Here is a 54,655-nt window from a genome sequence, read left to right as displayed (position 1 = left end):
TGTCTGTTGATCTGGTTTTTTGCCCCGATTGACTACCTGTATGAAGCTGGCCCGTCTTCGCTCTTTATCCTCGTGGCCTATGTCTACCTGTTCTTCCTGGCCTTGTTTTTTTCGGCTGGCTTGACCCGGGCGAAAGTTCTGACGCTTGAATGTGATGCGCGCTCCATTGGCCGCCTGGTGTGGCTTGTTTATGGCCTTGGAAGCGTCGGTTTGGTGCTTCGGGTTATCGAACGGATCTTTATCCGGGCCGGCGGCAATATCAGTTCCGATTTTATGGAAAACCGCGAGCTGATTGCCACCGGTGGCTCGGGCAGCATTGCGCTGGTCGGTGCGGTTTTGTCTTCATTCTTTCTATTCTTACCCATCTTCATCTGCATGATGCGGGTGGCCGGCGCGCGCCGCTGGTATCACTTTCCGATGTTGTTCTGCTGCCTGTTGTTTGCCGTTTTCGACATGGTCCTGCAGGGCTCCAGAAGTGGACTGGTGGTGTTCATGGCGACTTCGTTGACCGCTGCACTGATGACCGGATATGTCAGGCTTTCCCTGCGCAACCTGTTGCTTGGCCTTGCACTGGCCGTTGCTTTTATCTGGCTGGGGGGCATGGTCTTCTGGATCCGTACCCAGCAAATGGGTCTGGATCCGGTAGCGTCAATGGAGCTTTCCGGTTATGCCCGATTTGCCCCGGCCAGCGCTCAGGTCGTGGAGTATCTGGGGCAGAACGACAGCTCGGGTCTGGCCGGACTGATTTATGCGCTGACCCACTTTTCTCAATACATCACCCACGGGTTGTACGAGTTTTTCTATCTGGCCTCGTTAGTTGATGGAGCCAGTACCTATGGGCTGCAGAGCTTCTACATTCCCGCCAAGATCATCATGTCGGCCCTGGGTAAAGGGTATATCGAGGAGGTGTTGATTGACGGTGTCATTCGCCCGGGTGTGTACACCACGTTGTTCGGGCCCGTGGTCTATGACTTTGGCATCTGGGGTGGGGCTCTGGCATGTCTGATCTTTGCCGTGGTGCTGGGGCTGGTAGCCAGGGCCGTGAGCCGTCAGGGTATCGCCTGGTTGCCGATGTACCTGATTTTTTGTTCGTTCTTGCCGTTCTTTCTGGTCGTCAATCTGTTTGTCAGTGGTATCGGGCAGTACGCAATGATTGCCGCAGTGCTCCTGGGATTGATACTCCGCGTGTTCTATTCAACGTTGTTCAAAGCGTCTGACGCGGTGTAACAGGCAGTCGCGGCAACACATTGATTTTTTGAAAATTTGCGATGGTGATGTAGTGAATATCAGGGTAGCGGTTGTTCATGATTGGCTGGTGACATTCGCAGGTGCAGAGAAGGTGTTGGCTGAAATTATCAGTCTCTGGCCTCAGGCAGATCTGTTCTCTGTGGTGGATTTCTTTTCTGACGCCGAGCGTAAAAAGATCGGTGGCAAAGTTGCCACGACGACCTTCATCCAGCGTCTTCCACAGGCCCGCAAGCGCTATCAACTGTACTTGCCGTTGATGCCACTGGCGATTGAACAACTGGACCTGTCGGGTTATGACCTGATCATCAGCAGCAGCCACGCGGTGGCCAAAGGGGTGATGACCGGCCCTGACCAGTTGCACATCTGTTATTGCCACTCACCGATCCGCTACGCCTGGGACCTGCAGAACCAGTACCTGATCGAGTCCAACAAGAGTGAAGGGCTCAAGGGCTGGCTGGCCCGTTACCTGCTGTTCAAAATTCGCAACTGGGACGCGCGCACGGCCAACAACGTCGAGCATTTCGTCTCCAACAGCAATTACATCGGCCGCCGTATCGGCAAGGTCTACAAACGTGAGGCGACCACCATCTACCCGGGGGTGGATGTTCAGGACTTTGCTTTCACGCCTGACAAGGAAGACTTCTACCTGACCGCTTCGCGCATGGTCCCCTATAAAAAAATGGACCTGATTGTCAGGGCCTTCAGTGCCATGCCCGACAAGAAACTGGTGGTGATCGGCGACGGGCCGCAGTTCGATAAAGTCAAACAGGCGGCAGGGCCTAATGTGCGGGTTCTGGGGTATCAGCCTTTCGAGGTCCTGCGTGACCATATGCAGCGGTGTCGGGCATTTGTGTTCGCTGCCGAGGAGGACTTTGGCATCACCCCGGTCGAAGCCCAGGCTTGCGGCACGCCGGTCATTGCCTTCGGTAAGGGCGGTGCCCTCGAAACCGTCGTCGAGGGGAAAACCGGGATGTTTTTCTATGAGCAGACCGAGGCTGCGATTTGTGCCGCCATCAGCCAGTTTGAAAGCGCTGGGGATTTTGATCCGGCAAGCATTCGTGCGCATGCCGAACAATTTGCTCCCGAGATTTTTCGAGAGAGGTTCAAGCGTTTTGTCGATGACAAGTGCCAGACGTTTTTCGCTGGCTGGCGACACCATCAATAACGTGTGATGAAAGCTGGTGCTGTCGGGAGCAGACCAGCAGCCAGTCAACTTCGGGTTGGCTGCATCGATGGCGATCATGGGCAAAGAACCCAGGCGCCATAGGGCAATAACAAGCAACATTTTTATAGGACTTCCGGGGCGCGGCCAAGAGGCCGTCAGGCTCCGGAATGGGGGAGGATGTGTAGGGTATGGAACTGATCAATCGTTATCAGCCCACGTTTTCAGAGCGCTATCCGGTACCGTTCGTTGTAGCGTTGCTGGATATGTTGATTGTTATTGTGGCCTCCTTGCTTGCCCACGATTATCGATTTGCAACGTTTGACATGGCAGGCCGCTACAACACCACGACACTGCTGATCGCGGCGGTTGTTGTCCTGTGTATCACCTTTGGCGGCGGCTATGGATCGCAACGTGGCGTATCCATCTGGCGACAACTGGGCATTCTTCTGGCGTGCTGGTGTCTTGCTGCGGGAATCTTGTTGTCGCTGTCATTCTTCTTGAAAGTGTCGGGTAATTACTCGCGGATATGGTTTTCTTCGACCTTGATTCTGGGCGCAGTATTCAGCCTGTCGTTTCGCGTGATCGTTTATCTGGTCCTGCGCCAGCTGCGATCTTCGGGGATGAACCTGAAGTCTGTTTTGCTGGTAGACACCGGTGGCGAAACGGCACGGCGCCTGAACCGTACACGCAAGTTGAACGAGTTTGGCTTCAAGGTGGCGACGTCCTTCAACTATCGGGCAGACGAAAGCTGGTTGGCCGAGCTGGTCGAACAAGTTGAAAGGCATGGGGCTCATGAAGTCTGGCTGTGCTTGCCGCTTAGCGAGGGCGGCGGTATTCAGGCGGTAATGTACGCCTTGAGGCATCACACGGTGGCAGTACGCTTCATTCCGGAGTGGGGCGATATCCGCTTGCTCAATCATCGTGTCAGCTACATTGCCGGGCTGTATTCGCTGGACTTGAGCTGCAGTCCGATCGACGGGCCGGCGCAGATCGTCAAGCGCCTGGAAGATCTGGTGGTCGGCGGCCTGATCAGTCTGATGATCCTGCCGGTATGTGCCGTCATCGGCATTGTGGTCAAGCTCAGCTCGCCTGGCCCGATGTTGTTCAAGCAGTACCGCACTGGGATCAATGGGGTGCGCTTCAAGGTGTACAAGTTCCGTTCGATGGTCGTCCACGATGACAAGGACGTAACCCAGGCGACGCGCAACGATATGCGTGTGACCAAAGTGGGCGCGTTCTTGCGGCGCACCAGCCTTGACGAACTGCCACAGTTCTTCAATGTCCTTCAGGGGCGCATGTCTCTGGTCGGGCCACGTCCTCATGCACTGGTACATAACGAGTATTACAAGGACCTGGTCGAGTCTTATATGCAGCGGCACAAAGTCAAGCCGGGTATCACCGGTTGGGCTCAGGTCAGCGGTTTTCGTGGTGAAACCGACACCCTCGAGAAGATGCAGAAGCGGGTGGAGCATGATCTCTGGTACATCGATAACTGGTCGCTGTGGCTGGACCTGAAGATCATTGCCAGCACCGTGTTCAAGGGGTTCATCAACAAAAATGCGTTCTAGAAGGCGGTTTGATGTGAGTGCTGACCATGGGTAGCTACTGGAATGATGACAATCGTTGGCGGTACCTGACAGGCTGGGTGTTGGCACTGGGCTTGTTTGTGCTGATCAGTGGCAAGGTATGGTTGACCTCAGGGAGCGCGCGTAACAGTCAGGTGTATTTCCTCTTGCTGTTGCCGGCCCTGGTGTATGCAATAGCCGCCATCGCAAGCAGAAAAGTGCGCATGCCTGGTTTGTGCCATTGGATCTGGTCGAGCTACCTGGTGTGGGTCGCCTTATCCGGTTTGTGGGCAACCGGTAGTGAGCGTGATGTTCTGGCGCTGGCCAAGCGCGGTGTGTTCATAGCCTTGTTCATGGCTGCGGTTCACATCCTCGTCAATGGGTCGCCCCAGGTCTTTCGCAAGGCGCTCTACGCTGCGGTCATCGTCGTTGCCCTGGGGGCATTGGCTACGTTGTTCTTTCAGTTCTATTGGCTGGACCGCCCCTTGCACTACCGAGCCTTTCGCCTGGATCGCCTGGGCATCGGCGACTTTGCCAACTATCGCTATCCGGTCGCTGCCGGCATGTTTCATGGCGCTATAGCCAGCTGGGCGTTTGCGCTTGCAGTCGATAGAACAACTTCGTTGCGCAAGGCTGTTGCCTGGATGGCGGTGTTTCTGGTGCTTGCAGCTTATGTGCTGTTGACCTACGCGCGTGGCGCGTGGATCGGTTTAGCGGCGAGTTGTCTGGTGGCCATTTTGCTCCAGCGTTCAAAACTTGGGTGGTGGATTCTTGGTGCTGGTCTGCTAGTGTCCCTGGGCGTCGCGGTGATCTGGAAAGATCATGTACTCAACGAATTGTTGACGCGTCGTCTCTCCGGGCGTAGTCCCATCTGGGAGTATTTTTTCTCCAGTATGTCCGGCTCCTGGTTAGTCGGGCACGGGCTTGGTACTCCCTTCGCCTATCATTGGCCAGATGGCAAGACGGTGTCACCTCATGCACACAGTCTGTATTTGCAGCAAGTGTATGACAGCGGCCTGATCGCGCTGGGACTGCTATTGGCGGGGTTGGCCTGTGTATTTAAGAAAGCCTGGAGCATGCGCCGTGATCCGTTGATCTGCCTTACATTGCCCGCGCTGTGTTATGCACTGATCGTCATGCTGACGGATGTCGAGAGGATCTTCACCCGGCCGGGCGATTACTGGACCATAGTCTGGTTGCCATTGGCAGTGCTGCTTGCCGTTACTGATCAGGGCAAAAACCGCGGAAGTTGCACAGGCAAAGAGTGATCGGCCCTCGTTGCTGATGCCTTCACTACATGAAAAAAGTCGCCCATGGGCGACTTTTTTCAAGGTCTCAAGGCGTCAGTATTCAGGCGTCACTGAAGGGTAAAGCTTGACCGCCATTGTCGGTCAGGTACTTGCCAACACTATTGTTGGCGTGACGAAGTACCGAGCCTTCACCGGTAACCCGTACTGAAATGCCACGGGTATTGTCTTCGCTGCAGTGTTCCATCCAGACGGTACGTGAGCCCTGAACACTAAAGTTGATCGAGTGTTCACTCAGGCTGTCTTCGCAATGCACGCCATACCACCAGGAGATCCCCTGGCTAGCGATACTGCCGCCGTCGGCGATGTTCGTGCCAAGCGACTGTCGAATGTCGCAGCCAAGAACTGCCGCCAGGCCGCCGTCGCTCATCGACATGCCATTTTTGCCACTGCGCTGATTGCCATGGGTGTCGATATCCCCGGCATAACGTACTTTAGTGTTGATGGCGATATGTTTAGGTTGCGCGTCATCTTTCTTGCGGGAACTGATGCCATGATCCCGACTGCGATAGATTTCACAGTTGTCGAGAACAACATAGCCGCCTTCGTTGGCGATACCTGAACCCGGGGAATACCAGAACGCGCAGTTCTTGAAGACCGCCTTGGACACCAGGCCAGAGGCATTCAGTACCCACGGCAGGACACCGAGGAACAATAGGTTTTCGAAATAGGCTTCACCGCCTTGTACGCGCATTGTAGTAGTGCCGGGCTGGCGATACACAATGCCGAGGATATCTTTCAGTGCGTTGACATTAGTTGCAAGTTTTTTGCTGACATAGAGCGTGCGTTCTTTCTGATCAAAGAACCAGCCTTCCTCGCCAGCCTGTTCCAGGTCGGCGAACTCGCGCAGCGGCTTTGGCCGGGAGTATTCGTCCAGCACATTCGATACAGTAACGGCCCGTGGATCGGAGCCGGCCGGAATCAACGCGCGGTAAAACTTGCCGCCCTGGGCCCAGTCGAGCGCTTTGGGCTCAGGCCCCGGCGCGCGGATGACGGTCAGCTTGCTCAGGTCAAACGGGCCTTGGTTTGGATTGCTGGCGCCAATGAAACTGCGAGCACTGGCACCCGAGCCGTTGTCGATGCGGATCTGGAAAGGATCATGCGCGCCGGCTGCCAGCGACTCGGCATCGGCCGACGGCAGCATGGAAATCTTGTCCATGATCTTGGCCGCGTCTTTACTTACTGTAACGGTTCCATCGGCATTCAGGGCCAGCAAGTCAAACGGCAGCCAGTCCATGCCGGTTGGTGTTTTAAGTGCATTCGACGAACCCGAAACAATAACTTTCGTGGCGATCCCTGCCAGGGCAACCACGCCCAGGCCAACAATAAATTCCCTTCTACGCATTTGACTCCCCCTCACAAAGTGCGCGGGAGTTTACTACATCTGTTGTAGTGGGGCGCGTTTGCACAAGCGTTTGTGCTACAGCTACGCTCGAATACTGTTGAGACTTGTTTGGTAAAACAATCCGCTGTGGACACATTTGCGCCGACTCTCTTGCCGGTCTAGGTTTCGGTAGCAGCCAAGGAAATGCTGCTCTGCAAATTCATAGCCAAGGAGTTTCCCCATGCGCAACACCGTCCTGTCGTACCTCTTTCTGCCGCTGTTTACTGCCGTCTCGCTTTCGGCAATGGCGGCGCAACCACAAGTCGAGCCGACGGCCGCCATGGTCACTTTGCCGGTTGCCAAGCTCGACTTGAACCAGGCCGATGCCACAACCCTGCAAACCACCCTGACCGGCATTGGCAAAACCAAAGCCGAAGCCATCGTCGCCTACCGTGATGAGCACGGCGCCTTCACCTCGGTGGATGAACTGCTCGAAATCAAGGGTATTGGCAAGGCACTGCTGGATCGCAACCGGGACAAGCTCACGGTCAATTGATCACCCACAGGGAAGGAGCCGGTCATTGACCGGCTTTTTTTGGGCTGTGCGATGCCTTTGGTCGGCTCACTGGTCACCGGTGCATCGTCAGGAATCGGTGCTGTCTACGCCGAGCGCCTGGCTGCACGCGGGCACGACCTGCTTCTGGTCGCACGGGACGGCCAAGGCCTGCAGGCGCTGGCGAATGAGTTGCAGGCTCGTCATGGCGTAAGTGTCGAAGTGCTGACTGCGGACCTTGTCGAAGCCGCCGACCTTGCCCGGGTCGAGAAGCGTCTGCGTGACGACCACCGCATTGCGGTAGTGGTCAACAATGCTGGCATCGCCCTGCATGGCACCCTGGCGGAGGTTACCGCGCAACAGATCGATGCAGTGGTCGCACTCAACATCGTCGCTGTCACCCGCCTGGCTTCTATTCCTTCATTGCCGCAAGCGGCGGATTGGCAGGCGTATATCAAGGCGCGGGATGCGCTGGGGCCGAATCTTTCGCGCAGTTCGGCGGCGGCGCGCTACAAGTAACGCCGTGCGTTGCCGGGCCGTGTAGAAGGCTCAGCGATCCTGCGCATCCTTGGCATCCATCTCGGCATTGCGCTCATGCACACGTTTGAGCTGCTCCTCGGTCAAGGGCAGCTTTTTTGCGGTATCGCGCAGCAACATCAGGCCACCGACGATGGAGCCGATTGCGAGCACCAGAATCAACCAGGCATACCAGGGCATGTAATTCTCCTTTTAAACAGCAAATGACACTGCTTCACTAAATTGGAGCCAAAGCATCATTCATTGGTTCAATTATACGGGCAGGGGTGGGCCGCGGCCATTTCGCGATCATCGGCCCCCCACGGGCCGCCGCTTCGTTTACAATGCGCGCCGTTCAAGACTTGCCAAGAGACCCGCCCATGTCCGCCTGCCAGACGCCCATCATCGTCGCCCTGGATTTCCCTACCCGTGACGCCGCCCTGAAGCTGGCCGATCAGCTCGACCCCGCCCTGTGCCGGGTCAAGGTCGGCAAGGAGCTGTTCACCAGCAGCGCATCGGGCATTGTCGAAACCCTGGTCGAGAAGGGCTTCGAAGTGTTCCTCGACCTGAAGTTCCATGATATCCCCAACACCACCGCCATGGCCGTCAAGGCCGCCGCGGAGATGGGCGTGTGGATGGTCAACGTGCACTGCTCCGGTGGTCTGCGCATGATGTCGGCCTGCCGTGAGGTGCTGGCCCAGCGCAGCGGCCCGCAGCCGCTGCTGATCGGCGTGACGGTGCTGACCAGCATGGAGCGCGAAGACCTGGCCGGTATTGGCCTGGACATCGAGCCGCAGGAGCAGGTGCTACGCCTGGCGGCCCTGGCCGAGAAGGCCGGCATGGACGGCCTGGTGTGCTCGGCGCTGGAAGCGCCGGCGCTGAAGGCTGCGCACCCGTCACTGCAACTGGTGACCCCGGGCATTCGCCCGGCCGGCAGCGCCCAGGACGACCAGCGCCGCATCCTGACCCCGCGCCAGGCCCTGGATGCCGGCTCCGACTACCTGGTGATCGGTCGCCCGATCAGCCAGGCCGCCGACCCTGCCCAGGCGCTGGCAGCAGTGGTCGCCGAGATCAGGGCTTAAGCACCAGCTTGCCGAAATTTTCCCCGCTGAACAGCTTCAACAGTGTCTCGGGGAAGGTTTCCAGGCCTTCGACCACATCCTCCTTGCTCTTCACCTTGCCGGTTGCCAGCCAGCCGGCGATCTCCTGTGCCGCTTTACCGTAGTTGGCGGTATGGTCCATGACCACGAAGCCTTCCATGCGTGCACGGTTGACCAACAGTGACAGGTAGTTGGCCGGGCCCTTGACCGCCTGCTTGTTGTTGTACTGGCTGATGGCGCCGCAGATGATCACTCGCGCCTTGAAGTTCAGACGGCTGAGCACGGCATCGAGAATCTCGCCGCCGACGTTGTCGAAAAACACATCGACGCCTTTCGGGCATTCGCGCTTGAGGCCTTCCAGGACGTCCTCTGCCTTGTAGTCGATGACCCCGTCAAAACCCAGTTCATCTTTAAGGTACTGGCACTTTTCGCTGCCGCCGGCGATACCCACTACACGACAGCCCTTGAGCCTGGCGATCTGCCCGGCAATGCTGCCGACCGCGCCCGCAGCACCGGAAATCACCACGGTATCGCCTTCTTTCGGGGTGCCGACGTCGAGCAGGGCGAAGTAGGCGGTCATGCCGGTCATGCCCAGCGCGGACAGGTAGCGCGGCAGCGGCGCCAGTTTCGGATCGATCTTGTAGAAGCCCTGGGGCTCGCCGACAAAATAGTCCTGGATACCCAGGGCGCCGTTGACGTGATCGCCGACGGCGTAGCCCGGGTGTTTCGAGGCAATCACCTCGCCGACGCCCAGGGCGCGCATCACCTGGCCCAGGGCCACTGGCGGGATATACGACTTGCCTTCGTTCATCCAGCCGCGCATGGCCGGGTCCAGGGATAGATACAGGTTTTTTACCAGGATCTGGCCTTCGCCAGGTTCGGCCACCGGCACCTGTTCGTAGCTGAAGTCGTCGCGGGTGACGGCGCCGGTCGGGCGTTTGGCGAGCAGGAAGCGGCGGTTGGTCTGGGCAGTCATGGCAAGGCTCTCGATTGAAGGGCAATGCTTGTTGATAGACCTTGTTTGGCCAGGCGGCAAGGTTTACCCGCCTGGCGAATGCACGGTAATCCACTGCGCTGATCGATCCGGGGGAAGACAATCACCCAGGCCGATAGTGCACCAACCGGCGCCCTGATGATGCTGCCCAATGGCGCTGATCGCTGCCTAGACTCCTGATCACTGACCTCACTTTGTTGCAGGAGCTAGCGATGAGCATGCGTTTTTCTGGCCAGGTTGCCCTGGTCACCGGTGGTGCTGCGGGGATTGGCCGGGCGACGGCGCTGGCGTTTGCCGCCGAGGGCTTGAAAGTGGTGGTGGCCGATCTTGATGCCGTAGGTGGCGAAGGCACGGTCGAGCTGATCCGCAACAGCGGCGGCGAGGCGCTCTTCGTCAGTTGCAACGTCACCCGCGAGGCCGATGTGCGGCAGTTGATGGGGCGCACGGTCGAGGCTTACGGGCGCCTGGACTACGCCTTTAACAACGCCGGCATCGAGATCGAGCAGGGCCGCCTGGCCGAAGGCAGCGAGGCCGAGTTCGACGCGATCATGGGCGTCAACGTCAAGGGTGTGTGGTTGTGCATGAAGTACCAGTTGCCGTTGATGCTCGCCCAGGGCGGCGGCGCCATCGTCAATACGGCATCGGTGGCCGGCCTTGGCGCCGCGCCGAAGATGAGCATCTACAGCGCTTCCAAGCATGCGGTGATCGGCCTGAGCAAATCGGCGGCCATCGAGTACGCCAAGAAGAAGATTCGCGTCAACGCCGTGTGCCCGGCGGTGATCGACACCGACATGTTCCGCCGCGCCTATGAGGCCGACCCGCGCAAGGCCGAGTTCGCCGCCGCCATGCACCCGGTCGGGCGCATCGGCAAGGTCGAGGAGATCGCCAGTGCGGTGCTTTACCTGTGCAGCGATGGTGCGGCGTTTACAACGGGCCAGGCCCTGGCAGTCGATGGCGGCGCCACGGCTATTTGACGCCTGCCAGCGCAGGCTGGGCGAGCGCCTTGTGGCTGCGTGCCAGGGCCAGGCCCACCAGCAGGCAGCCAACCACTAACACCAGGCCGAACACCAGCAGGGCATTACCCGGGCCGAGGCGATCGACCAGCAGCCCGGTAAGGATGACTGGCAGGCTGAAGCCCATGTAGGCCAACAGGAAGAAGCCTGCGCTGGCGCGGTTTTTTTCCTCGCCCGCCAGGGTGTTCACCGCTGACAGCCCGCCCAGGTAAATAAAGCCATAACAGGCGCTGCTGGCGGCGATGGTGCCCAGCAGCACTGCCGCCAGCGCGCCGCTGTCGGCGCCCCAGGCCAGCAGCGCGTAGCTGCAGGGCAAGATCACCAGGCCAATGGCCGTGGCCCGCACCGGCGCCAGGCGCTTGGCCAGGGGCTGGAACAACAATCCGCAACTGATCACGCAAAAGGTCGAGAACCCCGACCAGTTGGCCAGGCCATGCTGTTTGAGGATCGACGGCAGCAAGGCAATCACCAGGCCGACACAGGCCCAGGCCAGCAGAATTGCCAAACCGTAGGGCAGGCTGCCGGCCGGGTAGCAGGGCAGGCGCAACAGCGCGGCAGGTGGGGCCAGGCGCCGGTCGGGCAATTGCCATACCGCCAGCATCGCCAGGCAGGCCAGCGCCAGGTGCAGGTAGAAGCTGCCCGGGGTCAGGCTTGGGCCACTGAGCAGGAACAGGCTGGTCAGCGCCGCGCCGAGGCCAAAGCCCAGCGAAGTGCTGGCGGTGACCCAGGTGGCGGCATGGCGGTTGTCGCCGCCGTGCATCAGTTCGCCCATGTAGGCAGTGCCGGTGGCCGACGCCAGCGCAGTGCCGATGCCCAGCAGCAGGCGCGCCAGGCCCAGGGTCTTTAGCCCCGGCGCCAAGAGCATGAGCAAGGTGGCAAGCATCGACAGGGCCAGGGCGATGAGGATCAGCGGCCGCCGCCCGACCCGGTCGGCCAGGCCACCGAGCAACAGCAGTACCGGGATTACCCCCAGCACATACCCGCAGAAGGCCATGGCCGTGGCCCCGGCGCCCTCACCGGAAAGCTCGGCGTAAGCGGTGTACAGCGGTGCCTGCAGGTTGACCGCAAAGGTGATCAGACACAGGGCGAAGGCCAGGAGGGCGGGGTGGCGCGGGGTAGGCATGGTTCGGCTCCTTGTCGATGGGCCGACTATCCGGTGATCGCCTGGGCGTCACAAGGCACACTGGCGAGGGTTTTGTGGTTAACTGTTCGGACAAAATCAGCGAACACTTTGCCATGCACCTGAGCCTCGATCGCCACTCCTCCCGCCCGCTCGTGCAGCAACTGAGCGAGCAATTGCAGGCCTGGATCGAACACCAGCGCCTGCGCCCGGGTAGCCGCTTGCCGTCGATTCGCCAACTGGCCCGCGAGCAGGGTGTCAGCCAGTCCTGCGTGATCGAAGCCTACGACCGGTTGGTGGCGGCGGGCTGGCTGCAGGCGCGCCATGGCGCCGGATTCTTCGTCGCCGAACAGCGCCTGCAGGCGTCGCTGGTTGATCAGCCGATCCATGACGAGGCCTTCGACAGCCGCTGGCAGCAGTTCACCGATGATCCCGGCGAACTGCTCAAGCTCTGCTGTGGCTGGGTACCTTCCAGCTGGCGCGCTACTGAAGCCATTGCCCAGGCGCTGCGCCAGGTCAGCCGCGGCGCGGTCGAGGACTTGATCGACTATTGCCCGCCGCTGGGCCTGGCCAGCCTGCGCACCCAGTTGCACAAGGGCCTGGGGCAGATCGGCATCGACGCCGCGCCCGAGCAGATCCTCACCACCCAGGGCGCCAGCCATGCCCTCGATTTGCTGGTGCGCACGTTGCTCAAGCCCGGCGACAAGGTGCTGGTGGAAAGCCCGGGCTACTACAACCTCTACAGCCTGTTGCGTCAGCATCACGTCGACATGCTCGAAGTGCCGCGTACCCCGCAGGGGCCTGATCTGCAGGTGCTCGAGGCGCTGCTCAAGCAGCACCGGCCACGTTGCCTGTACATCAACAGCCTGTACCAGAACCCCACCGGCAGCAGCCTGTCGCCCAAGGTCGCCTATCGCTTGCTGGAGCTGGCACGCGAACATGACCTGCTGATCATCGAGGACGACATCTACGCGGACTTTCAGGACGGTGCGGTGACGCGTCTGGCAACCCTGGACGCTGAACAGCGGGTGATTTACCTGGCGAGCTTTTCCAAGACCCTGAGCAGTTCGCTGCGGGTTGGCTACCTGGTGGCCAGGGCGGAACTGATTGCGCGCCTGGCGGAATTGAAAATGGTCAGTGGCCTGGGGACTTCGCGGTTTACCGAGCAGGTGGTGGCGCAAATGCTCGGCAACGGCAGCTACCGCAAAAGCACGGCGCGTCTGCGCCTGCGCCTGGCCCAGCACATGGCCAAGGCGCTGGGCCAACTGGAGTCCTATGGCTGGGAGGTATTTACCGAGCCCTATGGCGGCATGTTTGTCTGGGCGCGCTGCCCGGGACGCAGTTTTGCCGAGCTCAGCCGCGAGGCCCAGGCCTGTTCGGTGCTGTTGGCGCCGGGCAGTGCCTTTGACCCCCAGGGCGCTGCCTGTGACTGGCTGCGGATTAATGTCGCCTATGCCCAGGACCAGCGCGCGCAGGCGTTCTTTCAGCGCGCCGGACGACCTCGGCAGTTCTGAAAACGACGCAACTGTAGCTTTTTGCCATTATTCCGACGCCGGGATCTTGTGCCGCTGGCCGTGCCATTGCCACTCTTGAGGCTTGATGCATTTGCGGGCAGCAGGGGGGAGTGCGATGAGTTCGGCCAAGCGTGGTTTTTTCGCCAACCTGGGCATGGCCCGCAAACTCGGGCTGGGCTTTGCCCTGGTGCTACTGCTGACGGCGGTGGTGGCGGCAGCGGGGGTTGCCGCCCTGCACGGCGTCGGGCAGCGCTTCGATGGCTTGAAGCAGATGGCGGCGCTCAATACCGCGCTGCTCGATACCCGCTTGCAGGAACAGGCATTCGCCCTGCGCTCCGATCCCAAGTCGGTAGACGCGGTGCACCAGCGCCTCGACGCCCTGCAAGAGCAAGCCCGGACGCTGGTGCAACTGAGCGGCGTCGACCAGGCGCTGAACGACTACCGCCAGGCCTTTGACCAGTTCGTCGAACTGACCCAGGCCAAGGAGTTGGCGCTGGACATGGCCAGCTGGTCGGTCTCAAGCGTGGCCAACAACCTGGATGTGCTGCAGTCCGGGCTCGCCGATGACGGCACCTACACCCTAAAAGATACCCAGGGCCAGCAGGGCGCCGAGTTCGTCGAGCAAGCCGGGCAGGTGGCCCAGGTTGCACGGCTGATGCTGCAGGCCATGGACGAAGCGCGCGTGCGTCTTGAGCAGAATCGCAAGGGCGCCGACGATGTCCGCCAGGGCCGCATCGAACAGACCGAACAGGCAGCGGCACTGGTCGAGCAATTGAAAACCGCGGTGACCGACGCTGGCTATCAGACCGTGCTCGGCGAGGTCAGCACGCACATCGCCAGTTTCACTGAAAAACTTGCTGAATACACCGACCTGCTTGGCCGTGAACAACAGCTCAAGCAGCAATTGCAAGCGCGTGCCGAACAGGTCACCCGCCAGGTCGACCAGGCCCGGCTCGCTGAAGATCAGGCCATGCAAGGCGAGCTGCAGCGCAATGCCGTGCTGATCCTTGGCGCTGCGCTGCTGGCACTACTGGTCGGGGTGCTGGCGGCCTGGCTGATCACCCGTGCGGTGGTCGGGCCGCTGCGCCAGGTGATGGGCCGCGCCCAGCAGATAGCCGCCGGTGACCTGCGTGGTGAAATCAGTATCGATCGGCGTGATGAGGTCGGTCAGCTGATGCTGGCCATGCAGCAGATGGGCACGGGCTTGAGCGCCATCGTCAGTGGCCTGCAAAACGGTATCGAACAACTGGCCAGCAACGCCCAGTCGCTGTCGGCAGTCACCGAGCAGACCAACCGCGAGGTCAACAGCCAAAAGGATGAGACCGAGCAGGTAGCTACCGCCATGCAGCAGATGACCGCTACCGTGCATGATGTTGCGCGCAACGCCGAAGAGGCTGCCCTGGCGGCGCAAACGGCGGACGACAAGGTCGAGAGCGGTCAGCAGGTGGTGCGCCAGAGCATGCAGCGCATCGAGCAACTGGCAAGCTCTGCTGAATCAGCCAGCCAGAGCATCGACAACCTCAGCAGCGAAGTGCAGAACATCGGTCAGGTGCTGGAAGTGATCAAGAGCGTCGCCGAGCAGACCAACCTGCTGGCGCTCAACGCCGCCATCGAGGCCGCGCGGGCCGGCGAGCAGGGCCGCGGTTTTGCCGTGGTCGCCGACGAGGTGCGGGCGCTGGCCCGGCGCACCCAGCAATCGACCGAGGAGATCGAATGCCTGGTCAGCAGCTTGCGCAGCGGTGCCCAGGCCTCGGTGGCGCAGATTCAGGGCAGTGCCGAGTTGGTCAAGCTGGCCGTCAGCGATGCCCTGCACACGGAAAGCGCCTTGGGCAGCATTGCCGCGGCGGTATCGTTGATCCAGCAGATGAACCAGCAGATTGCCGCGGCGGCGCAGCAGCAAAGCTCGGTGGCCGAAGAGATCAACCGCAGTGTCACCCAGATCCGCAGCAGCGCCGATCAGTCGGCGCTGGCCATGCAGGGCAACGCCAGCTCAAGTATCGAGCTGGCGCAGTTGGGCAATGACTTGAAGGGGATGGTCGGGCATTTTCGCCTGTAGGAGCGGCGCCCCTACGACTATTTACGCCAGTTGAGAATCATCAAGGTCAGCACCCCGGCGACGATCCCCCAGAATGCCGAACCGATCGAGAACAGGGTAAAACCAGAGGCGGTGACCATGAAGGTGATCAGCGCCGCCTCGCGCTCCCTGGCCTCGTTCATCGCCACGGTCAGGCCGTTCATGATCGAGCCGAACAATGCCAGGGCGGCAATCGACAGCACCAGTTCCTTGGGCAGGGCGGCGAACAGCGCCGCCAGGGTGGCGCCGAAGACCCCGGCGATGCCGTAGAAAATCCCGCACCAGACGGCCGCGGTGTAGCGCTTGCTGGGGTCTTCATGGGCATGCGGGCCGGTGCAGATCGCTGCACTGATGGCGGCCAGGTTGACGCCGTGGGAGCCGAACGGTGCCAGCAGCAATGAAGCCAGGCCGGTCACCGTGATCAACGGCGAGGCCGGCACCTGGTAGCCGTCGGCGCGCAGCACGGCGACACCGGGCATGTTCTGCGAGGTCATGGCCACCACGAACAGCGGAATGCCGATGCTGATGGTCGCCGCCAGAGAGAAACTCGGCGTGGTCCACACCGGGGTGGCCACTTCCAGGCTGAAACCGCTGAAATCCAGCAGGCCCATGGCCCCGGACAGCACCGTGCCGACCACCAACGCTGCCAATACCGAGTAGCGCGGCGAAACGCGCTTGATCAACAGGTAGCTGAAGAACATGCCCAGCACCAGCGCGGTCCGATGCTGGGCGGCAATGAAAATCTCGCTGCCGATCTTGAACAGGATCCCGGCCAGCAATGCCGAGGCCAGCGAGGCCGGAATGCGTTTGACCAGGCGCTCGAAACTGCCGGTCATGCCGCAGATCACCACCAGCACCGCGCAGGTGACATAGGCACCGATCGCTTCGCCGTAGCTGACCCCGCCCAGGCTGGTGATCAGCAGCGCCGCGCCGGGGGTCGACCAGGCGACGGTGATCGGGGTGCGATAGCGCAGCGACAGGCCGATACTGCACACCGCCATGCCGATCGACAGCGCCCAGATCCACGACGAGATCTGCCCCGTGGTCAAGCCGGCAGCCTGGCCGGCCTGGAACATCAGCACCAGGGAGCTGGTATAACCGGTGAGCATGGCGATGAAGCCGGCCACCACCGCAGACGGCGAGGAGTCGGCCAAAGGGCGCAATTGCGCAGACGTGGCGTCGGGCATGGGGGCATTCCTTGTTCTGGATGTAAGCAGTTTTTTCAGACTACCGCGCGTACTGTTGATCTTTGCCATACAGCAGGCATTGCAATTAGCCGTACAGTCGCCAACTATGGGCGCGGGTTCGATTCAGCATTACGAAGAGGGGGAGCGATGTACAAGGTTTACGGCGACTACCAGTCGGGCAACTGCTACAAGATCAAGCTCATGTTGCACCTGCTCGACCTGCCTTATGAATGGCATTCGGTGGATATCCTCAAGGGCGAGACGGAAACCCCTGAGTTCCTGACCATGAACCCCAATGGCAAGGTGCCGGTGCTGGAACTCGAGGATGGCACCTACCTGTGGGAGTCCAACGCGATTCTCAACTTCCTCGCCGATGGCAGCGAGTTCCTGCCCACCGAACCGCGCTTGCGCACCCAGGTGCTGCAATGGCAGTTCTTCGAGCAGTACAGCCATGAGCCGTACATCGCCGTGGCACGCTTCATCCAGTTTTACCTGGGGCTGCCGCAAGAGCGGCTGGAGGAGTACAAGACCCTGCACAAAGGCGGCTACAAGGCCCTGCGGGTGATGGAGAAGCAACTGCAGCTAACGCCTTACCTGGTGGGTGATCGCTATTCGATCGCCGACGTCGCGCTGTACGCCTACACCCATGTCGCCCACCAGGGCGGCTTTGACCTCGACGGCTACCCTGGCATCCAGGCATGGCTGGAGCGTGTGGCCAGCCATCCCCGGCATGTGACCATGCTCGGTTGAGCGATCAGGCGGCAAAACGCTTGTTGAGGTAGTCGATGATCACCTTGGATTCATACATCCAGGTGGTCTTGCCGTCTTCCTCGATACGCAGGCACGGCACCTTGATCTTGCCGCCTTCGGCGAGCAGGGCCTGGCGATCCTGTTGGTTGTTCTTGGCATCGCGCAGTGCCACCGGCACGTTCAGGCGGTGCAGGGTGCGGCGGGTTTTCACGCAGAACGGGCAGGCGTGAAACTGGTACAGGCTCAGGCCCTTGGCCTGTTGCTCGACCAGGGCCTGGGCGGCCGGGTCGCGCTTGAGCTTGGCCGGGCGGCTGATCCAGTCACCGAACACAATCAACTGGCCGAGGCCCACACGCAGTGCTTTGACGATCATGGCAACTCCAAAGGATAAAAAAAGCCGACCACGAAAGGTCGGCTTGCAGTCTGGCCCGATTACTTGATCAGGCTGAGAAACTCGCTGCGGGTCGCGGCGTTTTCGCGGAATTCGCCGAGCATCACCGAAGTGATCATGGTCGAGTTCTGTTTTTCCACACCGCGCATCATCATGCACATGTGTTTGGCCTCGATGACCACGGCAACGCCCAGGGCGCCGGTGACCTGCTGGATCGCTTCGGCGACCTGGCGGCTGAGGTTTTCCTGAATCTGCAGGCGGCGTGCGTACATGTCGACGATCCGCGCCACCTTCGACAGGCCCAGGACCTTGCCATCAGGGATGTAGGCCACGTGGGCCTTGCCGATGAACGGCAGCATATGATGCTCGCACAGCGAGTACAGCTCGATGTCCTTGACCAGGACCATTTCGCTGTTATCGGAGCTGAACAGGGCGCCGTTAGTCACTTCTTCCAGGGTTTGCTCATAACCGCGGCAAAGGTACTGCATGGCCTTCGCAGCCCGCTTGGGCGTGTCGAGCAGGCCCTCGCGGGAGACATCCTCGCCAAGCTGGCCAAGGATCGCGGTGTAGTTCTGTTCCAGGGACATGGATCTACCTGTGGGATTTATCGCAAACGCGAAGGGTACGGCGGCGACGACGGCGCTGCAAGTACGGCGTTACTCGTCACGGCCTTCGAGCATGGTTCGCTTGAGCATGACATACACCGCGCCAGTACCGCCATGGCGGGCCTGACATGAGGTAAAACCGAGCACTTGAGGGTGCTGGCGCAGCCAGGTGTTGACGTGGCTCTTGATCATCGGTCGTTTGCCATCCAGGCGCACTGCCTTGCCGTGGGTGACGCGCACGCAGCGCACTTCGAAGCGGGTGGCTTCGGCAAGGAAGGCCCACAGGGTTTCCCGGGCCTTTTCGACGGTCATGCCGTGCAGGTCGAGGCTGCCTTCGAAGCCGATCTGGCCGAGCTTGAGCTTGCGCATCTGGCTTTCCTGGACGCCGTCACGGCTCCAGTGCAGATCGTCTTCGGGGCCGACATCAATCACAAACTGGTCCGACAGGCCATCGACCACGGTCTGGTCGCTACGGACCGTCGCGGCCTGGCGCAGGCTTGCCAGTTTCTTGCGGTCGGCCTTGGGTTTGCCGACTTCGGCGCGATCATGGGTGATCGGCTTGACGCCGCGCATCTCGCTTTTGAACAGGGAAAAATCGTCGTCTTGCATGTAAGCCTCCGCCAGGGCGGCGTAGTTTACGCGACTCCCCCAAAGCGTGCAGTCAATCGTGTTTTTTCATCAGGTGCGGTGACAGGTTGAGCTCGCGGCTGCGGCGCAGGCGCAAGCGGCTGCGGCGCCAGAACCACACGCCCAGGTACAGCAGCAACAGGCCAAGGCCCAGCAGGACGCTGGCGCCAGCCGGGTTGGCGTTGAGCTCGCCCAGAGCAGCGGGGTGGCCCAGCAGGCTGGCGGCGCCGGCCATGGCCAGGAGCACGCCGGCGGTTGCCAGCAACGCCGAAAACGCCGCCGCCAAGCGCATGCCCCAGTTACGGGGCGTGCGTGGGCGCAAGCGTTTGGCATCAAAACCATCGGATATTTTCATTCCGATTTCCTCTATGGATATCCGGCGTTGGACCGAAAAGCCTTGAGGTGGTTCCGCCCGGCTGCCGGGCGGTCGCTCAGATCAGGCTGGTGGTTGGTGCCACGCAGGCAAAGTTGTCGGCCATGATCGCCATCTCGCTCTGCTGGATCTGCGCGGCTGCAATCACGCCGTCCTTGAACGGCAGGTCGCGGGTGGCGCAGGCATCCTCGATCAGGGTGCAGCGGTAGCCGTAGTCTTTGGCCCGGCGCACGGTGGTACTGACGCTGGAGTGGCTCATGAAGCCGCAGACGATCAGGTCCAGGTGCCCGTACTTTTGCAGGGTCTCGTGCAGGGTGGTGTTCTTGAAGGCATTGGGCATGCGCTTTTCAATGATCACTTCATCGCCCACAGGCTCCAGGCCCGGGATGAATTCGCCGCGTGGGCCCTGCGGGTCGAACATGCCGCCGACGGTACCCAGGTGACGCACGTGGATGATCGGGCGCCCGGCCTTGCGGGCCGCCTCGAGCATTTTAGCGATGTTGGCCACGGCCGCGTCCATGCCCGACAGCGCCAGGGGACCGCTAAGGTACTCCTTTTGCGCATCGATAATCACCAGGCTGGCGTTGTTCAGCTTGGCCGGCGGATAGCCGCGGCCGCTGAGGTGGAACATCGTCGTTGGAACAGACATCAAGGGCTCCTTTGGATAGGGCTTTTACCCTATTGTCCCCTGCCTGAGCAGTTATGTGAATCGCTTCGCGTACAAGCAGCGTCGTTAGTGGCCTGCAGCCACCCTGGCGATATCCTTACAGGGTGTTTTTGCCGATCATTTCTTTTGCCGGGCTGTTAGAATCGCAGGTCGTCTTTCAAGGAGTCTGTTGTGATCACTTCTCGCTTGCGCACCCTGCGCGATCATATCCGTTGGGCCGTCAGCCGTTTCCACGAGCATGGCCTGTTTTTCGGTCATGGCGCCGACAACGCCTGGGATGAAGCGCGGCTGCTGGTGCTGGGCTCGGTGCACCTGCCCTGGGAGGTCGCCGATGCCTACCTGGACTGCCAGCTGGAAGACGACGAGCTGGTCAACCTGCAGCGCATGCTCAAGCGCCGCATCGAAGACCGCGTGCCGACCGCCTACCTGCTGGGCGAGGCGTGGTTCTGCGGCTTGTCGTTCATCGTCGACGAGCGCGTGCTGATTCCGCGCTCACCGATCGGCGAACTGATCGAAAAACGCTTCGAACCGTGGCTGGCCAGCGAACCTGCGCGCATCCTCGACCTGTGCACCGGCTCCGGCTGCATCGGCATCGTCAGCGCCGAAGTGTTCCCCGAGGCTGAGGTGGTGCTGGCCGACCTGTCGTTCGAGGCACTGGAAGTCGCCAACCAGAACATCGAGCGCCATGGCCTGGAAGAGCGTGTGTATACCGTGCAGGGCGACGGTTTTGCCGGCCTGCCGGGTCAGCGTTTCGACCTGATCCTGTCCAACCCGCCGTACGTCGATGCCGAAGACTTTGCCGACATGCCCGAGGAATATCACCACGAGCCGGAGCTGGGCCTGGCCTGCGGTAACGACGGCCTGGACCTGGTGCGACGGATGCTGGCTGAAGCGGCCGATCACCTGACCGACAAAGGGTTGCTGATTGTCGAGGTGGGCAACAGCCAGGTGCATGTCGAGGCGTTGTACCCGGAGGTGGATTTCGCCTGGCTGGAATTCGAGCGCGGCGGCCACGGGGTGTTCATGCTCACGGCTGAGCAGTGCCGCCAGCACCAGGGGCTGTTTGCCTCGAAGGTGTAAGCACAAAGCCCGCTCCTGTAGGAGCGGGCTTGCCCCGCGATAGATTCAGCGGTGAGTCGCAATCCAGATCAACAACCCCGCCTGAAACACCGCAAAGGCCACCAGGCAAGTGATGGTAAAACGCAGCCCGCTGTCTTCACGGCGGTACTTGCTGACCCGCTCGTCACGCTCGCGCAGTTGCGCCTCTTTTTCCTGCAAGGTCTGCTCGGCCTGTTGCAGCATCTGCGCGGCATCGAGGATCTCGACCCGCTGCACCTTGTCAGTGTTCCAGCCGCCTTTTAGCTCGCCAACCTGGACATCGACGAAGCGCCCCTTCAGGTGCTGGGCATCAGCGTACTCGACCTCCAGGCCATGGCTGCGCAGCACATGGTCGCGGCGCAGGCGAGTGTCTTCGTTGAGCGCATCCTTGCTTGGCAGGGCCGCACCTTCGACCCGGTAGTGCGGCCACTTGCGCTGCGCCCACTGCACCGCCTGGTTGAGCAGAAAGCGCCCCAGGCCGCGGTTCAGCGGCTCGATCTGCAAGCCGGTGTCGGGCGTGAAGGTTACGTGCTTTTCTTCATGGTCGACCCACACATCGAGGTGGTTCTGTTCCTTGCGCACTTTTTGCGCCGGCAGCTGGATGGCCATGCGCAGCAGGCTGGTCTGCTTGCTGTGGCGTTCGGCATAACCGTACTGGACAAAGCGCAGCGGCCGCGCACCGCTGTTGCGGTCGGTCGGCAACGGCGCCAGGCGCAGCATCTGGAAATGTTCGGGGGTAACATCGGCCCAGGGCAGGGGGGCAACTTCCGCTGCTGCCTGCTCGGCAGTCGTCTCGGCGGTGTCCTGGGGGGCGGCTTCGGTCATCACGGCAATCCTCATGTGCGCAGCGGGCTGGTCGCATTGACGATGCCAGCACCGCTTTATCGGCAGGATTGGCCTGGACTGGAGGCGTAATTTCTGCGAATTGGCCTCAGCTGGCGGGCAACCGCTGAATGAAGTCGACAACGCGCTGGCCAAGTTCGGCCGCTTGCGGCAGTTGCGGGTCAAGGTAGCTGTCGCGTTGCTGGCTCATTTCTTCGGGGGCGATGCGCAGCATGTGGTTCATACCCTTGATCAACGCCAGTTCGGCATCCGGCTTGGCCGCCTTGAGGATCTCGGCGTTATCGACACCGACCTGGAAGTCATGGGTGCCCTGGATGATCAATGCCGGTACCTTGACCTTGGCGAAGGCCTCGGCCGGGTCCTGGCGGAACAGCGAAATCAGGTAGGGCTGCACGCTCGGGCGCAGGACGTCCTGCAGTGGCAGCGGCACGCGGGAAGAAGTCTTGCCGTTTTTCAAGCGGTCAAGGATGTCGTGGGCACTGGCCATGTAGCGCCCCGGGATGCGGTCAAACATCTGCGCGCGCAGCGCCTTGTCGATCGGCCAGCCACTGCCGGCGATGCTGATCACCGCGCTGGCGCCGCTTTGCTCGGCGGCAAGGCTGGCGATCAGCGCACCTTCGCTGTGACCGAGCAGGATCAGGCGGCCGAAGCGCGGGTCGGCCTTGATTTTCTGGCTCCAGGCCACCGCGTCGGCAACATAGCGTTCCACCGTCAGGTCACGCTCATCGGGGGTGGCCGCCAGGCTGGCGGCGACGCCTCGCTTGTCGTAGCGCACGCTGGCGATATTGTTTTTCGCCAGGGTCAGGGCCAGTTGCTTGAGGTTGTCGGTATTGCCGCCGTAGGGGTTGTTACCGTCGCGATCGGTCGGCCCGGAGCCAGCAATGATCAGCACCACCGGTGGCGGCTGCTCGGTGCGCGGCAACAGCAGGCTGCCGTGCAGCACGCCGCTGCCGGTATCGAGGCTGAGCGGGCGCTGGAACACGACGGGGGCAGCAGCCTGGACCAGACCACTGAACAGCAGGGCGATTACTGCAACAATACGCAACATCATCAGGCCACTATCGAGAGAGTGCGGTTTGGACCGGGGCCAGCGCAGAAGGTTCGCCGTCAGGGATGAACTGAATGGTTAGCCTGCGTATACTGGCGGCCTTGTTCAAATCTGGCTGATTCGCGGAGCGTCCTGCATGTCCGGCAATACCTACGGCAAGCTGTTCACTGTCACCACCGCTGGCGAAAGCCATGGTCCGGCGTTGGTCGCCATTGTCGATGGCTGCCCGCCGGGCCTGGAAATTTCCCTGGCCGACCTGCAGCACGACCTCGATCGGCGCAAGCCCGGCACCAGCCGCCACACCACCCAGCGCCAGGAAGCCGACGAAGTCGAAATCCTCTCGGGTGTGTTCGAAGGCCGCACCACCGGTTGCTCGATCGGCTTGCTGATTCGCAACACCGACCAGAAGTCCAAGGACTACTCGGCGATCAAGGACCTGTTCCGCCCGGCCCACGCCGACTACACCTACCACCACAAGTACGGTGAGCGCGACTACCGCGGCGGTGGCCGCAGCTCGGCGCGCGAGACCGCCATGCGCGTGGCCGCCGGCGCCATCGCCAAGAAGTACCTGGCCAGCCAGGGTATTCGCATACGCGGCTACATGAGCCAGCTCGGTCCGATCGAAATCCCTTTCAAGACCTGGGATTCGGTGGAGCAGAACGCCTTCTTCAGCCCCGACCCGGACAAAGTCCCGGAGCTTGAGGCCTACATGGACCAGCTGCGCCGTGACCAGGATTCGGTCGGGGCAAAGATCACCGTGGTCGCCGAAGGTGTCATGCCGGGCCTGGGCGAGCCGATCTTCGATCGCCTGGACGCCGAGCTTGCCCATGCGCTGATGAGCATCAACGCAGTCAAGGGCGTGGAGATCGGCGCAGGTTTTGCCAGCGTCGCCCAGCGCGGCACCGAACACCGTGACGAGCTGACCCCGGAGGGTTTTCTCAGCAACAACGCCGGCGGCATTCTTGGCGGTATTTCCTCCGGCCAGCCGATCGTTGCCCACCTGGCCCTCAAGCCGACGTCGAGCATCACCACCCCGGGCCGCTCCATCGACGTCGATGGCAACCCGGTCGAGGTCATCACCAAGGGCCGTCACGACCCGTGCGTGGGTATCCGCGCCACACCGATCGCCGAAGCGATGATGGCCATCGTGCTGATGGACCACCTGCTGCGCCATCGCGGGCAGAACGCCGAGGTACGCGTGAACACCCCGGTACTGGGCCAGCTGTAATGCCGGCCTCGGCCAATCGCGCTGCGGCTCGCTGAGCCGTGGCGGCGATTCCCTACTGGCGGCTGTCCAGCTTCTACCTGTTCTACTTCGCCTTGCTTGGTTCGACCGCGCCGTTTCTGGCGTTGTATTTCGATCATCTGGGTTTTTCCAGCGCGCGCATCGGCGAGCTGGTCGCCATTCCCATGCTGATGCGTTGCGTGGCCCCCAACCTGTGGGGCTGGCTGGGTGACCGCAGTGGCCAGCGCCTGCTGATCGTGCGCCTGGGGGCGTTGTCGACCCTGGCGACCTTTTCGCTGATCTTTTTCGCCAAGAGCTACGCCTGGCTGGCGCTGGTAATGGCCCTGCATGCGTTCTTCTGGCATGCGGTATTGCCGCAGTTTGAAGTCATCACCCTGGCCCATCTGCAGGGGCAGACCGCGCGTTACAGCCAGATCCGCCTGTGGGGGTCGATCGGCTTCATCCTCACCGTAGTCGGGCTTGGCCGCTTGTTCGACTGGCTGAGCCTGGACATCTACCCGCTGGCGCTGGTGATTATCATGGCCGGTATCGTCCTGGCCAGCCTCTGGGTGCCCAATGCCCAGCCGCCGGGGCAGAATGAGCGGGCCAGCGGCGGCGGCTTTCTCAAGCAACTGGCCAGCCCCGGGGTTGCCGCGTTCTACCTGTGCGTGGCGCTGATGCAACTGAGCCACGGCCCGTACTACACCTTCCTGACTCTGCACCTTGAGCACCTGGGCTACAGCCGCGGCACCATCGGCATGCTCTGGGCGCTGGGGGTGGTGGCCGAGGTGCTGATGTTCCTGGCCATGAGCTGGATCCTGGCGCGGGTATCGCTGCGCCGGGTGCTGCTGGCCAGCGTTGCCCTGGCGGCAGTGCGTTGGGCGTTGCTCGGCAACTTTGCCGAACACCTGGGCGTACTGTTGCTTGCCCAGCTCTTGCATGCGGCCACCTTCGGCAGTTTTCACGCGGCCGCCATCGCCTTCGTGCAACGCAGCTTCGCGGCCCGCCAGCAAGGTCAGGGGCAGGCGTTATATGCCGCACTGGCCGGCACTGGCGGCGCCTTGGGCGCCCTGTATTCGGGTTACAGCTGGAACCTGCTGGGGCCGGCTACCACCTTTAGTATTGCCAGCATCGCAGCCCTGGCTGCAGCCGTTATCATTGCGCTTCGAATGAAAGAGGATAGTTGCCCCGATGAGCAGCCTTAGCGTGTATCACCAGTCCACCCCGGACACCCCAAACAAGGTACTGACTCACCTGGAGGACATCGGCGCGACCCTGCAAGAGCAGGGCGTGCGTTTTGCCCGTTGGCAGGCTGGCGCGCCGATTCAGGCGGGCGCCAGCGACCAGCAACTGATCGGCGCTTATCAAGCCAGTATCGATGCGCTAAAAGCCGAGACCGGTTACGCCCGTGTCGAGGTAAGCCGCGAAGCGGATGCCAGCCTGCGCGATGAGCACACCTGTGCCGAAGAGCGACTGCACTTTTTTGCCGCCGGGCGCGGGCTGGTCAGCCTGCGGATCGAGGACTACATCTATGCGGTGTTGTGCGAGAAGGGCGATTTGATCGGCGTGCCGGCAGGGGTTCGGCACTGGTTCGACATGGGCGAGGAGCCGCGGTTCGTGGCGATCCGGGTGTTCAACCGGCCGGAAGGTGGGCTTGTACGGTTTACTGGCGATTCGATTGCCAAGATGTTCCCGCGGCTTGACGACTGATAAACGCCATCACGGGGCAAGCCGGCTCCTACAGGTAGGAGCGGGCTTGCCCCCGCGAAGTTACCGATAAGTCGGCAAGGCAAACCGCTGCTGGCTTTGCAGCATCGAAATCACCGGCAGCTCACTGGCCTGTTCAGCCAGGTCGCGGCGAATCGCACTGATCGCCCACGACAGTTGTTCGGCGCTATGCAGCTGGGCATAAGAAATCGAGCGCTTGGTCTGGGTACCGTCGGCTGCCCGCAGGGTCAGCAGAATCCCGCCATCGGGGCGCGCCTGGGTGGTGACATCGTAGGCGGAGAATACCGAGGCGAATTTTTCCTGGATGAGGTCCATATCAGCTCCTGACTGTTAGTGGCAGACATGGAGTGACAGGTGCAGCGACTGTGCCAGCTTTTTGATTTTAGAAAATCTTTATAAATCAATGGCTTAGGATTTAGTTGGGAAAGGTGTGCCGTGCATTCTGCATGGTCGTGCATTTTGCACAGTGCATTTTGCAGTATCGCCTTGGCCAATAGATTTCTTCTGTCATGGCCATGACTTATCCACCGTTGACCCGCCGCGCTCCCTGCTCAAGACTTGGGCCTTTCCGATAGCCAGGAGGTTCCCCATGTCTGACCAACGCAGGCCAACGCCGATGAACGACGACGAGGCGGCAGCGTTTGCCGAAGAGGTCTTCGACCGGGCGCGCAAGGGCGACGCGGTGATACTCGGGCGCTTGCTGGAAAACGGCTTGCCAGTGAACCTGCGCAATGGCAATGGCGACACCTTGCTGATGCTTGCCAGCTACCACGGGCACCTGGATGCCGTGGCGGTACTGCTCAAGCACGGCGCCGACCCGCAGATCGCCAATGACAAGGGCCAGTTGCCGATTGCCGGCGCGGCCTTCAAGGGTAACCTGGAGATGGTCCAGTTGCTGGTGGACAAGGGCGCCGAGGTCGATGGCGCGTCCGCCGATGGACGCACCGCGCTGATGATGGCGGCGATGTTCAACCGCACGGTGATTGTCGACTACCTGCTGGCCCAGGGCGCCAACCCGCGCCATCGCGACGCTCGTGGCACCGATGCCCTGGGCGCGGCGCAAACCATGGGCGCGCCCGAGACCACCGAGCAGTTGCTCAAGCTGCTCGGCTAACCCCACGGGGCCTTTTGCGGCTATCCTTGGCGACTTTTTTCAGCGTCGCAGGGCCCCTTCATGAAACTCCAACTGGCCGAACTCATCGGCAAAATCAGCGCTGGCTGCATGGGCGAGGACGAAGTCGCGCGTATCGCCGACGAAGCCGCCCAGGCCTATGCCGACCCGCAGGCGTTTCTCGCCGCCAACCCGGACATCAACTACGACGACAGTTTCCCGATCCCGCTGGGTGAGTGGATTGTGGTCGGCAGCCTGCCCGACACCGTGTTGTTCCAGGCTGATAGCTATCAAGATCTGTTCCAGCAGATCACCGACTCTTTCGACAAGAGCGTGCCGTTCAACCTCAAGCCCAAGCAACTGGCCAAAGTCGAGGCGCTGACCGCGCTTAACCGCATCCAGGTGCAGATGGGGGCGATGAACAAGGAAGCCGGCGGCTATGTGCTGATGAACTTCAGCCAGTTGCTCGATGACGAGCTGCAGATGGTGCTGGTCGGCAAAGACGACCTGCCGCGGGTGCTGGAGCTGTGTGCTGAAGTTGGCATCGCCGCAGCGCCGGCCCTGGAAGCGCTGCGGGTGGCCGTGCACGTTTAACCCAGGGCGGTATCGAGGAACATCATCACCGCAAAACCGCCCATCAGGCCCAGGGTTGCCGAGGTCTGGTGGCCGTTGCGGTGGGTTTCCGGAATCACTTCGTGGGACACCACGAAAATCATCGCCCCGGCTGCCAGGCCCATGCTCACCGGGTAGGCAATGGCAAAGCCGGTGGAAATACCCAGGCCGATCACTGCGCCAATGGGCTCCATCAAACCAGAACCGATGGCCACCAGCGCCGCCTTGAACGTTGAAAGACCGGTGGCGCGCAGTGCCAGCGCCACGGCCAAACCTTCGGGAATGTCCTGGATGGCGATGGCGCTGGTCAGTGGCAGGCCGACATTCAGGTCACCGTTGGCAAAGCTGACGCCGATGGCCATGCCCTCGGGCAGGTTGTGCAGGGTGATGGCCAGGACGAACAGCCACACCCGGTTGATCCGCTCTGCCTGTGGGCCGCAGGGGCCGGTACTTTCGTGCTCGTGCGGGGTGAAGCGGTCAAGGCCGAGCATCAGCAAGACCCCCAGGCCCATGCCGACCACTACCGTCAGTGCCGCGTACGGGCCGTTGCCGGTGATCTCCCGCGCGGCGTCGAGGCCCGGCAGAATCAGTGAGAAGGAGCTGGCGGCGAGCATCATCCCGGCGGCAAAGCCGAGCATTACATCCTGGGTGCGCGCGCTGACCTCGCGCAGCACCACTGCCATGACTGCGCCAAGGGCGGTGGCGGCAAATCCGGCGAGGCCGCCGAGCATGGCCATGTGCAGGTTTTGCTGGTGGTCGCCATGCACGGCATTCCACGCGCTGGCGACCAGCAGGCCGAGCACCGCCAGCAAGCTCAGGCCCAAGCCTGCGCTGAGCCACGGGCTGCTTTGTGCCTGTTGCATCCAGGCGTTCCACAAGGGGACGGGAGCGGGGCTGCTGTGACTGTGGGCGGGTGGCATAGGAACCTCTCTGGCGCAATTCAATCACTCGAGTGTAACCAGCGCTGCCTGGGCGCGGCGAACGATTCGCCTCTATGGGCCTGATAGCCAGCTATCCTGAGGGCAGACGCGACCAAGGGAGCAATACCATGGGTTCTACCTTCAATAGCCTGGTTGGGCTGATCATCCTCGCCCTGGACATCTGGGCGATCATCAATGTGATCAAAAGCGGTGCCAGCGGGGGCGCCAAGATTCTCTGGATCCTGCTGATTCTGCTGCTGCCGGTGCTGGGCCTGATTATCTGGGCGATAGCCGGGCCGCGGGGCAATGTGCGGCTGTAGCCCGAGATAATCTTCAGATCAGCCAGGTCCCCTCCAGTTCCAACAGGATCTGCTTGCGCTCGATCCCGCCGGCAAAGCCGGTGAGGGTGCCATTGCTGCCGATCACCCGGTGACAGGGGATGATGATGGCAATCGGGTTGGCGCCATTGGCGGTGCCCACTGCCCGTACCGACCTGGGGTTGCCGATGGCCTGGGCAAGTTCGCCGTAGCTGCAGGTGGTGCCGTAGGGAATGCGCTGCAGGGCCTGCCAAACCTCGCACTGGAACGGTGTGCCGCGGGGCGCCACACGCACCTCGAAGGTCTCGCGCTTGCGCGCGAAATACTCGTCCAGTTGGCGCGCCACGTCGTCCAGCTGGTTGCTGGCCGGCAGCCAGTCCGCGGCCAGTTCCCAGGGCTGGGCGGCGTCCATGTGCAGCAGGCGCAGGCCCTGTTCATCGCCTGCCAGCAGCAGCGGGCCTAGCGGGCTTGGTAGGTAGCGAAAAAACATGGGGTAATGATCTCCCTGCGGATAACCCTGATTCTATTACGAAATTTTCACAAACGATTGCCGACAATTTGCGCGCGCAATTATCCGTTCGCCGAATGACCGTGCAACGCGCTCGCGTTTAGGGCACATTTGCCGATTCGTTTTACCGCCTTCCTCGAACCTGAACCCTAGGATCTTCCAATTCATGGCTAACACGGACGCCTTGAGTCAACAGCGGGCTGCGTCGCGCCCGTTGCAACCGACGCTGAAATCGCATCTGGCCTACACCCTGCTGTGCGGGCTGGTGATCATGCTGATGCTCAGCCTGGTCCGCCTCGCGTTGCTGGTCTACAACAGCGACATGATCGGCGACACGCCGACCTCGACCGTAGCCGAGGGTTTCCTCAATGGCCTGCGGTTCGACTTGCGGGTTGTGGTGTACCTGAGCATCCCGCTGCTGCTGGCGATCCTCAGTGCCCGCGCCATGGCTGCCCGCGGCCTGTTCCGGGCCTGGCTGACCATCGCCTCGAGCATTGTCATGTTCCTCGGCCTGATGGAGATGGACTTCTATCGCGAGTTCCATCAGCGCCTCAACGGCCTGGTGTTCCAGTACGTCAAGGAAGACCCGAAAACCGTGCTGAGCATGCTCTGGTACGGTTTCCCGGTGGTGCGCTACCTGCTGGCCTGGGCTTTTGGCACCTGGCTGCTGAGCCTGTTGTTCAAGGGCATCGACCGCCTGACCCGGCCTGCTGGCGGGTATGAAAGCCAGGTAGCCGGCACGCGCAGCGTTGCGCCCTGGTACGTGCGCGGCGTGGTGTTCTTCATGGTCTTGCTGGTAGCGGTCATCGCCGCTCGCGGTACCCTGCGCCAGGGCCCGCCGATGCGTTGGGGTGATGCCTTCACCACCGACTCGAACTTCGTCAACCAGTTGGGCCTGAACGGCACCCTGACCCTGATCGACGCGGCCAAGAGCCGTTTCGGCGAAGACCGCGCCAACATCTGGAAGTCGACCATCGAGCAAGGTCTGGCGACCCAGACCGTGCGCGACATGCTGCTGACCGCCAACGACAAGCTGGTCGATGCCGACAGCGCCGCCGTGCGCCGTGACTTCACCCCGCCGGCGGACAACACCCTGCCAATCAAGAACGTCGTGGTGATCCTCATGGAGAGCTTCGCCGGTCATTCGGTTGGCGCCCTGGGCAGCCCGAACAACATCACCCCGTACTTCGACAAACTGGCGAAAGAGGGCCTGCTGTTCGACCGCTTCTTCTCCAACGGCACCCATACCCACCAGGGCATGTTCGCCACCATGGCCTGCTACCCGAACCTGCCGGGCTTCGAATACCTGATGCAAACCCCGGAAGGTGGCCACAAGCTGTCCGGGCTGCCGGCGCTGCTCAGTGCTCGTGACTACGATGACGTCTACGTCTACAACGGTGACTTTGCCTGGGACAACCAGTCCGGTTTCTTCGGCAACCAGGGCATGACCACCTTCATTGGCCGTAACGACTTCGTCAATCCGGTGTTCTCCGACCCGACCTGGGGTGTGTCCGACCAGGACATGTTCGACCGTGGTAACGAAGAGCTGGCCAAGCACGATGGCAAGAAGCCGATCTACGCGCTGCTGCAGACCCTGTCCAACCACACGCCGTATGCGCTGCCCAAGGATCTGCCGGTCGAGAAGGTTACCGGCCAGGGCCGCCTGGACGAGCACCTGACTGCCATGCGCTACTCCGACTGGGCCCTGGGCCAGTTCTTCGAGAAAGCGCGCAAGGAGCCTTACTTCAAGGAAACCCTGTTCGTCATCGTCGGCGACCATGGCTTTGGCAACCACCAGCAGGTCACCGAGCTCGACCTCGGGCGCTTCAACGTGCCGCTGCTGCTGATCGCCCCAGGTATCCAGGAGAAGTTCGGTGCGGTCAACCACACCGTGGGTACCCAGATCGACATCGTGCCGACCATCATGGGCCGCCTGGGCGGCGAAACCCGTCACCAGTGCTGGGGCCGTGACCTGCTCAACCTGCCAGCCGGTGACCAGGGCTTCGGCATGATCAAGCCATCGGGCAGCGAGCAGATCGTCGGGCTGGTCAAGGGCGACCGGATCCTGATCGAGTCCAAGGACATGTCGCCACGCATGTACCGCTACGAGCTGGGCGCCAACTTCAAGGCCGAGCTGATCGAAGCCCCGGACCAGACCGAGCTGACCCACAAGCTTGAGTCGTTCATCCAGACCGCGACCAAGAGCCTGCTGGATAACACCGCGGGTGTAGTGCACGGCACCCCGGAATAACGACGTTGCTGGTGCTGTAAACAGGACCCCGGCTTGCCGGGGTCTTGGCTTTCTGGGCCATGGATGCTCAAATCGCGCGCTTGAGGAAGCGGGGGCTGCAACGGCGCCCATCAAAAAAGGATTTTTGCGTGCGCGTGTTCGTATTGTTTGCCGGCCTGTGCCATTCACTGTTGGCGCTGGCCGATGTTGCACCGGCGGATTACCAGACGCCCCCCGGCTGGCGTACCGAATGCATGGGCCGGGTGCAGTTCGATGTGCCCAAGGACATTGCCTGGCACACTTCCAGTGGCTACTGGCAGTACTACAATTTCGAGCTCCCCACTCCCACAATAACCCCTGGGGACAAGCAGATTGCCTACGGCGAAGGGTTGACCGGCGAGCTGCCCTTTCTGGTCGACATTGAGGTCAGCCCGTTGACCACCCGTGCACTCTACGAACAGATCCGCTATGTGCAGGGTCTCACCCGTGGCCCGGCGCAGGAGCGGGTGGTGAAGGCGCAGATGGAGGCGCTGGATGCCGCCATCTCTGCGAGCCGTGACGACGAAACGCGCTACAGGGCCCTGAGTGATCAGTACTACGACTTGCGTGAAAAGCTCCAGCGCATAGGCTATGTGACTTCGCAACTGGTGGTGCTTGACGACATGATCAAGCAATTTACTGCCGAGGGGCGATCGGTGGCGAAGCTGCAGGTCGAGCGCGATGCCTTCTTCGAGGAGCAGGCGCAATGGCCGACCGATGTAGAGTACGAGCATGAGCGCTTTATCGAGCTGGGTGTGCCGGACGCCTCTGCAAACTGGTATGAAGGCAATCTGACTGCCTACCTGTGGCGCGATCAACGCATCTACCGATTCAAGTTCTACAGTGGCGCCAATACCGCGACAGACACCCCGGCGCTGGCCCGGCTGGAGCCCAGGGCGCGCGCTGTGCTGGCCGCGTTCCGCATCCGCAAGCAATACGAAATTCCCCAGGACAACGGCTTCTGTGTGCCCTTCGGCTTCATTGCCGATGATGGCACGCCGCGCCATGCCATCACCTTGGGCCTCAACCCCGCAGACAACCCGAACCTGTTGCACCGCCTGAGCATGAGCAGTGACAGTGACAAGGCCGTCGAGATGGTGCCGATGCTGCTGGATCGACTGATTGCCAACCCGTTTCCGCTGCAGATCAGCGTCGATAAGTTCGGGCCCTCAAGCGTGCGGATCGGCGCCGCCAAGGGCAGGTTCGGCGGTGCACGCTTTCGCGTCTATGAGCCTGACAGTTTGAAGCCGGCGGCCACAGAAACGTTCAGGATGGTCGCCGGCGCCTTGGGCTCCGGCTACCAGCCCACTGTGGTGCTGGGAGTGACCGATGAACACTCCGAGCCGCCGCTGCAGTTCGAGCCTTCCAGGGACGATTTTCTACGCACGCTGCAAAGCATACGCGCGCTGCCAGGCGCTCATCGCTTCGAGCCGCAAGAAGACTGAACAACCACCGCTGTATCGAGGTCAACGGAAGGTAAGCCCGATTCACCCTGAACATCTGTACAGAGGAGAGTCCAATGAAAGCATGGGTCATTACCTTCGTTGACCAGAAGGGCGAGCGTACCTCGCTGCCGCTCAGCGCAGAGCTGGAACCGAGTATCGAAGAGGCGGCGCGGCTGATTCGCTCCCATCTGTTTCCGGTCCTGGGCGAGCTGGACCTCAATGATTTCCAGGACCGCGAAACCTCGCCAACGGCCAAATGGCTGAAGGAGCAGAACGGGGTGGAGATCACTGCCATCACTGAAGGGCCTTGAACCCGCATGCCGGCTGGCACGCTGGGCAATCAGGCGCTACGCTGCAGACAAGGTCGGGCGATTTTTTCTGATTGTCCGGGCTTGCCGATCCACGTCACGCAACAGCTCGAATTGCCCCCGCACGGCTTGTGTGGCGGGCAGGTGCGTTTTGCACTGAAAGTCTATCCATCGGTAATGAGGAGGACGATTCATGAGCAGCCAATACGAGGACATCAGCAGCACGGTCTTGCGTCGGATGAAAGAAGGGGGGTTCAACTTCGCGCAGATTCATCCCATCGAGTTTTATGCGGTCTTTCCGGACGAGGCACGGGCGCGGCGAGCGGCAGGTAAGTTTCGCGGCGAATCACTCAGTGCCCAGGTCCACGAGCGCGATGATGGCGCCTGGCACCTGGAGCTGAGCAAGGTGATGTTTGCAACCTATGGCGGTATCGGCGAATTCGAACAGGATTTCGAAGCGGTGATCGCCCCGCTGGGCGGAGAAATAGAAGGCTGGGGCGTCAAGCAGGAACGTCAACTGGCTTGACCGGCAAGCAAGCGCGGCGCTTCGCAATGAGGCGCCGCCGTCAAAGCGAGCGCAGCGGTTGCACAGATCTGGTGCGACCGTTCTTCGTTTAAAACGCAACATACTGAATAACAAGGAATTGTGCCGCTGGCACGGGGCTTGCGATGGCTCCGGTGCACGGGTGACAAGGAGTTCGGCATGATCCGCACCTTTTATGACGAAATGTACGCCGCTGACGGCCAGGTCCGTCCGCACTACCGGGAATTCGCCCGCTGGCTGGCCGAAACCCCGCCAGAGCTGCTGGCCCAGCGTCGACGTGAAGCCGACCTGCTGTTCCACCGCGCCGGCATCACCTTCACCCTCTATGGCGACGAGCAGGGCACCGAGCGCCTGATTCCCTTCGATACCATCCCGCGCAGCATCCCGGCCAGTGAATGGCGGGTGGTCGAACGGGGCTGCATTCAGCGGGTCAAGGCGCTGAACCTGTTTCTAGCCGACCTGTACCACGACCAGCGCATCATTCGCGCCGGGATCATTCCGGCCGAGCAGGTGCTGGCCAACGAGCAGTACCAACTGGCGATGCAGGGCCTGGACCTGCACCGCGACATCTATTCGCACATTTCCGGGGTCGACCTGGTGCGCGACAGTGATGGCAGTTACTACGTGCTCGAAGACAACCTGCGCACCCCCAGCGGCGTCAGCTACATGATTGAAGACCGCAAGATGATGATGCGCCTGTTCCCCGAGCTGTTCGCGGCCCAGCGCATCGCGCCGATCGATCATTACCCCAACCTGTTGCTCGATACCCTCAAGAGCTCAAGCCCGCTGGACAACCCCAGCGTGGTGGTGTTGACGCCCGGGCGTTTCAACAGCGCCTTCTTCGAGCATGCCTTCCTCGCCCGCGAGATGGGCGTCGAGCTGGTCGAGGGCGCCGACCTGTTCGTGCGTGACGAGCGGGTATTCATGCGCACCACCGACGGCCCTAAGGCGGTCGATGTAATCTACCGGCGCCTGGACGATGCCTTCCTCGACCCGCTGGCCTTCAACCCCGATTCGATGCTCGGTGTGCCCGGGCTGCTGGCGGCTTATCGCTGCGGCAACGTGGTGCTGGCCAATGCCATTGGCACCGGGGTAGCCGACGACAAGTCGATTTACCCCTATGTCACCGACATGATCCGCTTCTACCTCGACGAGGAGCCGATCCTCAAGAACGTGCCGACCTGGCAGTGCCGCAAGCCTGAAGAACTGTCCCACGTGCTGGCGCACCTGCCGCAGCTGGTGGTCAAGGAAACCCAGGGTTCCGGCGGCTACGGCATGCTGGTGGGGCCGGCGGCCAGCCGTGCCGAGATTGAGGCGTTCGCCGCCCGGATCAAGGCCCGGCCAGCGGCCTATATCGCCCAGCCGACGCTGTCGCTGTCGACCTGCCCGACCTTTGTCGAAAACGGCATCGCCCCGCGGCATATCGACCTGCGCCCGTTCGTGCTGTCCGGGCGCGAGACCCGGGTGGTGCCAGGCGGCCTGACCCGGGTCGCGCTGCGCGAGGGCTCGCTGGTGGTCAACTCGTCCCAGGGCGGCGGCACCAAGGACACCTGGGTGGTCGAGGATTAAGTCATGCTGAGTAGAACTGCCTCTGATTTGTACTGGATGTCGCGTTACCTGGAGCGGGCGGAAAACCTCGCGCGGATGCTCGATGTCAGTTATTCGCTGTCGCTGATGCCGCAAGACGGGCGCGGCGATGGCCTGGATGAAATGGCCATGCCGCTGCTGATCACCGGTACCCTCGACGACTACCTCGAGCGCCATGGCCAGCTGCATGCCGAACGCCTGCTGCACTTCTTCGCCCTCGACCCAGAAAACCCGGCGAGCATTTACAGCTGCCTGGGTGCCGCGCGGGCCAGTGCCCATGCGGTACGTGGGCGGATCACCGCCGACATGTGGGAAAACATCAACGCCACCTGGCTGGAAATTCGTGGCATCGCCGAGCAAGGCCTGGGCCGTTATGGCATGAGCCGTTTCTGCGAGTGGATCAAGGAACGCTCGCACCTGTTCCGTGGCGCCACTTACGGCACCATCATGCGCAACGACGCCTTTCGCTTCATTCGCCTGGGCACCTTCATCGAGCGCGCCGACAACACCCTGCGCCTGCTCGATGCCCGCTACGAGATGCTTGGCGACGAGGCCGAGGCGGTCAGCGACAGCTCGGCGCGCGGTTACTACCAATGGAGCGCCTTGCTGCGCGCGCTGTCGTCATTCGAGGCTTACACCGAAATCTACCGTGATGCACCGGCCGCTCGCCATGTTGCCGAGTTGCTGCTGTTGCGCGCCGACGTGCCGCGCTCGCTGCGTGCCTGCACCGAGGAAATCGACCTGATCCTCGCCAGCCTGCCCGGCGGCAACGGCCGCCCGGCCCAGCGCCTGGCCGCCGAGGTGGACGCGCGCCTGCGCTACACCTCGATCGATGAAATCCTTGCCGAAGGCCTGCATCCCTGGCTGACCCATTACATCCCGCTGGTGCGTGAACTGGGCAACGCCATTCACAGCGCCTACCTGGAGGCCGTATGAGACTGACCATTAGCCACGAAACCGCCTACCACTACGAAGACCAGGTGCGTGCCAGCATCCAGTACCTGCGTCTGACTCCGCACGACAGCGAGCGTCAACAGGTGCTCAGTTGGCAACTGGACCTGCCGCGGCCGGTGCGCGCGCAACTGGACCCGTTCGGCAACATCCTGCATGTGCTGAGCCTGGAAGAGCCACATTCGGACCTGGTCATCGGCGCCCGTGGCCTGGTCGACATTGATGAAAGCCGCGAGGCCGAGCACGAGCTGCAATCGCCGCTGCCGTTCCTGCGCTTCACCCGCCTGACCGAAGCTGACGAAGCCTTGCGTGCCTTCGCCAGCCAGCAATGCCGAAAGCGCCGTGACCGCTCGACGTTGATCGAACTGATGAATGCCCTGAACCAGCGCATGGCCTACAGGCCCGGCAGCACCGCCGTGGATACCAGCGCCGCCCAGGCGTTTGCCGGCGGCGCCGGGGTATGTCAGGACCACACCCATGCCTTCCTGGCCTGCGCGCGCAGCCTGGGCATCCCGGCGCGCTATGTGTCCGGTTACCTGTTCGACAGCGACAGCCAGCAGATGGCCAGCCACGCCTGGGCCGAAGCCTGGCTGGAGGATGCCTGGTACAGCTTCGATGTCACCAACCAACTGGCCCGGCCTGAACGCCACCTGAAACTGGCGGTGGGCCTGGACTACCTGGATGCCTGCCCGGTGCGCGGCATGCGCCGCGGTGGTGGTTTCGAGCAGATGCACGCCAAGGTGCTGGTGACCCCGACCCTCAACGCCCAGCAGCAGTGAGCCTCAGGGTTTGCGCGTGGCCATGTGGGCCAGGTACGCCAGCAGCGCATCCAGCTCGCTATCGCTGATGACCGCTGCGGCAAACCCGGGCATTTTTGCCTGGGGCCACTGGCGCAGGCTTTGCGGGTCGCGGATATAGCGCCGGAGGAAATCGGCCTGGAAGTACTCGGTCGGGTTGTGCGGCAGGTTCAGGTCCGGGCCGAACTGGGCGTCCCCGGCGCCGTTGAGGCGATGGCAGGCCAGGCAGTTCTTCTGGAACACGGCAAAGCCCTGGTTGACCGGGTTGTCGGCGTTAATGCCTGGCGCCGGGCGCATGGCCGGGAAGCGTTCGGCCACTGCCGCCAGGCGGCGAATGCTGGCGACCTGGAAAGGCCATTGCTCAGGGCTGATGCGCCCGGCTTGCGGGTCGGTCCAGACCAGATAAAACGGCCCGGCACCGGGCTTGCCCTTGGCCAGTGCCGGCCAGGGTCTGGCCGGGTCTTCAATGGCCAGCCAGGCCCGCGCAGGGACGTCCTTGAGCAAAGGCGCGGCGGGCATCTCGGCGGCGAAACCGTCCAGGGCAATGGCTTGCAGGTGATCATCGGCCTGCACTCCCTGTAGGAGCACAGCCAGTGGTACCGCGCGGTAATGCATGGTTCGCTTGTAGGAAACGTCGTTTTCAATCTGGATATCCTGCGCCAGCGGATGCGCCAGCAACTCGGCGCTCTGCCAGTGGCGTCTGCCGTTGCCCAGGTCGAGGGTCAACTGCGCCGCCTGCAGGGGCAGGCACAGCAGGGCGAGCAACAAGCTGAAACAGTGGCGCATGGGCAGTCTCCAACCATCAGGGTCGGCAGATTACCTGCACACAACCGGCTTGTGCCAGGCACAAACCGCGGGAAGAGGGCATGCCGCTCAGCCGAACAGGCGTGAAAGGTTCGGCAGGATCAACAGCAGCGTAGTGGCGAAGAGAATGAGCCCGGCTTGACGTACTTTGTGTTGTTTGAACATGGCTGACCGCCTTTTTGTTGTTATTCCTGAGTGCCCAGAGGCTTCCTTGTCGTCGATCTGGCGAACATCATTTAACGTGGTGAAACATTAAGTCGCGAACCGTTGCTAATGGGTATACAGCTAACCTTAGGGTCAACGTCACCCGTGTTTTAGAACGCTTTAATCTGTACTTATTGCGCTTCAGATGTTTTTCGCTATGAGGCCTTTGGCCATCCACCAGCATTCCCCTTGCTAGACGCCTGCGCCACATCGGCAAGTGGATCCCAACCTCATGACCGTTCGTCCGAGCATCATACTTGCCTGCGCGCCTTATTCGGGGCAGGCTTTACGGGGCAATCCCGCCTTTGTCGTTCAGGACTATCTCTATGTCGCTACGCATCTGCATCCTGGAAACCGACGTCCTGCGACCGGAGCTGGTCGAGCAGTATCAGGGCTACGGACGGATGTTCGAGCAGCTGTTTACCCGCCAGCCAATCGCCGCCGAGTTTTGCGTCTACAACGTGTTGAGAGGCAAATACCCCGATGATGATGAGGTGTTCGATGCCTACCTGGTTACAGGCAGCAAGGCCGACTCGTTCGGTGATGATCCGTGGATTCACAAGCTCAAGGCGTTCCTGCTGGAGCGCTATCAGCGTGGCGACAAACTGCTTGGCGTGTGTTTTGGTCATCAACTGCTGGCGCTGCTGCTGGGCGGCAAGAGCGAGCGCGCGCACCAAGGCTGGGGGGTGGGTACCCACCGCTATGTGATGAACGCCAAGGCGCCGTGGATGAGCCCACAGGTCGAAGAGCTGACCTTGCTGATCAGCCATCAGGACCAGGTCACCCGCCTGCCGGAGAACGCCACGGTGATTGCCTCCAGCGACTTCTGCCCGAACGCCGCCTATCACATCGGCGACCAGGTGCTGTGCTTTCAGGGCCACCCGGAGTTCATCCACGACTATTCGCGGGCGCTGCTCGAGCTGCGCCAGGACAGCCTCGGCCAGGAGGTCTACCGCAAGGGCATCGACAGCCTGGCGCAGCAGCACCAGGGCAGCACGGTGGCCGAATGGATGATGCGCTTCGTCGCGCACAAGCCCCAGGGCAGTTCGGCCTGAGGCCTGCCGTTACAGCCAGCCGGAGCGCTTGAAGCTGGCGTACAGCGCCGTGCAGCCCACGGCGATCCCGCCCAGCACGGCAAAGTAGCCATAGTGCCAGCTCAGCTCCGGCATGTTCTGAAAGTTCATCCCGTAGATCCCCGCCACGGCGGTGGGGAAGGCCAGGATCGCCGCCCAGGCGGCGAACTTGCGCTGCACGATGCTCTGGCGTGACGACTCCAGCAGCATGCCGATCTCGATGGTCTGGCTGGCGATGTCGCGAATCCCTGCCAGGTCCTCCATCTGCCGGGTGACGTGGATCTGCACGTCACGAAAGTACGGGCGCATGTTCTTGTCGATGAACGGGAAGGTCAGACGCTGCAGTTCTTCGCTGACCTCGACCATCGGCGCCACATAGCGGCGCAGGCGCAGGATGTCGCGGCGCAGGCTGTGGATGCGCTGGATGTCTTCTTCCTTGAGCGAGCCGCTGAGCACGCTGCGCTCAAGCTCCTCGATCTCGCCATGAATGGCTTCGCTGACCGGCTGGTAGTTCTCGGTGACGAAGTCGAGCAGGGCGTAGAGCACGAAGTCTTCGCCGTGCTCGAGCAGCAGCGGCCGGGCCTCGCAGCGCTGGCGCACCAGGGCGTAGGATTTCGAGTGGCCGTTGCGGGCGGTGATGATGTAGCCGTTGCCGGCAAAGATGTGGGTTTCGATGAACTCCAGCTTGCCTTCATGGCGCACTGGCGAATAAGTGACGATGAACAGCGCATCGCCGAAGGTCTCGAGCTTGGGCCGGCTGTGCTTTTCCAGCGCGTCCTCGATGGCCAGCTCATGGAGGTTGAACTGGCGTTGCAGGTTGGCCAGTTCCTGGGCGTTGGGCTCTTCCAGGCCGATCCAGACAAAATGCCCGGGTTTGCTTGCCCACTGGCTGCCTTCATCGAGGCTGATATTGGTGACTTTTCTGCCGGCGCTGTACACCGCCGCCGCAACGACTCGACCCATGGTTGTCCGCTTCTTCTGTTAACCGTGCCAGTAGCTTGGTATGACCGGCACGATTCGGCAACCGTTCACGCCTGGGTCAGTTCACTTTCCATGCGATCGATGCAGTGTTGCATCTGCAGGCGGCACTGTTCGGCCAGGGCCGGCACATCCTGTTGGGTCAGGCCGCTGGTGGCGATCGGCGCCAGCGAACGGATTATGACCTTGCTGCGCCGCCAGCCGTTGAGCTTCAGGCGGCTGGCATAGCGGCTGACGCACACCGGCACGATCGGCACACCGGCTTCCACGGCCATGTGGAAGGCACCCTTTTTGAAGGTGATCAGATGCTCGCCGGCATTGCGCGTGCCTTCGGGGAACACCCAGATCGAGGTGTCGTCTTCGCTCAGGGTGCGGGTGGTGGTCTGCATGGCCCGGCGCGCCTGGTAGGCATTGCCGCGATCGACCAGGACGTTGCCGCCCAGCCAGAACAACTGGCCGAACAGCGGGATCCATTTCAGGCTCTTCTTGCCGATGCACACGGTGCGCGGCGGCACCACATGGCCGAGCACGAACAAGTCGTAGTTGGACTGGTGGTTGGCGATGATCACGCAGCCCGGCGGCTGGTCGAACAGCGGGCCGACCTCGGCCTTGATCTCAAGGCGCATCAGCCAGGTGGCGGGCAGGCCGTAAAGGCGTGCACAAATTCGGCTGTTGTCCGGGTTGAACGGTCGGCACAGGCCGACCAGCACACCAAGAATACCGGCCAGGAGAAAATGCAGCCCCAACAGGAACATGCGGATAATAAAAAGCATTCGTACGACTCACACCAGGCAAACGCGGCGCAGTGTACGGGTGTGCACTTCTATCGGCAAACGCTCATTGGGCGGGACAGGCCTGATTACACAATTAGTTGCAATCAGGCCTTGGTAGGGGGTCAGCCGAGGTGTTCCTGGTCGCGGATGATCGCGTCGTCGAGCAGCTCCAGCAGAGCTTTGCGCACCTTGAGCTTGGTGTGCTTGTGGGCGTTCATGTTGATCTTCTTCAACTGCCGGGCGGCAGTCAGCGCAGCTTCCTGAAGTTGCTCGACCGGCACGACCTTGTCGAGGAAACCGGCGTCCACGGCGCTGACCGGGTCGAACATCTCGGCATTGATCACCGAGCGGTGGAATGCTGCACGGCGCAGTCGATCGCGGGCCAGTTCAATACCGGCGTGGTGCATGGTCATGCCGATCTGCACTTCATTAAGGCCAATGCTGAACGGGCCTTCGACACCGATGCGGTAGTCGGCCGAGAGCAGCAGGAAAGCGCCCTTGGCCACCGCGTGGCCCGGGCAGGCGACGATGATCGGGAACGGGTGCGAAAGCATGCGCCGGGCCAGGGTCGAGCCTGCGGTGACCAGGCTGACGGCTTCTTTAGGGCCTGCGGTCATGACTTTGAGGTCATAGCCGCCGGACAGAATGCCGGGCTGGCCGGTGATGATTACCACCGCGCGGTCCTGCACGGCCTGGTCGAGAGCGGCATTGAAGGCCTTGATGACGTCAGGCGAGATGGCGTTGACCTTGCCGTTGTTCAGGGTCAGGGTGGCAATGCCGTCTTCGAGGTGGTAGGTAATCAGCTCACTCATGACAGAGTTCCTTAAAGGGGAGTGGGGCAGACGTTACTCAGGCAAGTGCCCGAGGTAAAGCGCTGTGACTGACTGACCGGTCAGCTTGACGGCCCGTTCGCTCGTGCTGACGGGAGTAGGTGAATCGGCGCTGTCAAAGCACGCCAGAGAATGGCGGCTTTGCCCTGTGTACCGTGGTTTTTTGCTTGAATGGCTTAAGCGCATGAATATTCTGAAAAAAACCTTTGCCATCAGAACCTCTTTCGACTACATTAGCGCGCCTCGACAGGCTGAACTGCTTGAAGAGAAACGGTGAAGTGTCCGAGTGGCTGAAGGAGCACGCCTGGAAAGTGTGTATACAGGAAACTGTATCAAGGGTTCGAATCCCTTCTTCACCGCCATATCTAGAAAAGCCCCCGACCTGAACAAGGTCGGGGGCTTTTTGTTTTGCCCATGAAAAAGGATGTTTCAGATGCTCAAAGAATGTTTTACCAAGGCGCAGATCCTCGCCGCCGAACAATTGCTGACCTTGGTCAGCCCGTCGGCGGCAATGGCCAGCCAGCATGTCCAGGCCCTGCGCGAGGTCGAGCTGGATGAAGACGACATCGAGGAATTCGAGGACGATCCGCAGCAACTGATGTACATCGTCAAGGACGTGGCGGACTGGGAGTCGGTGTTCTTTGTCGACTGGAAAGACACCGAGTCATTCGTGCAGAGCGTGCAGCAGCTGGCCGAGGCACGGGATGCCGACGTTACGTTCGGCGTCGAGGACGCGGAAGATGAAGACTTCCTCGAAGGCACCACGGTGCCCGAACTGATGGTCACCGCCCACGACGAACTGCACAAGCAGGGCCTGGTGCTGTGGAACTGGTCTACCGATGGTGACTGCTACAGCGGTTTCATTACCACCAGGGACGTGGCGACGCAGCTGGTGGCGTTGGGTGAGGTGTTGGAAGTGGAAATTCGCGAGGGTAGCGAGCCGTTCTGACGGCGGTGTCTTCATCGCGGGTCAAGTCGACCCGCGATGAGCCCCTCAGAAGCTCACAGACGCCGAAACCCGTGCAGTGCGCGGCGCCCCCTGAAACAGATAACCATCCCCCAGGTACTCCCCGGCATCGCGCCAGTAGCGTTTGTCGAAGACGTTATCCACCATCAGCCGCAGCACCGTGTCGTAACCACCAATCCTGGTGCTGTAACGGCTGCCCAGGTCAAACACCGCATAGCTGCCGACCTCAACCGTTCCAGCCTGATTGGCGTACTTGCTGGCGCTGTAGCGCGCACCGCCGAGCAGGGCCAGGCCCGGGATCGGCAGGCTGTAGTCGGCCTGCACCGCAGCGCGCAAGTTCGGTACGTTGAGCGCCTGATGGTCTTCGTAGTCCGCCGTGCCGCTGTTTTTGACCCGCGCGCGAATTGCCGCAGCACTGGCGTTGATCTGCAGGTTGGAGGTCAGCCAGCCGCTGGCGCCCAGCTCCAGGCCGATGTTTTTTTGCTGGCCTTGCTGCACATAGGTGAAACCACCGGCACCGTCAGGTTGTGAATACTGATAGGCCTGGCGCAGCTGGAACAGCGCGGCGCTCAGGCTCAGGCGTTGCCAGTCGCGCTTGATGCCGACTTCCAGTTGATGGGACAGGGTCGGCGCAAGAATCTCGGCACCGTTACTAGCGAACCACGGCGCAGTACCGCCGGAAGACAGGCCCTTGCTATAGCTGGTGTACAGGGCGATGTCCGGGCGCGGCTTGTAGATCAGCGCGGCATTGGGCAACAGTTGGTAGTCGCGGGTGTGGCGGCCTGAGTTGCCATCTTCGCCGAAGGTTTTTTCATCCAGGCGCACCAGGCGTGCGCCCAGCACGGTCTGCCAGTGCTCATTGAAACTGATGCGGTCGCTGGCGAATATCCCGTATTGGCGGCTGTCGAGTCTGCGGGTGCTGTGGCCAGGGGTTTTTTCAGACGGCTCCAGCGCCGGCGTTTGTTGATAGATGTTGCCGCTGCCGATCCACTCGTTGAAATAGGGGCGCTGATCGAGGGTTCGACGCTGAGCGCTGCTACCGATGGTCAGCTCGTGGCCAACGCCCAGGCTGTCGAAGCGGCCATTGAGCGCCACTTGAGCCTCATCGGTGCGTCGGGTGTCGTCGGGGCTGCGGTAGTCATAAATGTCATAGTCGCCTGCCTCGCTGAAGTAGACGCCTTCACTCGACCCCCAGGCAAACGAACTGTAGTCATCGATCACCACCTTGCTGCGCGAGGCGCTGACGCTGCCGGTCCAGTTGTCACTGAAGCGATATTCGAAGCGCCCGCCAAGGTTCAGCGAGTCGATGCTCACCGGGTTGGCCCAGTGCTGATAGGCCAGGCGGTCATGCGGGTCGATGCCGTGGGGCAGGCTGTTGCCGCCGAGCAACTGGTAGCCCGGCACCGAACGCTGCTCGCGCTGCTGGTATTCGGCATCCAGCTGCAGCACGGCGTCGGGGTTGATCTGCCAGTCGAAGGCCAGCGAGGCGAAGTCGCGCTTGCCGTCGGCGTGGTCGACGTAGCTGCGGATGTCCTCATGCGCCAGGTTGGCGCGCAGGCCGAACTGACGCTCGCTGCCGAACCAGCCGCCGAGGTCGGTGGCCAGGTAGCGCTCGCCTTGTTCGTTGCTTGAAACCGTCACCGAGCGCACATCCTCCGGGCGCTTGGTCACGTAGTTGATCAGGCCACCGGGTTCCGACACGCCGCTTTGCAAGCCCGACAGGCCCTTGAGCAACTCGACCTGTTGCTTGTTCTCCAGCGCCACGTTCTGCTCGCCGGCGATGGTCTGGCCGTTGATCTTGTAGCTGCTGGCGGCGTTGAGCTCGAAGCCGCGCACGTTGAAGTTTTCGTAGTATCCGATCGGCGCATAGCTTTCACCCACCGAGGCATCGCTTTGCAGCACTTCACTGAGCTTGCGCACCTGGCGGTCGGCCAGCAGTTGCTCGTTGAACACTGCAATCGAGGCCGGCGTATCGAGCAGTGGCGCCGGCTGGAAACCGCCGACCGCAGCTTCGCGGGCCTGGTACCCCTCGCTATAGACCTGCGACACCTGCAGCGGGGCCAGGGTGATGCTGTCCTCGGCCAGGCTGTGTGTAGCCGGCAGGGCCAGGCTCAGGCCGAGCAGGCGCAAGGGCAGGCGAGGGCGAGGCAGGGTCATGCAGGAGCTCCTTGAAAACGAACGCGAACGCGCCGGTATCGATCGGCTGCTGTCCGGCAGGGCGTATTTGCCCGATAGGCGATGAGGGGCGCGAGCCCGGGTGGCGAAAGCCTGCCGGGTATTGCGCCGGGCAGGCGGGGGCGCAATCTTAGCAGGGGCGACCGGTTGGCGGCGCCCCTGTTTTCAATCGATTGTCATGACCATGAACGTACGAGGGCTGTGCGGATTCAGCCGTTCGCTGCCGCCTGGCTGTGGCGTCGCCAATTGCCGTCGATTTTCGACCAGGTCTTCTTGTCGGTGATGGCCATCAGCTTGCGACCATCCTTGAAGGTCGCCAGGAAGGTCACCTCTTCTTCCTTGCCGCCTAGCCAAAGGCCGGCGATCAGGCCGACCGGGCCGGCCACCAGGGCGCCGGCAACGCCCCAGCCCAGCGCACTGCTCAGGCTGCGGCTGGATTCCTGATTGGCGACGATCAGATCGGTAATGCGGGTCAGGGCGATTTTCTCGCCAGGTGAGGGGCTGCGGGCGGTCTTGAGTGTGAGCGATCCATTGCGGTACTCGCCTTCACCTTGCAAGAAATCGCCGGATTGAACCGTGAGTCTTGTCATAGTGGCATCCAGGTTGAAAGGGCTGTTGACCAATCCCTACTCAGCGCCCGGGCCCGTCACAAGTCAATGGCCAGCCGACGGAGGGTCACCCGCTAGTTGTCACAAAAAAGTAAAGGCTCAGAATCACCGGGTTATAACGGCATGTCGCATTCTTATAATTAAACTTCGATTATGCAACTAAAACTGTCAGGTCAGTTTTCGTCTAGGGCCGGGGTTTTTGTCAGTCTCGATATATCGTCGTTTGCGCAAATGTATACGCACTGGCTAAATCAAGGGTTTGCGCGTGTAGGACAATAAACAATTAGTCTTATTGAAAATTTACGTCAAAAAAAGCTGGACAGTTCAATTCCACCTGTGTCAGTTTTTCCCCGCCTCATTCAGGCGAGTGATAGGACGATCTCGCCGCAGGAGCGTCCTATCGGACAACAACTGCTTTTTTGTAAACAAGGAAGTGTCTGTATGTCGAAAGTCAAAGAAAGCGCTATTGTTTCAGCTGGCTCTGTATTGCAACCGCACGGTGCAAGTTCCGCTTACAGCCTGATCAATAGTTTCGGCCATCAATATGATCGCGGCGGCAGTGCGACAGTCAATGGCAAACCTTCGTTCTCGGTCGACCAGGCCGCTACCCAGTTGCTGCGCGACGGCGCTGCCTGGAAAGACCTGAACAAGGACGGCACCATCAGCCTGACCTATACCTTCCTGACCAAGGCACCTTCTGACTTCTATGGTCAGGGGCTGGGCTCGTTCAGCGCCTTTTCCGCGCAGCAGAAAGCCCAGGCCAAACTGTCCATGCAGTCCTGGGCGGACGTGGCCAAGGTCACCTTCAAGGAAGGCGCCTCGGGCGGCGACGGTCACATGACCTTCGGCAACTACAGCGATGGCAGCACCGGCGGCGCGGCATTCGCCTACCTGCCGTTCGACGGTCCGGGCTCGCACAAGGGCGAATCCTGGTACCTGATCAACAATCAGTACCAGGCCAACGTCAACCCGGAAAACGGCAACTACGGCCGTCAGACCCTGACCCACGAAATCGGCCACGTCCTGGGCCTGTCCCACCCCGGCGACTACAACGCCGGCGAAGGCTACCCGACCTATGCCGATGCTACCTACGGCCAGGACACCCGTGGCTACAGCGTCATGAGTTACTGGGGCGAGAGCAACACCAGCCAGAACTTCACCAAGGGCGGTGTGCAGGTGTACTCCTCGGCACCGCTGATGGATGACATCGCCGCCATCCAGAAGCTCTATGGCGCCAACTACGCGACCCGCTCCGGCGACACCGTGTACGGCTTCAACTCCACCGCTGACCGCGACTTCTACTCGGCCACCTCGGCCTCGTCGAAAATCGTCTTCTCGGTGTGGGACGGTGGCGGCAACGACACCCTGGACTTCTCCGGTTTTACCCAGAACCAGAAGATCAACCTCAATGACGCGTCGTTCTCCGACGTCGGCGGCATGATCGGCAATATTTCCATTGCCAAGGGTGCCATTGTAGAGAACGCCATCGGCGGCTCGGGCAACGACCTGCTGATCGGCAACGCCGTGGCCAACGAGCTCAAGGGTGGTGCCGGCAACGACATCATCTATGGCGGCGGCGGTGCCGACAAACTCTGGGGTGGTGCCGGTTCCGACACCTTCATCTTCGCTGCCAGCAGCGATTCGACCCCGAGCAATCCCGACCGGATCATGGATTTCGTCAGCGGTCAGGACAAGATCGATCTGTCGGCAATGTCGGCCTTTGCCGTCAACAAGCTGCCGCTGCAGTTCGTTGATGCCTTCACCGGCCATGCCGGCGAAGCGGTGCTTAGCTTCGATCAGGCAAGCAACCTCGGTAGCCTGTCGATCGACTTCACCGGCAACAGCCTGTCTGATTTCCTGGTGACCACTGTAGGTCAGGCGGTCGCCACGGATATCGTGGTCTGATAGCAAACTGAAAGGGCGGCGCCGATGCGCCGCCTTTTCCGAGGCGGACAGATAATGGCTTTGAAGCGAATGATCGCGCTCGGCGCGATTCCCCTGATGTTGATGACCGAGGTCGGTATGGCAAGCAGCCTGCTACTCCCCACGCCCGCGCAACTGGCCGGTGACTGGATGCTTTACCCCGAAAACGATCGAGCCGCGGGTTGTGAAATGCACCTGGATGCAGCGCAAACCTTGCGCGGCGATCTCGAATGCGTAGCAGGGCTGATTGGGCAGCGCCCCAGCGGCTGGCTGCCGACCACTGATACGCTGGCTTTGCTTGATGGCAGCGGTAGCGCGATGGTGCACTTTAACCGTTATAAGCCAGGTATCTTCAAATGGACTTCCATATCCGGAAAGATACTCTTGCTGGAACGTAAGAATAAAGAATAAAGCCTTGTAGGCGATTGCCGATTTTTCAGGGATAGAAAGGCGGACAATGAACAAGCCGACTCATAAAGCCGGGGCACCCCTGTGGGCAGCACTGGCCGATCACAAGTCCACGCTATTGAGTGTGGGTTGTTTTACCGCGTTGATTAACCTGCTTATGTTGGTGCCCTCGATTTATATGCTGCAAGTGTATGATCGGGTACTGTCTTCGCAAAACGAAACAACCCTGTGGATGTTGACGTTGATGGTAGTCGGCTTCTTCGTGTTTATCGGCGCGCTGGAAGCGATCCGCAGTTTTATTGTTATCCGGGTTGGCAACCAGCTGGAGCAGGGCTTTAACCTCAACGTCTACCGTGCGGCCTTTGAACGCAACTTGCGCCAGGGCGACGGGCAGGCCGGGCAAGCACTTAACGACCTCACGCAAGTGAGGCAATTTGTCACCGGTCCTGCACTGTTTGCCTTCTTTGACGCACCCTGGTTTCCGATTTATCTGGCAGTGATTTTCCTCTTCAACGTCTGGCTGGGTGTCATGGCCTGCGCCGGGGCGCTGCTGCTGATCGCCCTGGCGGTGCTCAACGAACGCCTGACTCACAAGCCGCTGGTTGAGGCCAGCGGTTTCCAGCAGCAGTCCACGCACCTGGCCAGCAGCCAGTTGCACAATGCCGAGAGCATCCAGGCCATGGGCATGCTTGGCGCCTTGCGCCAGCGCTGGTTTGCCTTGCATTCGCGCTTTCTGAACCTGCAAAACCAGGCCAGCGATACCTCGGCGGTGATCACCGCGGTGAGCAAGTCGCTGCGCCTGTGCCTGCAGTCGCTGGTGCTGGGGCTGGGTGCCCTGCTGGTGATCGAGGGGCAGATGACTCCGGGGATGATGATCGCCGGTTCCATCCTCATGGGCCGGGTGCTCAGCCCGATCGATCAGCTGATTGCCGTGTGGAAGCAGTGGAGTGGCGCGCACATGGCCTATCAGCGCCTGGATGGCCTGCTGCGCGCGTTTCCCGAGCCGCCGGCGCCGATGGCCTTGCCAGCGCCAAGCGGGCGCCTGGGCTTCGAACAGGTCAGCGCCGGGCCGCCTGGCAAGCGCGTGGCCACCTTGCAGCAGATCAGTTTCAACCTGGGTGCCGGCGAAGTACTTGGCGTGCTCGGCACCTCCGGCTCGGGCAAGTCGACCCTGGCCAAGGTGCTGGTCGGCGTCTGGCCGACCCTGGCCGGTACCGTGCGCCTGGACGGCGCCGACCTGCACCGCTGGGACCGCGAGGCCCTCGGCCCGCATATCGGCTACCTGCCGCAGAACATCGAACTGCTGCGCGGCAGCATTGCCGAGAACATTGCCCGCTTTGCCGAGCTCGACGGCCTCAAGGTGGTCGAAGCCGCGCGCCAGGCCGGCGTGCACGAACTGATTCTGCGCCTGCCGCAAGGCTATGACACACGCCTGGGCGAAGACGGTGGCGACCTGTCAGGCGGGCAGAAGCAACGCATCGCCCTGGCCCGGGCCCTGTACGGCGGGCCGAGCCTGATCGTGCTCGATGAACCCAATTCCAACCTCGACACCAGCGGCGAAGCGGCGCTGGCCACTGCCATCGCCCAGATGAAAGCCCAGGGCCGCACCGTGGTGCTGGTTACGCACCGCTCGGCCGCCCTGGCCCAGGCGGATAAACTGCTGGTGCTCAGCGAGGGCCGGATGCAGGCCTTTGGCCCGACCCATGAAGTCATGCAGGCCCTGAGCCGGGCTCAGGAGCAGGCCCAGCGCCAGCCCGCAAATGCCGCACTGGCAACCGGAGGTGGCGCATGAGCCAGGTCGATAAAAGCCGCAGTGCCCGGTTTTACGTGCGCCTGGGCTGGCTGCTGACCCTGGTCGGTTTTGGCGGGTTCATTGCCTGGGCAACCCTGGCGCCGCTCGATCAAGGCATTGCCGTGCAGGGCACCGTGGTGGTCTCGGGCAAGCGCAAGGCGGTGCAATCCCTGGCCGGTGGCGTGGTCAGCCGCATCCTGGTCAGCGAAGGCCAGTTGGTTAAACAGGGGCAGCCGTTGTTTCGCCTCGACCAGACCCAGGTCCAGGCCGATGTGCAATCGCTGCAGGCCCAGTACCGCTTGGCCTGGGCCAGCCTGGCGCGCTGGCAGAGCGAGCGCGACAACCTCGGCGCAATCATCTTTCCCCCGCAGCTTGCCAGCAACCCCGACCCGCAGCTGAGCCTGGTGCTCGAGAGCCAGCGCCAGCTGTTCAGCAGCCGCCGTGATGCCCAGGCCCGCGAGCAGGCCGGGCTGACCGCCAGTATCGACGGCGCCGTGGCCCAGTTGGCCGGCATGCGCCGCGCCCGTGGCGACCTGCAGGCCCAGGCCGATTCGCTGCGTGAGCAGTTGGAGAACCTCAAGCCGCTGGCAATTCAGGGCTACATTCCGCGCAACCGCTTGCTCGAGTATCAGCGTCAGTTGTCCCAGGTCCAGCGCGACCTGGCGCAAAACAGCGGCGACAGCGCGCGGCTGGAGCAGGGCATTGTCGAGTCGCGGCTGAACCTGCAGCAGCGGCGCGAGGAATATCAGAAAGAGGTGCGCAGCCAGTTGGCCGAAGCGCAACTGAAAAGCCTGACCCTTGAGCAGCAACTGACCTCGGCCGGTTTCGACCTGCAGCACAGCGAGATCCTCGCCCCGGCCGACGGCATTGCGGTCAACCTTGGCGTGCATACCGAGGGCGCGGTGGTGCGCGCCGGCGAAACCTTGCTAGAGGTGGTGCCCCAGGGCACCGCCCTGGAAGTGGAAGGGCGCTTGCCGGTCAACCTTGTGGATAAAGTCGCGATGCAGCTGCCTGTGGATATCCTCTTCACCGCCTTCAATCAGAGCAGTACACCGCGGGTGTCGGGCGAGGTGGCGCTGATTTCCGCCGACCAGTTGCTCGATGACAAGACCGGCCAACCGTATTACGTGCTGCGCAGCACCGTCAGCGAGCAGGCCCTGGCACGCCTGGACGGGCTGGTGATCAAGCCGGGCATGCCGGCCGAATTGTTCGTGCGTACCGGCGAGCGCTCGATGCTCAATTACCTGTTCAAACCCCTGCTCGACCGGGCAGGCACCGCGTTGACCGAACAATAAGGAAGCCCGTGGATGAAAAGCTTGATGACCGGGCTGCTGGCGGCGTTCGCCCTGACAACAGGGGCGGGCGCGCAGGCCATGGGGCCGTTTCAGGTGTATGAACAGGCGCTGCGCAAGGACCCGGTGTTCCTCGGCGCGCTCAAGGCCCGCGACGCCGGGCAGGAAAACCGCGCCATCGGCCGCGCCGGCTTGCTGCCAAACCTTTCGTACAACTACAACAAGGGCCGCAACGATTCCAAGGCCCGCTACCTGGGCGATTCGCGGCGCGAAGATGAAGACCGCCACTACAACAGCTACGGCTCGACCTTCATCCTTCAGCAGCCGTTGCTCGACTACGAGGCCTACGCCAGTTACCGCAAGGGCGTGGCCCAGGCGCTGTTTGCCGACGAGGAGTTTCGCGGCAAGAGCCAGGAACTGCTGGTGCGGGTGATGACCAGCTATACCCAGGCGCTGTTCGCCGACGACCAGATCAGCATCAGTGTCGCCAGCAAGCAGGCCTATCAACAGCAGTTCCAGCAGAACCAGCAACTGTTCCAGCAGGGCGAGGGCACCCGTACCGACATCCTCGAAGCCCAGGCCCGCTATGAGCTGGCCGACGCCGAGGAGATCCAGGCCCGTAACGATCAGGACGCCGCCCTGCGCGAGCTGGGGGCGCTGATCGGCGAGCCTTCGGCGCGCATCGACGAGCTGGCGCCGCTCAACGACGGCTTTGCCCTGCTGGCGCTGCAGCCTGCGACCTACGAGGCCTGGCATGAGCTGGCCCTGGCCAACAACCCGCAACTGGCGTCCCAGCGCCAGGCCCTGCAAGTGGCCGGATTCGAGGTGGAGCGCAACCGGGCCGGGCACCTGCCCAAGGTCACGGCTTACGCGACTTCTCGGCAAATGCAGTCCGACAGTGGCAACACCTATAACCAGCGCTATGACACCAACACCATCGGCATCGAAGTCAGCCTGCCGTTGTTTGCCGGGGGCGGGGTGTCGGCGGCCACCCGTCAGGCCAGCCGCAACCTGGAGCAGGCCGAATATGAACTGGACGGCAATACCCGTACCACCCTGATCGAGCTGCGCCGCCAGTACAACGCCTGCCAGTCCGGCGTCAGCCGCCTGCGTGCCTATCAGCGCGCGCTGACTTCGGCCGAGGCGCTGGTGCAATCGACCCGCCAGAGTGTGCTGGGTGGCGAGCGGGTCAACCTCGATGTGCTCAATGCCGAGCAGCAACTGGCGACCACCCGCCGCGACCTGGCCCAGGCCCGCTACGACTATTTGCTGGCCTGGATCAAGCTGCACTACTACGCCGGGACCCTGCGCGAGGAGCACCTGGCGAGGGTCGATGAAGCCTTTGTGCGCCGTTAGGCGGTACCCAGGCGCACGGCGCGCTGGCGCTCAGCCAGGCCCCAGACCAGCAGGGCCAGGGCGCCGATGCTCAGGCCGGCGATGACGATGCCGTCCCAGCCATAGCGCTGGAACAGCTGCGTGCCGAGCAGCGAGCCGAGGGCGCCGCCGATGAAGTAGCAGGTGATGTAGCCGGCATTCAGGCGGTTGCGCGCTTGCGGACGCAGGACAATCACCGCGTTCTGGTTGCTCACGTGCACCAGCTGCACCGCCAGGTCGAGCAACAGCACGCCAACCAGCAATGCCGCCAGCGACGACTGCGCAAAGGCCAGCGGTACCCACGAAAGCAGCAGTACCAGCAAGCCCACCGTGGTGCCCAGCGGGCCTTTGCCGCGGTCGGCCAGGCGCCCGGCCCAGTTGGCCGACAGGGCCCCGGCGGCACCGGCCAGGCCGAACAGGCCGATCACTGCGTCGGAATAGTGGTAAGGCTCGGCCGACAGCAGAAAGGCCAGCGGCGTCCAGAACAAGGCGAACAGGCTGAACGACAACAGCCCCAGCAGCGAGCGCAAGCGCAGGATCGGCTCGTCGACGAACAGGCGGAACATCGAGCCGAGCAACGCCGGATAGCTGAGCCCGGCGTGCTGATGGCGCTCGGGCAGGGCACGGAACAGGGCGATCGCCGACAGCCCCATCAACCCTGCCGCCAACAGGTAGATGCTGCGCCAGCTACCCAGTTCAGCCATGAAGCCGGCAGCCGTGCGCGCCAGCAGGATGCCCAGCAGCAGCCCGCTCATCAGCGTGCCGACCACCCGCCCGCGTTGCGCCGGATCACTCAGGCCCGCCGCCATCGGCACCAGCACTTGGGCGACCACCGAAAACAGGCCGGTGAGGGTGGTGCCGATCAGCAGCCATATCAGGCTTGGCGAAAAGGCGCTGATCAGCAGGCCCAGGGTGCTGATGGCAATCATGCTGACGATCAGCTTGCGTTGTTCGAACAGGTCGCCCAGTGGGGCCAGCAACAACAGGCCGGCGCCGTAGCTCAGTTGCGCGGCCATGACGATTGCCCCGGCGCTGGCGGTGGTCAGGCCGAAATGCTCGGCGATGCTGTGCAGCAAGGGTTGTGCGTAGTAGTTGCTGGCGACCGCGAGGCCTGTGGCAGTGGCCATCAGCAAAATCAGGCCGCGGCTCAGGGGGTGGGTGGCAGAGGTCATGGACCGTCTCTAATCAGTGGCAGTTGGAGGTGTCAGTATGGGAAATGCGCTAGCATGACGCCAATGTATCGTTTTCATTCTATCCATCTTGAAAATAGATCGGTCCATGAATCTCAAGCAGATTGAATATGCCTTGGCGGTAGTCGACACCGGCAGCTTCACCCGCGCCGCCGAGCGCTGCCATGTGGTGCAGTCGGCCTTGAGCCATCAGATTGCCCGGCTGGAAGAAACCCTCGGCGTCAGCCTGTTCGAGCGTAGCTCGCGGCGCGTGCGCCTGACGCCTGCGGGGGAAGCTTTTGTGCAAAGCGCACGGCCAGCACTGGAGGCGACTCGAAGGATTGCCGAGGATGTTGCCGCCGCCTGCGGTGAAGTGCGCGGGCAATTGTCGATCGGCGAGATCACCTCGCTGACCGAGCTGGACCTGGTCGATCTGCTGGCTGATTTTCATGCCCAACATCCACGGGTGGACATCCGCTGGCTGATGGCCAAGAGCGAGTTGCTGATCGCCGACGTGCGCGAGCGACGCCTGGACGTGGGTTTTATCGGAATCTGGCCGGGCGAGCGCCTGGAGGGCGTCGAGTACCGTCTGCTGGCCGAAGAAGAATTGGTGGCGGTGATGGCTGTCGAGCACCCTTTGGCAGGCAAGACTCGCTTGTCCCTGGCCGATCTTGAAGCCCAGCCGCTGGTGGATTTTCCCGCCGGTAGCGGGGCACGCCGGCAAACCGACGAAGCCTTCGCCGCCGCCGGGGTACGCCATCGGGTGCAGTTCGAAATGACCAATATCCGCCTGGTTGAAAAGTTCGCCAAACGCGGCCTGGCGATTGGCCTGGTGCCGGCGCGAATTGCCAACGGCTTCAATGGCGTGGCGTCGGTAGCGG

The 54,655-nt window shown here is 61.9% G+C and carries 55 protein-coding genes, 1 tRNA gene and 1 pseudogene (2 of these 57 cut by a window edge); 35 read left to right on the top strand and 22 right to left on the bottom strand.

Features of this window, described 5'->3' with window-relative positions:
* The 4 genes from LOY37_RS19825 to LOY37_RS19810 all read left to right on the top strand — a co-directional run.
* On the top strand, positions 1 to 1,227 hold the 3' portion of the coding sequence (locus tag LOY37_RS19825) for a hypothetical protein (protein ID WP_258715570.1). It extends 69 nt beyond the left edge of the window; 1,227 of the gene's 1,296 nt are visible here — the last part of the coding sequence; the start codon falls outside the window, past its left edge; its stop codon occupies positions 1,225 to 1,227.
* A gap of 58 nt (positions 1,228 to 1,285) precedes the next feature.
* Positions 1,286 to 2,413, top strand: a complete 1,128-nt coding sequence (locus LOY37_RS19820; RefSeq protein ID WP_258610740.1) for a glycosyltransferase family 4 protein — start codon at positions 1,286 to 1,288, stop codon at positions 2,411 to 2,413.
* A gap of 194 nt (positions 2,414 to 2,607) precedes the next feature.
* Positions 2,608 to 3,981: an undecaprenyl-phosphate glucose phosphotransferase gene (locus LOY37_RS19815; RefSeq protein WP_082075420.1), complete on the top strand. Its 1,374-nt coding sequence runs from the start codon at positions 2,608 to 2,610 to the stop codon at positions 3,979 to 3,981.
* 26 nt (positions 3,982 to 4,007) lie between these two features.
* On the top strand, positions 4,008 to 5,246 hold the full coding sequence (locus LOY37_RS19810; protein WP_258715569.1) for an O-antigen ligase: 1,239 nt from the start codon (positions 4,008 to 4,010) through the stop codon (positions 5,244 to 5,246).
* Between the two features lie 82 nt (positions 5,247 to 5,328).
* On the opposite strand, the gene LOY37_RS19805 is transcribed toward LOY37_RS19810, so the two are convergent.
* Positions 5,329 to 6,630 carry a right-handed parallel beta-helix repeat-containing protein gene (locus tag LOY37_RS19805; RefSeq protein ID WP_258594507.1) on the bottom strand — a complete coding sequence of 434 codons (1,302 nt, stop codon included), beginning with the start codon at positions 6,628 to 6,630 and terminating at the stop codon, positions 5,329 to 5,331.
* Between the two features lie 220 nt (positions 6,631 to 6,850).
* Between LOY37_RS19805 and LOY37_RS19800 the strand changes: the two genes are divergently transcribed.
* On the top strand, positions 6,851 to 7,165 hold the full coding sequence (locus LOY37_RS19800; RefSeq protein WP_045195325.1) for a helix-hairpin-helix domain-containing protein: 315 nt from the start codon (positions 6,851 to 6,853) through the stop codon (positions 7,163 to 7,165).
* Between the two features lie 51 nt (positions 7,166 to 7,216).
* Positions 7,217 to 7,681, top strand: coding sequence for an SDR family oxidoreductase (locus LOY37_RS19795; RefSeq protein ID WP_258715568.1), 465 nt, complete (start codon positions 7,217 to 7,219; stop codon positions 7,679 to 7,681).
* A 30-nt stretch (positions 7,682 to 7,711) separates the two neighbouring features.
* Here the strand turns inward: LOY37_RS19795 and LOY37_RS19790 are convergent, their stop codons facing one another.
* Entirely contained in the window at positions 7,712 to 7,879 is a 168-nt protein-coding gene (locus LOY37_RS19790; protein ID WP_010224101.1) for a DUF2897 family protein, read from the bottom strand.
* 179 nt (positions 7,880 to 8,058) lie between these two features.
* On the opposite strand from LOY37_RS19790, the gene pyrF reads away from it, so the two are divergent.
* A complete protein-coding gene (gene pyrF / locus LOY37_RS19785) occupies positions 8,059 to 8,760 on the top strand; it encodes an orotidine-5'-phosphate decarboxylase (RefSeq protein WP_038994059.1) in 702 nt (233 codons plus the stop codon).
* On the opposite strand, the gene LOY37_RS19780 is transcribed toward pyrF, so the two are convergent.
* Entirely contained in the window at positions 8,750 to 9,754 is a 1,005-nt protein-coding gene (locus LOY37_RS19780) for an NADP-dependent oxidoreductase (protein ID WP_258715567.1), read from the bottom strand. The two genes, pyrF and LOY37_RS19780, sit on opposite strands and share 11 nt — an antisense overlap.
* Before the next feature lie 230 nt (positions 9,755 to 9,984).
* On the opposite strand from LOY37_RS19780, the gene LOY37_RS19775 reads away from it, so the two are divergent.
* Positions 9,985 to 10,746 carry an SDR family oxidoreductase gene (locus LOY37_RS19775; protein WP_045195319.1) on the top strand — a complete coding sequence of 254 codons (762 nt, stop codon included), beginning with the start codon at positions 9,985 to 9,987 and terminating at the stop codon, positions 10,744 to 10,746.
* On the opposite strand, the gene LOY37_RS19770 is transcribed toward LOY37_RS19775, so the two are convergent.
* Positions 10,739 to 11,908, bottom strand: coding sequence for an MFS transporter (locus LOY37_RS19770; RefSeq protein ID WP_258715566.1), 1,170 nt, complete (start codon positions 11,906 to 11,908; stop codon positions 10,739 to 10,741). The two genes, LOY37_RS19775 and LOY37_RS19770, sit on opposite strands and share 8 nt — an antisense overlap.
* Positions 11,909 to 12,021: 113 nt before the next feature.
* Here LOY37_RS19770 and LOY37_RS19765 point away from each other — a divergent pair, with 113 nt between their 5' ends.
* The 3 genes and pseudogenes from LOY37_RS19765 (at position 12,022) to LOY37_RS27655 (ending at position 15,475) form a co-directional block, all read left to right on the top strand.
* A complete protein-coding gene (locus LOY37_RS19765) occupies positions 12,022 to 13,419 on the top strand; it encodes a PLP-dependent aminotransferase family protein (RefSeq protein ID WP_258717213.1) in 1,398 nt (465 codons plus the stop codon).
* Positions 13,420 to 13,504: 85 nt separating this feature from the next.
* Positions 13,505 to 14,614 (top strand): annotated as a pseudogene (locus LOY37_RS27660) (HAMP domain-containing protein); the annotation flags it as partial.
* Entirely contained in the window at positions 14,594 to 15,475 is an 882-nt protein-coding gene (locus tag LOY37_RS27655; protein WP_408980732.1) for a methyl-accepting chemotaxis protein, read from the top strand. The pseudogene LOY37_RS27660 and the gene LOY37_RS27655, both read left to right, overlap by 21 nt.
* 17 nt (positions 15,476 to 15,492) lie before the next feature.
* Here LOY37_RS27655 and LOY37_RS19755 read toward each other — a convergent pair whose 3' ends face one another.
* Positions 15,493 to 16,680 (bottom strand): benzoate/H(+) symporter BenE family transporter, encoded by a 1,188-nt coding sequence (locus LOY37_RS19755; RefSeq protein WP_045195313.1) that lies wholly within the window; start codon positions 16,678 to 16,680, stop codon positions 15,493 to 15,495.
* A 147-nt stretch (positions 16,681 to 16,827) separates the two neighbouring features.
* On the opposite strand from LOY37_RS19755, the gene LOY37_RS19750 reads away from it, so the two are divergent.
* Positions 16,828 to 17,430 carry a glutathione S-transferase family protein gene (locus LOY37_RS19750; protein WP_045195312.1) on the top strand — a complete coding sequence of 201 codons (603 nt, stop codon included), beginning with the start codon at positions 16,828 to 16,830 and terminating at the stop codon, positions 17,428 to 17,430.
* Between the two features lie 4 nt (positions 17,431 to 17,434).
* Here LOY37_RS19750 and LOY37_RS19745 read toward each other — a convergent pair whose 3' ends face one another.
* The 5 genes from LOY37_RS19745 to LOY37_RS19725 all read right to left on the bottom strand — a co-directional run bounded on the left by LOY37_RS19745 (position 17,435) and on the right by LOY37_RS19725 (position 20,075).
* A complete protein-coding gene (locus LOY37_RS19745) occupies positions 17,435 to 17,803 on the bottom strand; it encodes a glutathione S-transferase N-terminal domain-containing protein (RefSeq protein WP_045195311.1) in 369 nt (122 codons plus the stop codon).
* Positions 17,804 to 17,862: 59 nt separating this feature from the next.
* On the bottom strand, positions 17,863 to 18,408 hold the full coding sequence (gene folE, locus LOY37_RS19740) for a GTP cyclohydrolase I FolE (protein WP_045195310.1): 546 nt from the start codon (positions 18,406 to 18,408) through the stop codon (positions 17,863 to 17,865).
* A gap of 69 nt (positions 18,409 to 18,477) precedes the next feature.
* Positions 18,478 to 19,035, bottom strand: coding sequence for a Smr/MutS family protein (locus LOY37_RS19735; RefSeq protein WP_038994072.1), 558 nt, complete (start codon positions 19,033 to 19,035; stop codon positions 18,478 to 18,480).
* A 52-nt stretch (positions 19,036 to 19,087) separates the two neighbouring features.
* On the bottom strand, positions 19,088 to 19,408 hold the full coding sequence (locus LOY37_RS19730; protein ID WP_045195308.1) for a hypothetical protein: 321 nt from the start codon (positions 19,406 to 19,408) through the stop codon (positions 19,088 to 19,090).
* Between the two features lie 76 nt (positions 19,409 to 19,484).
* A complete protein-coding gene (locus LOY37_RS19725) occupies positions 19,485 to 20,075 on the bottom strand; it encodes a cysteine hydrolase family protein (RefSeq protein ID WP_045195307.1) in 591 nt (196 codons plus the stop codon).
* Positions 20,076 to 20,264: 189 nt separating this feature from the next.
* Between LOY37_RS19725 and prmB the strand changes: the two genes are divergently transcribed.
* Positions 20,265 to 21,173 carry a 50S ribosomal protein L3 N(5)-glutamine methyltransferase gene (prmB, locus tag LOY37_RS19720; protein ID WP_045195306.1) on the top strand — a complete coding sequence of 303 codons (909 nt, stop codon included), beginning with the start codon at positions 20,265 to 20,267 and terminating at the stop codon, positions 21,171 to 21,173.
* Positions 21,174 to 21,218: 45 nt separating this feature from the next.
* Here the strand turns inward: prmB and LOY37_RS19715 are convergent, their stop codons facing one another.
* Both LOY37_RS19715 and LOY37_RS19710 read right to left on the bottom strand, forming a co-directional pair.
* Positions 21,219 to 22,016, bottom strand: a complete 798-nt coding sequence (locus tag LOY37_RS19715; RefSeq protein WP_045195305.1) for a hypothetical protein — start codon at positions 22,014 to 22,016, stop codon at positions 21,219 to 21,221.
* A 106-nt stretch (positions 22,017 to 22,122) separates the two neighbouring features.
* A complete protein-coding gene (locus LOY37_RS19710) occupies positions 22,123 to 23,085 on the bottom strand; it encodes an alpha/beta hydrolase (protein WP_258715564.1) in 963 nt (320 codons plus the stop codon).
* A 133-nt stretch (positions 23,086 to 23,218) separates the two neighbouring features.
* Between LOY37_RS19710 and aroC the strand changes: the two genes are divergently transcribed.
* The 3 genes from aroC to LOY37_RS19695 are packed head-to-tail and all read left to right on the top strand — an operon-like array spanning position 23,219 to position 26,017.
* Positions 23,219 to 24,310, top strand: a complete 1,092-nt coding sequence (gene aroC / locus LOY37_RS19705) for a chorismate synthase (RefSeq protein ID WP_045195301.1) — start codon at positions 23,219 to 23,221, stop codon at positions 24,308 to 24,310.
* Between the two features lie 38 nt (positions 24,311 to 24,348).
* Positions 24,349 to 25,512 carry an MFS transporter gene (locus LOY37_RS19700; RefSeq protein WP_258715563.1) on the top strand — a complete coding sequence of 388 codons (1,164 nt, stop codon included), beginning with the start codon at positions 24,349 to 24,351 and terminating at the stop codon, positions 25,510 to 25,512.
* Positions 25,499 to 26,017, top strand: coding sequence for an acireductone dioxygenase (locus tag LOY37_RS19695; protein WP_258715562.1), 519 nt, complete (start codon positions 25,499 to 25,501; stop codon positions 26,015 to 26,017). Before LOY37_RS19700 ends, LOY37_RS19695 begins: the two co-directional genes overlap by 14 nt.
* A 60-nt stretch (positions 26,018 to 26,077) precedes the next feature.
* On the opposite strand, the gene LOY37_RS19690 is transcribed toward LOY37_RS19695, so the two are convergent.
* On the bottom strand, positions 26,078 to 26,350 hold the full coding sequence (locus LOY37_RS19690) for a DUF3509 domain-containing protein (RefSeq protein ID WP_045195296.1): 273 nt from the start codon (positions 26,348 to 26,350) through the stop codon (positions 26,078 to 26,080).
* A 274-nt stretch (positions 26,351 to 26,624) separates the two neighbouring features.
* Between LOY37_RS19690 and LOY37_RS19685 the strand changes: the two genes are divergently transcribed.
* On the top strand, positions 26,625 to 27,149 hold the full coding sequence (locus tag LOY37_RS19685) for an ankyrin repeat domain-containing protein (protein WP_258715561.1): 525 nt from the start codon (positions 26,625 to 26,627) through the stop codon (positions 27,147 to 27,149).
* Positions 27,150 to 27,209: 60 nt separating this feature from the next.
* Entirely contained in the window at positions 27,210 to 27,740 is a 531-nt protein-coding gene (locus LOY37_RS19680; RefSeq protein WP_258715560.1) for a hypothetical protein, read from the top strand.
* On the opposite strand, the gene LOY37_RS19675 is transcribed toward LOY37_RS19680, so the two are convergent.
* The gene (locus LOY37_RS19675; RefSeq protein WP_258715559.1) at positions 27,737 to 28,678 is read right to left on the bottom strand and encodes a ZIP family metal transporter; all 942 of its coding nucleotides are present in this window, start codon (positions 28,676 to 28,678) and stop codon (positions 27,737 to 27,739) included. The genes LOY37_RS19680 and LOY37_RS19675 overlap by 4 nt on opposite strands.
* Before the next feature lie 128 nt (positions 28,679 to 28,806).
* On the opposite strand from LOY37_RS19675, the gene LOY37_RS19670 reads away from it, so the two are divergent.
* Positions 28,807 to 28,998: a PLDc N-terminal domain-containing protein gene (locus LOY37_RS19670; protein ID WP_045195289.1), complete on the top strand. Its 192-nt coding sequence runs from the start codon at positions 28,807 to 28,809 to the stop codon at positions 28,996 to 28,998.
* Between the two features lie 13 nt (positions 28,999 to 29,011).
* On the opposite strand, the gene LOY37_RS19665 is transcribed toward LOY37_RS19670, so the two are convergent.
* Complete coding sequence (locus LOY37_RS19665) at positions 29,012 to 29,485, bottom strand: methylated-DNA--[protein]-cysteine S-methyltransferase (RefSeq protein ID WP_045195287.1); 474 nt, start codon at positions 29,483 to 29,485, stop codon at positions 29,012 to 29,014.
* A gap of 184 nt (positions 29,486 to 29,669) precedes the next feature.
* On the opposite strand from LOY37_RS19665, the gene LOY37_RS19660 reads away from it, so the two are divergent.
* From LOY37_RS19660 to LOY37_RS19630, 7 genes are all read left to right on the top strand, one after another.
* Positions 29,670 to 31,754 (top strand): LTA synthase family protein, encoded by a 2,085-nt coding sequence (locus tag LOY37_RS19660; RefSeq protein ID WP_045195285.1) that lies wholly within the window; start codon positions 29,670 to 29,672, stop codon positions 31,752 to 31,754.
* A 128-nt stretch (positions 31,755 to 31,882) separates the two neighbouring features.
* Entirely contained in the window at positions 31,883 to 33,217 is a 1,335-nt protein-coding gene (locus LOY37_RS19655) for a hypothetical protein (protein WP_258715558.1), read from the top strand.
* A 74-nt stretch (positions 33,218 to 33,291) separates the two neighbouring features.
* Positions 33,292 to 33,528: a hypothetical protein gene (locus LOY37_RS19650; protein WP_045195283.1), complete on the top strand. Its 237-nt coding sequence runs from the start codon at positions 33,292 to 33,294 to the stop codon at positions 33,526 to 33,528.
* A gap of 190 nt (positions 33,529 to 33,718) precedes the next feature.
* A complete protein-coding gene (locus tag LOY37_RS19645; protein ID WP_010226349.1) occupies positions 33,719 to 34,051 on the top strand; it encodes a ribonuclease E inhibitor RraB in 333 nt (110 codons plus the stop codon).
* A gap of 177 nt (positions 34,052 to 34,228) precedes the next feature.
* Positions 34,229 to 35,638 (top strand): circularly permuted type 2 ATP-grasp protein, encoded by a 1,410-nt coding sequence (locus tag LOY37_RS19640; RefSeq protein WP_258715557.1) that lies wholly within the window; start codon positions 34,229 to 34,231, stop codon positions 35,636 to 35,638.
* 3 nt (positions 35,639 to 35,641) lie between these two features.
* Positions 35,642 to 36,592, top strand: coding sequence for an alpha-E domain-containing protein (locus LOY37_RS19635; protein ID WP_045195278.1), 951 nt, complete (start codon positions 35,642 to 35,644; stop codon positions 36,590 to 36,592).
* Positions 36,589 to 37,386 (top strand): transglutaminase family protein, encoded by a 798-nt coding sequence (locus LOY37_RS19630; protein ID WP_045195277.1) that lies wholly within the window; start codon positions 36,589 to 36,591, stop codon positions 37,384 to 37,386. Before LOY37_RS19635 ends, LOY37_RS19630 begins: the two co-directional genes overlap by 4 nt.
* A gap of 3 nt (positions 37,387 to 37,389) precedes the next feature.
* Here the strand turns inward: LOY37_RS19630 and LOY37_RS19625 are convergent, their stop codons facing one another.
* On the bottom strand, positions 37,390 to 38,190 hold the full coding sequence (locus LOY37_RS19625) for a cytochrome c (RefSeq protein WP_258715556.1): 801 nt from the start codon (positions 38,188 to 38,190) through the stop codon (positions 37,390 to 37,392).
* Between the two features lie 548 nt (positions 38,191 to 38,738).
* Between LOY37_RS19625 and LOY37_RS19620 the strand changes: the two genes are divergently transcribed.
* Positions 38,739 to 39,467 (top strand): amidotransferase, encoded by a 729-nt coding sequence (locus tag LOY37_RS19620; RefSeq protein ID WP_258715555.1) that lies wholly within the window; start codon positions 38,739 to 38,741, stop codon positions 39,465 to 39,467.
* A 9-nt stretch (positions 39,468 to 39,476) separates the two neighbouring features.
* Here the strand turns inward: LOY37_RS19620 and LOY37_RS19615 are convergent, their stop codons facing one another.
* The 3 genes from LOY37_RS19615 to LOY37_RS19605 all read right to left on the bottom strand — a co-directional run bounded on the left by LOY37_RS19615 (position 39,477) and on the right by LOY37_RS19605 (position 42,048).
* The gene (locus LOY37_RS19615) at positions 39,477 to 40,448 is read right to left on the bottom strand and encodes a magnesium and cobalt transport protein CorA (protein ID WP_045195270.1); all 972 of its coding nucleotides are present in this window, start codon (positions 40,446 to 40,448) and stop codon (positions 39,477 to 39,479) included.
* Positions 40,449 to 40,513: 65 nt separating this feature from the next.
* Complete coding sequence (locus LOY37_RS19610; protein ID WP_258715554.1) at positions 40,514 to 41,236, bottom strand: 1-acyl-sn-glycerol-3-phosphate acyltransferase; 723 nt, start codon at positions 41,234 to 41,236, stop codon at positions 40,514 to 40,516.
* A 122-nt stretch (positions 41,237 to 41,358) separates the two neighbouring features.
* Complete coding sequence (locus LOY37_RS19605; protein ID WP_045195264.1) at positions 41,359 to 42,048, bottom strand: crotonase/enoyl-CoA hydratase family protein; 690 nt, start codon at positions 42,046 to 42,048, stop codon at positions 41,359 to 41,361.
* A 290-nt stretch (positions 42,049 to 42,338) separates the two neighbouring features.
* On the opposite strand from LOY37_RS19605, the gene LOY37_RS19600 reads away from it, so the two are divergent.
* Both LOY37_RS19600 and LOY37_RS19595 read left to right on the top strand, forming a co-directional pair.
* Positions 42,339 to 42,428, top strand: a tRNA-Ser gene (locus LOY37_RS19600).
* A gap of 71 nt (positions 42,429 to 42,499) precedes the next feature.
* Positions 42,500 to 43,015 carry a hypothetical protein gene (locus LOY37_RS19595; RefSeq protein ID WP_195884776.1) on the top strand — a complete coding sequence of 172 codons (516 nt, stop codon included), beginning with the start codon at positions 42,500 to 42,502 and terminating at the stop codon, positions 43,013 to 43,015.
* A 45-nt stretch (positions 43,016 to 43,060) separates the two neighbouring features.
* Here LOY37_RS19595 and LOY37_RS19590 read toward each other — a convergent pair whose 3' ends face one another.
* Both LOY37_RS19590 and LOY37_RS19585 read right to left on the bottom strand, forming a co-directional pair.
* On the bottom strand, positions 43,061 to 45,190 hold the full coding sequence (locus tag LOY37_RS19590) for a TonB-dependent siderophore receptor (protein ID WP_258715553.1): 2,130 nt from the start codon (positions 45,188 to 45,190) through the stop codon (positions 43,061 to 43,063).
* Positions 45,191 to 45,417: 227 nt separating this feature from the next.
* Positions 45,418 to 45,798 carry a hypothetical protein gene (locus LOY37_RS19585; protein ID WP_045195746.1) on the bottom strand — a complete coding sequence of 127 codons (381 nt, stop codon included), beginning with the start codon at positions 45,796 to 45,798 and terminating at the stop codon, positions 45,418 to 45,420.
* Positions 45,799 to 46,257: 459 nt separating this feature from the next.
* Here LOY37_RS19585 and LOY37_RS19580 point away from each other — a divergent pair, with 459 nt between their 5' ends.
* The 5 genes from LOY37_RS19580 to LOY37_RS19560 are packed head-to-tail and all read left to right on the top strand — an operon-like array spanning position 46,258 to position 52,587.
* Positions 46,258 to 47,721, top strand: coding sequence for a serralysin family metalloprotease (locus LOY37_RS19580; protein WP_195884774.1), 1,464 nt, complete (start codon positions 46,258 to 46,260; stop codon positions 47,719 to 47,721).
* A gap of 24 nt (positions 47,722 to 47,745) precedes the next feature.
* Positions 47,746 to 48,150, top strand: coding sequence for an AprI/Inh family metalloprotease inhibitor (locus LOY37_RS19575; protein ID WP_230090888.1), 405 nt, complete (start codon positions 47,746 to 47,748; stop codon positions 48,148 to 48,150).
* A gap of 46 nt (positions 48,151 to 48,196) precedes the next feature.
* A complete protein-coding gene (locus LOY37_RS19570) occupies positions 48,197 to 49,939 on the top strand; it encodes a type I secretion system permease/ATPase (RefSeq protein ID WP_258594485.1) in 1,743 nt (580 codons plus the stop codon).
* The gene (locus LOY37_RS19565) at positions 49,936 to 51,234 is read left to right on the top strand and encodes an HlyD family type I secretion periplasmic adaptor subunit (protein ID WP_045195256.1); all 1,299 of its coding nucleotides are present in this window, start codon (positions 49,936 to 49,938) and stop codon (positions 51,232 to 51,234) included. The genes LOY37_RS19570 and LOY37_RS19565 overlap by 4 nt, the downstream gene beginning before the upstream one ends.
* Positions 51,235 to 51,246: 12 nt before the next feature.
* Positions 51,247 to 52,587 (top strand): TolC family outer membrane protein, encoded by a 1,341-nt coding sequence (locus LOY37_RS19560; RefSeq protein ID WP_213603548.1) that lies wholly within the window; start codon positions 51,247 to 51,249, stop codon positions 52,585 to 52,587.
* Here LOY37_RS19560 and LOY37_RS19555 read toward each other — a convergent pair.
* Entirely contained in the window at positions 52,584 to 53,777 is a 1,194-nt protein-coding gene (locus LOY37_RS19555; protein WP_258715552.1) for an MFS transporter, read from the bottom strand. The two genes, LOY37_RS19560 and LOY37_RS19555, sit on opposite strands and share 4 nt — an antisense overlap.
* Positions 53,778 to 53,883: 106 nt before the next feature.
* Between LOY37_RS19555 and LOY37_RS19550 the strand changes: the two genes are divergently transcribed.
* Positions 53,884 to 54,655 carry the 5' portion of a LysR family transcriptional regulator gene (locus LOY37_RS19550; protein ID WP_258715551.1) on the top strand. The gene runs 116 nt beyond the window's last position, so the window shows 772 of its 888 coding nt (coding positions 1–772); the start codon lies at positions 53,884 to 53,886; the stop codon falls past the right edge of the window.

This window comes from Pseudomonas sp. B21-012 (assembly GCF_024749305.1).
Taxonomy (GTDB): Bacteria; Pseudomonadota; Gammaproteobacteria; order Pseudomonadales; family Pseudomonadaceae; genus Aquipseudomonas.
This window is presented reverse-complemented; position numbering and strand designations above follow the sequence as displayed.

What these genes read in the sequence shown, in the direction of transcription:
- LOY37_RS19615 (WP_045195270.1), bottom strand. Translation starts at nt 40,448, where the DNA reads ATGGGTCGAGTCGTTGCGGCGGCGGTGTACAGCGCCGGCAGAAAAGTC.
- LOY37_RS19695 (WP_258715562.1), top strand. Translation starts at nt 25,499, where the DNA reads ATGAGCAGCCTTAGCGTGTATCACCAGTCCACCCCGGACACCCCAAAC.
- folE (WP_045195310.1), bottom strand. Translation starts at nt 18,408, where the DNA reads ATGTCCCTGGAACAGAACTACACCGCGATCCTTGGCCAGCTTGGCGAG.
- LOY37_RS19725 (WP_045195307.1), bottom strand. Translation starts at nt 20,075, where the DNA reads ATGTCTGTTCCAACGACGATGTTCCACCTCAGCGGCCGCGGCTATCCG.
- LOY37_RS19765 (WP_258717213.1), top strand. Translation starts at nt 12,022, where the DNA reads ATGCACCTGAGCCTCGATCGCCACTCCTCCCGCCCGCTCGTGCAGCAA.
- LOY37_RS19560 (WP_213603548.1), top strand. Translation starts at nt 51,247, where the DNA reads ATGAAAAGCTTGATGACCGGGCTGCTGGCGGCGTTCGCCCTGACAACA.
- LOY37_RS19750 (WP_045195312.1), top strand. Translation starts at nt 16,828, where the DNA reads ATGTACAAGGTTTACGGCGACTACCAGTCGGGCAACTGCTACAAGATC.
- LOY37_RS19665 (WP_045195287.1), bottom strand. Translation starts at nt 29,485, where the DNA reads ATGTTTTTTCGCTACCTACCAAGCCCGCTAGGCCCGCTGCTGCTGGCA.
- LOY37_RS19805 (WP_258594507.1), bottom strand. Translation starts at nt 6,630, where the DNA reads ATGCGTAGAAGGGAATTTATTGTTGGCCTGGGCGTGGTTGCCCTGGCA.
- LOY37_RS19745 (WP_045195311.1), bottom strand. Translation starts at nt 17,803, where the DNA reads ATGATCGTCAAAGCACTGCGTGTGGGCCTCGGCCAGTTGATTGTGTTC.
- LOY37_RS19595 (WP_195884776.1), top strand. Translation starts at nt 42,500, where the DNA reads ATGCTCAAAGAATGTTTTACCAAGGCGCAGATCCTCGCCGCCGAACAA.
- LOY37_RS19730 (WP_045195308.1), bottom strand. Translation starts at nt 19,408, where the DNA reads ATGAAAATATCCGATGGTTTTGATGCCAAACGCTTGCGCCCACGCACG.
- LOY37_RS19610 (WP_258715554.1), bottom strand. Translation starts at nt 41,236, where the DNA reads ATGCTTTTTATTATCCGCATGTTCCTGTTGGGGCTGCATTTTCTCCTG.
- LOY37_RS19640 (WP_258715557.1), top strand. Translation starts at nt 34,229, where the DNA reads ATGATCCGCACCTTTTATGACGAAATGTACGCCGCTGACGGCCAGGTC.
- LOY37_RS19565 (WP_045195256.1), top strand. Translation starts at nt 49,936, where the DNA reads ATGAGCCAGGTCGATAAAAGCCGCAGTGCCCGGTTTTACGTGCGCCTG.
- LOY37_RS19790 (WP_010224101.1), bottom strand. Translation starts at nt 7,879, where the DNA reads ATGCCCTGGTATGCCTGGTTGATTCTGGTGCTCGCAATCGGCTCCATC.
- LOY37_RS19585 (WP_045195746.1), bottom strand. Translation starts at nt 45,798, where the DNA reads ATGACAAGACTCACGGTTCAATCCGGCGATTTCTTGCAAGGTGAAGGC.
- LOY37_RS19625 (WP_258715556.1), bottom strand. Translation starts at nt 38,190, where the DNA reads ATGCGCCACTGTTTCAGCTTGTTGCTCGCCCTGCTGTGCCTGCCCCTG.
- LOY37_RS19770 (WP_258715566.1), bottom strand. Translation starts at nt 11,908, where the DNA reads ATGCCTACCCCGCGCCACCCCGCCCTCCTGGCCTTCGCCCTGTGTCTG.
- LOY37_RS19690 (WP_045195296.1), bottom strand. Translation starts at nt 26,350, where the DNA reads ATGGACCTCATCCAGGAAAAATTCGCCTCGGTATTCTCCGCCTACGAT.
- LOY37_RS19810 (WP_258715569.1), top strand. Translation starts at nt 4,008, where the DNA reads ATGGGTAGCTACTGGAATGATGACAATCGTTGGCGGTACCTGACAGGC.
- LOY37_RS19675 (WP_258715559.1), bottom strand. Translation starts at nt 28,678, where the DNA reads ATGCCACCCGCCCACAGTCACAGCAGCCCCGCTCCCGTCCCCTTGTGG.
- LOY37_RS19680 (WP_258715560.1), top strand. Translation starts at nt 27,210, where the DNA reads ATGAAACTCCAACTGGCCGAACTCATCGGCAAAATCAGCGCTGGCTGC.
- LOY37_RS19630 (WP_045195277.1), top strand. Translation starts at nt 36,589, where the DNA reads ATGAGACTGACCATTAGCCACGAAACCGCCTACCACTACGAAGACCAG.
- LOY37_RS19620 (WP_258715555.1), top strand. Translation starts at nt 38,739, where the DNA reads ATGTCGCTACGCATCTGCATCCTGGAAACCGACGTCCTGCGACCGGAG.
- LOY37_RS19780 (WP_258715567.1), bottom strand. Translation starts at nt 9,754, where the DNA reads ATGACTGCCCAGACCAACCGCCGCTTCCTGCTCGCCAAACGCCCGACC.
- LOY37_RS19715 (WP_045195305.1), bottom strand. Translation starts at nt 22,016, where the DNA reads ATGACCGAAGCCGCCCCCCAGGACACCGCCGAGACGACTGCCGAGCAG.
- LOY37_RS19685 (WP_258715561.1), top strand. Translation starts at nt 26,625, where the DNA reads ATGTCTGACCAACGCAGGCCAACGCCGATGAACGACGACGAGGCGGCA.
- pyrF (WP_038994059.1), top strand. Translation starts at nt 8,059, where the DNA reads ATGTCCGCCTGCCAGACGCCCATCATCGTCGCCCTGGATTTCCCTACC.
- LOY37_RS19635 (WP_045195278.1), top strand. Translation starts at nt 35,642, where the DNA reads ATGCTGAGTAGAACTGCCTCTGATTTGTACTGGATGTCGCGTTACCTG.
- LOY37_RS19555 (WP_258715552.1), bottom strand. Translation starts at nt 53,777, where the DNA reads ATGACCTCTGCCACCCACCCCCTGAGCCGCGGCCTGATTTTGCTGATG.
- LOY37_RS19795 (WP_258715568.1), top strand. Translation starts at nt 7,217, where the DNA reads ATGCCTTTGGTCGGCTCACTGGTCACCGGTGCATCGTCAGGAATCGGT.
- LOY37_RS19660 (WP_045195285.1), top strand. Translation starts at nt 29,670, where the DNA reads ATGGCTAACACGGACGCCTTGAGTCAACAGCGGGCTGCGTCGCGCCCG.
- LOY37_RS19570 (WP_258594485.1), top strand. Translation starts at nt 48,197, where the DNA reads ATGAACAAGCCGACTCATAAAGCCGGGGCACCCCTGTGGGCAGCACTG.
- LOY37_RS19755 (WP_045195313.1), bottom strand. Translation starts at nt 16,680, where the DNA reads ATGCCCGACGCCACGTCTGCGCAATTGCGCCCTTTGGCCGACTCCTCG.
- LOY37_RS19580 (WP_195884774.1), top strand. Translation starts at nt 46,258, where the DNA reads ATGTCGAAAGTCAAAGAAAGCGCTATTGTTTCAGCTGGCTCTGTATTG.
- LOY37_RS19650 (WP_045195283.1), top strand. Translation starts at nt 33,292, where the DNA reads ATGAAAGCATGGGTCATTACCTTCGTTGACCAGAAGGGCGAGCGTACC.
- LOY37_RS19605 (WP_045195264.1), bottom strand. Translation starts at nt 42,048, where the DNA reads ATGAGTGAGCTGATTACCTACCACCTCGAAGACGGCATTGCCACCCTG.
- LOY37_RS19800 (WP_045195325.1), top strand. Translation starts at nt 6,851, where the DNA reads ATGCGCAACACCGTCCTGTCGTACCTCTTTCTGCCGCTGTTTACTGCC.
- LOY37_RS19735 (WP_038994072.1), bottom strand. Translation starts at nt 19,035, where the DNA reads ATGCAAGACGACGATTTTTCCCTGTTCAAAAGCGAGATGCGCGGCGTC.
- LOY37_RS27655 (WP_408980732.1), top strand. Translation starts at nt 14,594, where the DNA reads ATGCTGGCCATGCAGCAGATGGGCACGGGCTTGAGCGCCATCGTCAGT.
- aroC (WP_045195301.1), top strand. Translation starts at nt 23,219, where the DNA reads ATGTCCGGCAATACCTACGGCAAGCTGTTCACTGTCACCACCGCTGGC.
- LOY37_RS19775 (WP_045195319.1), top strand. Translation starts at nt 9,985, where the DNA reads ATGAGCATGCGTTTTTCTGGCCAGGTTGCCCTGGTCACCGGTGGTGCT.
- LOY37_RS19645 (WP_010226349.1), top strand. Translation starts at nt 33,719, where the DNA reads ATGAGCAGCCAATACGAGGACATCAGCAGCACGGTCTTGCGTCGGATG.
- LOY37_RS19710 (WP_258715564.1), bottom strand. Translation starts at nt 23,085, where the DNA reads ATGATGTTGCGTATTGTTGCAGTAATCGCCCTGCTGTTCAGTGGTCTG.
- LOY37_RS19670 (WP_045195289.1), top strand. Translation starts at nt 28,807, where the DNA reads ATGGGTTCTACCTTCAATAGCCTGGTTGGGCTGATCATCCTCGCCCTG.
- LOY37_RS19590 (WP_258715553.1), bottom strand. Translation starts at nt 45,190, where the DNA reads ATGACCCTGCCTCGCCCTCGCCTGCCCTTGCGCCTGCTCGGCCTGAGC.
- LOY37_RS19575 (WP_230090888.1), top strand. Translation starts at nt 47,746, where the DNA reads ATGCGCCGCCTTTTCCGAGGCGGACAGATAATGGCTTTGAAGCGAATG.